This is a genomic window from Nocardia grenadensis NBRC 108939 (assembly GCF_001613445.1).
Classification (GTDB): Bacteria; Actinomycetota; Actinomycetes; order Mycobacteriales; family Mycobacteriaceae; genus Nocardia; species Nocardia grenadensis.
Genome location: NZ_BDCJ01000009.1, coordinates 55380 through 111218 on the forward strand (window position 1 = coordinate 55380; position 55839 = coordinate 111218).

Below are 55839 nucleotides of genomic sequence, written 5' to 3' on the forward strand. Positions count from 1 at the left end.
AGGCCGTGTCGCCGACCAGTGTCACGCGCCCACGTGACCAGTTGGACATCCGCAGTTGAGTGCTGCGATCGAAGTAGAACGCCGGTGCCTCACCGAGTCACGCTTCGATCTAGGAGCCCAGACCGGTGAAGACTCACCGGAGGAGTTGTCGCTGACCCGCGGTATCGCTGTGATGCACGGCCGGTGGGTTTACGGCGCGGAAGAACAGCAACAAGTTCGTCGGACAGGACCGCAGCGGTGTAGATCCCGGCTACCCATCCCGGCGCGAGGTATATGCGGCGGTTACTGCCGGGACCCTTAGGATTCGAGGTCAAGGCTCGGTGCCGCTCCGGCCTCGACATGGCCTTTGATGCCCGCGAGCCATGAGGCGATGCCCGCGCGGAGGACGGCGTCGTCGATGTGTGGGGCCGCCACCGACGCATCCATCGACTCCTCGCACCGGATGCGGGTCCCGCCGGCGGGCGTAGCGCTGAATTGGTAGACGCAGGAGGCAACCATCCCGGGCGCGCCGTTGGACCAACTGAGGCGGGTGGGCCGTTCGACCAGTGCGAAACGGGAGTTGACGGGCGTCCCGTCGGCGCGCCAGGTGAAGGCTTGCCCGGGCGCGGCCGGCCCCTCTGACGCGGCGTCGGTGACGTCGCCGCGGAAGCTCGGCCAGTTCGTGACGTCGGCCAGCGCGTCGAATACGCGCTCCGGCGATGCGTCGATATCAATGGTGCCCTGGGCACGCGCGGGCGCGGACTCATCGGTGAGCCCGCGCATGGCCAACTGGTGCGAGTCATGGGCAGATGCGGTCACTGGACTACTCCTCATTTGTCGATACAACGTATCGATACAGCATATCGGTACGGCACAGAGTATGTGAGAGCATTGGACCGGTCAAGATTCGGAGCAGATCGGCGGTGGAGATGCGGTTCGGACACACTGTGGCGCTGCTGTGGGAGGACGACTCGCGCGCGGTAGGCCGGTCGGGCCTGACTGTTGCGGACTACCTGACTGCCGCGGTCGAGGTCCTCGACGCCGGCGGAGCTACCGGGTTCTCGATGCGGGGCGTGGCAGAGCGCCTCGGCGTCCGGACGATGGCGGCCTACAGCTTCGGCAAGAAGGAAGATCTGTTGGCCCTGGCGGTCGACCGGACATACCGCGAGACCTACTCCGCACGGCCGGAACCTGCCACCATGCATTGGCGCACCGGCCTGACCGAGATCGCGCACGCTAATCGTGAGCTCCAGCTCACCCATCCCTGGTTGCCCGAGCTCGCGTCTCCGCGGTCACTGATGGGGCCCTGCGAGATGCTCAAGCGGGACCTCGAGCTGCGACCGCTGGAAGCCACCACCCTGAGCGATATCGACAAGGATCGCATCCTGACGCAGCTGTTGATGCACGTGTCGGAGACGACTCGGATCGACAATGCGCTACGGCAGGAGCGGAGGACGAGCGGGCTGAGCGATGAGCAGTGGATGCGGGTCGTGATGTCGATCGCCGAGAGCGTCGCCGACCCGGCGAGGTTCCCGGTCGCCGCTCGCGTCGGCGTCGCCGCACAGGCCGCTCGCGGGGGCGTGCAGTGCGGGCGCGAAGCGTTCGAGTTCGGCCTGGAACGTCTCCTCGACGGATTCGCCGTACTCGTAGACGACACGTGAGCACGGGCGGCGGAATACCGCGTGAGCTGCGCACTATCTCTGGAAGACGGTCTTGCTGTTCATCGCTCCAGTAGACCCGCGGGCTACAGCGATAGCGGAGGTTGATTGCTTCGCGTGCTGCTGGACCTTCTCGATCGACCCGCAACCGGCGCATCCTGATCGATGTGCCGATGGCCGGCAACGCATCCAGATGGAGAGTCGATGGATATCGCGCCTCGGATAAGCCGTGATTCTGCGAAGCCTATTCGCCGGATCGCCGTAGTTGGCTGCGGCGGTAGCGGGAAGTCGATTGTGGCACGAGGGTTGGGGCAAGCGCTGGGGTTGCCCGTTACCCATCTGGATACCGTCTTCTATGACGATGGGTGGAACCCGCTGCCCCAGAATCAGTTCGAGGAGGAACAGCGACGTCTGTTTGCCGGGCAGAGGTGGGGATCGACGGCAACTATGTCTCGACGACGCCAATCCGCTTGGCTGCGGCCGACACGGTGGTCGCCATAGACGTGTCCACGGCTACTGCGTTGTGGGGCAACCATACCGAGCCGAGGAGATCCTGGATAGCGCGAAGGTCGAGGAGATCGCTGATTACTTCGTGCTGCCCCCCGAAAAACACTCGCACCGACTGGTCGTGCTCGGTGAGCCGGGGAGCGGCAAAACGGTGGCAGCCACCTATTTGGTGACTCAGCTGCTGGACAAAACGTGGGATATCGCCACCGAAGCACGCCGCGCCGAGGAACCGGTGCCTGTGCGGGTCAACGCCGCCGGTTGGGACGGCACAGCAGAACTGGACCGTTGGCTGACGACCCGACTCGGCATCGACTATCGCCTGCCGGCCAATGCCGCCCAGGAAATGGTCGAGCGGGGCCTGATCCCGCCCGTGATCGACGGCCTCGACGAAATGGACGCCGACGACGAAGACAAACCCCGCGCTCGCGCGTTGCTGTATCGGCTCAACTATGCCCCGTGGAGGAACCGGCCTGTCGTGGTTCTGTGCCGATCCACCGAGTTCGATCGCCTGACCGGTGTCAGCCGGGACAACGGTCTGCACGGTGCCACCACGATCACCCTGCAGGTCCTGCCCACCGAACTGGCGATCGACCACCTTCCCAGTTACCAGCACGACATCGGCACCCACAACACGGCCTGGACCGACCTCACGAGCCATCTCCGTGACCACTCCGACGGGCCCTTGGCCACCGCCCAGTAGAACCCTTGGTTGCTCGACCTCACCATTACCACGCTCCACGACAGCCCGGACACCGCCGCGCGGCTCACCACCTGCACCGATACCGATACCGTCCGTGAACTTCTCTTCGCGGCGCAGATTCCCGCCGCCGTCGCAACAACCGGCGGTAGCGCGAAGTACCGTGACTACACCAGCGGCAACGTCGAGAAGTGGCTGCGGTCCCTGGCCCTATGCCTCCGGCGGCGCCGCGACTCCGGCAGAGACAGCACCGCCATCAGACTCGACGAAAACTGGGAAATCGCCGAATCCACCCGCGTCCTGCACGCAATAGCGGTCGGGCTCACGGTCAGGCCGGTTCTACGTGGCCGCAGTCGTTTGCCGATTCACGAAGGAGTTTCCGAAGAAGCCCGGCTTGTTCCTCGACTGGGCCCGCCGCAATGGCCTGCTCCGGGTCAATGGCATTGCCTATCAGTTCCGGCACGAGACCTATCAGCAATGGATCCACGCCGGCGCCCGGCCCGGCGGAGCCTGAGAGCTCGGCGGTGGCGGCGACGCCATGGCTGTGCAGCCGGAATCACGCTGTGACGAGCAGGGTTTCCGAGCCTTGGACGGTAGCCGTGATACCGATACAGTACTGCGCCGCGAGTAGTGCCGCGGCCCGACCATCGTTTCCGGCGGTTCCACCATATCGGCCGGGACCTCGCCACCACCGGCGACCTGGCAGCCCTCGGTGAGTACTATCCGGGAGGGCTCAGACAGTTCACCGCGATATCGTCCGGCCGCAGGTCGGCGGCCAGGCCCAGGTAGAGGCGTTCGACCGCGGCCTTGGGTACCCAGTAGACATTGGACCCGCGGTCTGTCATCTCCACACCGGTGGTGGCGACCGCGATCAGTGACCCCCGCCGCGGGCCCGGATATACGGGATCGCCTCGCGGGTCACCAGAAAGACGCCGGTGAGGTCCACATCCAGAGACAGCTGCCAGCATTTCAACGGCGTGTGGCGCCCGACCTCGTGAACCGGCCGGCGCAACCCCTTCTCCCCGGCCCTGGGCTGCCACGTCAGCAGTGGAACGGCTCGAACCATGGGTGTGCGGGCCGGGCGGCCATCTCGATTACCTCGGGTCCGTCTGGAAGAACTCGAGCAACCTCTGGCAGGCGTCCGGTGACATCAGCAATTCCTGCATGTCCGCGGACATCCGGGCGGCAGCGCTGGTGCGTTCGAACATCTCGCGTTCGTATTCCGCGACGGCGGTGGGAAAGTCGTCCGGGTGCGCGGCCAGCGCGAGACCGAGCAGGGCGCCGTCGAGCAGCGCCATATTGGCGCCCTCGCCGACCGGCGGCATCAGGTGCGCGGCATCGCCGAGTAGTGTGACGTCCGGGGTCGACGGCCAGGTCAGGCCGACCGGGAGGGTCGTGATCGACCGCGGCACGATGGTGTCATCGCAGGCCGCGATCAGCGCGGTGAACCGGGGGTGCCAGCCGGGGAGGAGATCGATCAGCCGCGTCCGGGCGGCGTCCGGGTCGTCGAACGGGATGCCGCTGATGGCGAACCAGTCCGCGGCGGTGTTGTAGAAGCTGAGGCCGAGGCGCACGCGGCCGTCGCCGTTGCGCTGCGCCGCCAGGGACAGGCTGTCGCCGAGCACCCAGTAGTTGCCGCGTCCGACCATTGCCGCGAGGTCGGGGTGGGTGCGATCGATATCGGGAATGCCGAGCTCGACGACGTTCTGGCCGATATGCGCCGGACGGGCGTCGGTGAGCAGCGCGCGGACCCGGGACTGCGCGCCGTCCGCGCCGACCAGCAGGTCGTAGGTCGCACTGCTGCCGTCGGCGAAGTGCACCAGACCTTCGTCGGCGGCGGTGAACGCGTGCCCCCAGCGGACCGTGTCTTCGGGGAGGGAATCCAGCAATAGGTTACGCAGGTCGGCGCGGTCGACCTCCGGGCGGTCGGGCGGGGCGTCGTCGGGAGTGTCTTCTTGCAGCAGCAAGGTGCCGTCCGGCTGTAGGAGGCGCATATCCTGCCCTTCGATACGGGCGATCGCGTGAAACCGGTCGAGCAGACCGGCCTCGCGCAGCGCCCGCTGTCCGGAATGTATGTCCAGCATGCCGCCCTGACCACGTGCATCGCGTGCGAGCTCGCGTTCGTAGACGACGGCGTCGATGCCGTGCACATACAGCACTCTGGCGAGGGCCAAGCCGCCCAGTCCGGCTCCGACGATAGTGATGGTCATGGTCGCCTCCGATACATCCGAATTGATCAATACACTGTATCGGAGTATGCGATGTATTGTCGGCGGCATGTTGGTGTGGGAGCGGCCGGAACCGCCGGAGCGACCGGTGCCGGCTCCGTTGAGCCGGGAGCGGATCGTAGAAGCGGCGATCCGGCTGGCCGACGCGGACGGCCTGGCAGCGGTGTCGCTGCGTAAGGTCGCCGCCGCGCTGGAGGTCGGGCCGATGCGGCTGTACGGCTACATCGCCACCAAGGAGGAATTGCTCGACCTGATGGTCGACACGGTCTACGCCGAGATCCGACCGACCGGGGCGGGTTGGCGAGAGGTGTTACGGTCTCTCGCCGAAACCACGAGGCAGGCCGTGCACCGACACGAATGGTTTGCCGACCTGGTCGGTGGGCGGCCTCAGCTCGGGCCGCACGCACTGGCCGGAGGTGAGGCTGTGGTGGCCGGGATGGGCGGCGTCGAAGTGGACGTCGTCATGCCGGTGGTAGATGCGGTCAATGCGTATGTGATCGGCGCGGTACGCCGGGAGGTCGCCGAGCGGCGTGCCGAGCGGGTCACCGGGATGGATGAGCGGCAGTGGCAGGCCGCCTTCGGGCCCTATCTGCAGCGGACCTTCGCGACAGGCCGATTTCCGGCGCTGGCCACAGTTATCCGCGATGCCGCCCACCTGGATGCCGATGAAATCTTCTACACCGGTCTCGATTTCCTGCTCGACGGCATCGGTGCTCGTCTCTCGGGATGACGCGCGGCCGGAGGGCGGGCCGGTTCCGCGGGCAGCGTCCGGTAGAGGCTGTCCGATCGAGAGGCAGAGCCTGCCGCCGCTGATCGCGGGTGAACCGATCACCCCGTTCCAGCGCGCCGCGGTCATGGGCGACGCCACCAACCATCTGTGCCACTGGGGATCCGAGGGCGCGGGCTATATCAACGCCGATGTGACGGTGAATCTCCCCCGCCTCCCGATCGGCTACGAACTCGGTCTGCGGGCCGACAATGTCATCGCCTCGGCCGGGATCTCCATCGGCGCCGCCACCCTGTACGACCGCACCGGCCCCGTCGGCACCTGCGCGGTGACCGCCATGTCCAACGCCCGGCGTCAGGTCGACTTCTCGACCAACCCTCTCGCCTGAAACTCCGGGCCGGAGGATATCCGAAAGGTAATCTCCGTCCGCCGGAAATCTCCCGCCGCCCCCCGAACTCGACGAGCGACACATACCGTTCGCTACCGTTCGCAGCGAATTACCGGCAGTACATGATGTTCTGGCCGGTGACGATGGTTTTCGGTCGGAGGTGTGTGGTGAGTTTCCGGTTGGCGGCGTATGCCGTGTGCGTCGAGGGCGGGCGGGTGCTGCTCGTCCGTCACGTATCGCCCGAAGGCGACACGAATTGGTCCCTGCCGGGTGGCAGGGTCGAGCACGCAGAAGACCCGTTCGACACGGTGGCCCGGGAGTTCGGTGAGGAAACCGGATGCGCAGCCACGGTCGAGCGGCTGCTGGGCGTGGATTCCAGGGTGATACCCGCAGCCGAACGGACGGTCCCCGGAGGATCCGATCATCAGAACGTCGGCATCTTCTACCAGGTCCGTGTCGCCGGCGGGCGGTTCCGGCCCGAGCCGGACGGTCGAACCGTCGATCCGACATGGACCCCGCTGCACGACACCGCCTCTCTGCCGCGGTCGTCGCTGGTGGATATCGGCCTCGCGCTGTTCCGGACCCGTCCGGCGACCGGCCATGTGGCTCCCGTGCCGGTGACCGGATCGGTGCGGCACTGACGCGCAATGCCCGGATCGGGCTGCCGCCACGCGGAGGAGGACGGCGACCGCCTGCGGGTTCGTGTGTCATCAGGTCGTGTCCGGTGTCGATATCCCAGAGCCGGCCCGCAATGTCGTGCGCGGCGGCCAGTTCGGGATGACGCGTGGCCGGCATCGACGTGCACACGATGTGGTATCGCGGTAGTGCGGTCACCGCGGCCTCGTCGCGCAGGTCGAGCTTCTCCTCGGAACAGCGCCACGGAAGCCACCGGTGAATCGCATTTCTGTGAGATTTCCTGGACGAGGCGCGGGTACCGAGGTGGGCCGGGCGGTCGCGCGCACCGCGTATCCGAGTGTGGCCGCGGTGGGCATCGGTGCCCTGGCCCTGCTCGAGCCGAACGACCACCGGGACGCGGTGCTGCGCGAAACCGTCACCGGTACCGCGAAACCCATCGCGGTGCTGGGCGGAAATATGGTGCCGGCGGCCGGCGGCGAAACGGCTTGTGCCGGCACCGGAGGTATAGTACCCACCTTCCGGCTCACCCAAACCATCGCGGGATCGGAAATCTCCGGAAACGTGGATTTCGTACCCGATGCCGCGGCGGCGACCACCCTTCCCCGGGGGCTGTCCGTCCCGGCGGGGGAGTGACCGGGCCCGAGTAGACCATCGACCACCCGGTGCACCTTCTCGACGCTGTTCGGCTCATCCAGGCGCAGGGCGATAGTGGCCGCGTTGAGTACGGCGTCGATCTGGAAGACCGCCAGATCCGTGTCACCGCTGCCGCGTCTCCGCGTGGCAGCGACGATCTCGAACTCCCGCGCGAGCGTGTGCAGCCAACCGCGGCGCTGTTGCCGCAGCGCGTCGCGGACCGGCCCGGGACGGCCGTCGAATATCGGGAGATTCGCGCCCCAGAAACATCCGCCGGGGAACAGCGGTTGTGCGGCATCGTCGATCCACCGATCGATGAGCGCGCGCAATCGGGGGACCCGCCGATGCGGCACGGCCGGGGCCACGACCGCTTCGGCGAACACCTCGCCCGCAGTCGCCACGGTGGCCAGTTGCTGGGCCTCTTTGGTGCGGAACAGGGGTTTGGATACCCGCTTTGCTGAGCTCGAGGTCGTCGGCGAGTCGACCGAAGCTGAGCCCGTCCAGGCTGAGCCGGCGCGTTCGGCCGGACCGTAGCCGGGTATCGCGTGACCGGGTACCGCGGTCGTGGTAGCTCGTCGTACCGCGGGCCGGCGGCCGCGTCGATAGGGGAACCCGGGCCATGCCCGGGCGTCGGCCGGGTACTGCCTCGGGACGGTGCGAAGGGCTCTCGCCGCCGGCGTCGCCGCGTGCGGCGAAGTTCTCGCGCTGTTGCCCGTCCCCGCGAAGCCGCCTTATAGTGGATGCGAATTCGGGTTCCGTGAAATCGACTTCACCACTCACAGCTGTACAACCGATCGGGAGTAAGCTGTTATGGCCGATATTCTTTTCGTGGTGACCGGGGCGAGTTATTGGACACTCAGCGACGGCACCCGGCACCCCACCGGGTATTGGGCCGAAGAGTTCGCCGCCCCCTATCGCGTATTGACCGGTGCCGGTCATCGAATCGTGGTGGCTACTCCCTGCGGGGTGGTGCCTCATGTCGATGTGATGAGTCTGCGGCCATCGATGGCCGGTGGCGACAAGGTCGCCCAAGAACTGGAAGAGACCCTGCGCTCGGCCGAAGAGTTACGCCGGCCGATCCAGTTGGCGCACGCCCGCCTCGCCGACTACGACGCCGTCTACTATCCCGGCGGCCACGGCCCGATGGAGGACCTGTGGCGGGACGCGGACTCCGGCAGGTTGCTGACCGCGGCCCTCGCCTCGGACAAGCCGCTGGCCATCGTCTGCCACGCCCCGGTGGCGATTCTGGCGACCAGGCGCCACGGTGTATCGCCCTTCGCCGGGTACCGCCTGACCGCGTACACCAATGACGAAGAAGATGCCGTCGGATTGCGTGCGAAAGCGTTCTGGACGGCCGAGGACGAACTGGTGAAACTCGGCGTCGATTTCACCCGCGGTGAGATCTGGAAACCGTACACCGTCGTCGACCGGAATCTGTTCACCGGCCAGAACCCGGCTTCCTCCGGGCCGCTCGCCGAAAAAGTTCTCGAAGTACTCGGCTGACGCGAATTCCGCGCTCGGTCGCGTCGCCCCACCACGTACAGGAATTGCGCGACGTGCTCCGGAAAAGTCGATCCTCGGTCGGAAGAATTACAGGAGACGGTGAACATGCGTGGAGTCATCATGTACGCCCCCGGCGACATCCGGGTCGAGGATCGGCCGGACCCGAGATCGTCGAGCCCACCGACGCGATCATCCGCATCGCCGCCACCTGTATCTGTGGGTCGGACCTGTGGCCCTATCGCGGCGTCGAACCGGTCGAGGGCCCCACCCCGATGGGGCACGAGTACATCGGCGTCGTTGAAGAGGTCGGTCCGGAGGTCGCCGATATCGCGGTCGGCGATTTCGTGGTCGGATCGTTCTTCGCCTCCGACAACACCTGCGAGATCTGCCGGGCCGGATACCAGAGCCGTTGCGTCCACAATGTCCCGATGGGCTCGATCGGCACCCAGGCCGAGCGGGCCCGCATCCCGCTCGCCGACGGAACGCTGGTCGCCGTCCCGGGGACTCCGGATCCGGCCCTGTATCCGAGTCTGCTCGCGGCCTCCGATGTGCTGGGAACCGGCTGGTTCGCCGCCGTCGCCGCGGAGGCGGGTCCCGGGAAGACGGTCGTGGTCGTCGGCGACGGCGCGGTGGGCCTGCACGCCGTCCTGGCCGCGAAACAACTAGGCGCCGACCGGGTGATCGCCATGAGCCGCCACGCCGACCGGCAGGCGCTGGCCCTCGAGTTCGGCGCCGACGAACTCGTCGAGGAACGCGGTAAGGCCGGGGTGGCCCGGATCAAGGAACTCACCGGCGGGCTCGGCGCGCATTCGGTGGTCGAGGCGGTCGGCACCCAGGAATCGATGACGCAGGCCATTCGCGCCACGCGCCCCGGCGGTCATGTCGGCTACGTCGGGGTGGCCCACGATGTCGAACTCGACGGTATGCGGCTGTTCTTCTCCACCGTCCATCTGCACGGGGGCCCGGCCCCGGTACGCCGTTTCCTGCCCGAGCTGATCGATCTCATCGTCCGCGGCGATATCGACCCGGGTGGGGTCTTCGATCTCACCCTGCCGCTGGAGCAAGCCGCGGAGGGCTACCGTGCGATGGACGAGCGTCGCGCCACGAAGGTCCTGCTCACGGTCTGATCGCGCCCGGTGGCCGGCCTTCCGTCTCGTCGACAATGACCTTCATCGGGCCTACCTTTCCGTCCGGTCGAATTCGGCGCGCCTGCCCGGCGGGCCGTAGTCGCGCCTGTCGAGGATCGCTGTCAGTCGCTGCTCTCGGGGTTCGGATGCCCGGAGGGCTCGGTCAGGATGCGCAGGGCATTGAGGAAACCGCGGCGGTCGGCGGCGGGCAGCTGTTCCAGTACCTGTTCGTTCTCGCGCGCCTGGATCTCGACCTGTACCGCGGCCGCGATCCGATGGCCTTCCGACGTCAGCTCCAGCAGCCGGGCCCGGCGGTCGGTGGGATCGGGGGTGCGTTCGATCAAGCCGCGGTCCTGGAGGTCGTCGAGGACCGCGATGATCCGGGTCTTGTCCGCGCCGATCTCCTGGGCGAGTACACCCTGACCGCGAGCGGTGCCGCGGCTCAGTGCGATCAGGACCGTGTAGGCCCACATGGTCAGCCCGTGGGCTTCGAGAATCGGGCGTTCCAGGGCGATGAGGGTGCGGGTCAGCGGCGCGAGCATCGCGGCCAGATCCGGACGGTCCGTGGTTCCCATGAGTAGAACCTACCCAGCGAAAAATGATAAGCGTTGACTTATTATAAGCGACTACATATTGTAGGCTCATGCTTACAGATCTTGTCGAACTCGACCGTCGGGCGGTGCTCACCACGGTGGCCGCCGCCGAACTCGTGACCCCTGACCGACTCGGCCTGCCGACCCCGTGCGCGGGCTGGACAGTGGGCGACCTACTGGCACATATGGCCGCACAGCATCGCGGCTTCGCCGCCGGTGCGCGTGGTGACGGCGCCGACCTCGCGCACTGGCAGGTGCGGCCGCCGGGACCGCACACCCCGGCCGAGTACACCGAATCCGCGGCCGAGGTCCTCCGGGCCTTCGCCGAGCCGGGTACGGCGGAACGCCCCTTCGCGATGCCGGAATTCGGGCCGGATGTGACGGTCCCGGGCGAGCAGGCCCTCGGGTTCCATCTGGTCGACTATGTCGTCCACGGCTGGGATCTCGCGCGAGCCCTCGGTGTGGGCTATGAACTGGACGCCGCCACGGCCGAGCCGGTGCTGCGTATCGCCGAATCCGTCCCCGACGGCCCGGAACGCGAGCAGCCCGGATCCCCCTTCGCCCATGCGCTACCGGGAGGCGACCCGGGCGCACCGCTGGACCGGATCCTCCGGCTGCTCGGTCGATCTCCCGCGTGGCCGAAAAGCGAGGAATAGTACTCCGAACCGGCCCTTCGGCGTCAAGTGCTCTGTGCCTACAGGGGAAACGGGGGAGCGGCGGCGGACCGAAACGAGCGGGGGATGCCGCGCTCAGCCCGAGCCGACCGCCGCGCGGATAGCGGGTCGAGCAGGCCGAGATCGCTGCCCAGCCGGCCGGTGAGTTCGCAAGCCACGGCGACATCCTTACACAGGAAATCGCCCACCGAGTCCGCGAACGCCGCCACCGAACCCTTGGCCGCCACACTCAGCACCGCACGTCCCGCACTACCGCCATGCGGCAGTGCGGAAAGCACCTCGGCTTCGGTGAGGCCCAGCTCCCCGGCCAGTCGCACGGCCTCGGTGACCAGGCCGATCTCGGGGGGGGGCGAAAAGCGAATCGTCGACGAGTTTCACGCGCTGCCCCGTTACCGAGTTCCCCGACCTTCAGGACCGGATCGGCGTAAGCGGCCGGCACGGGGCGCGCCCGCGCGGTCGCGTCGGCCGAACCGCCCGGGAAGACGGTGGGCGAACCGTCGGCAATACTGTGCGGACCCCACTCACCAGGGCGTCGGCCACGTGGCATCCGGCAGCGGCCCGGGCGGCGGCGATCGTCGTCGCGGTGTCGGGGCTGCCGGTTCGGCAGGAGTGTGGTGCCGAGGGGCCAGCGGGGGGCGGCCCATCAGAGGGAGTGTGGCGTCGGCGGTATCGAGTACCACTCCGGGGGCGATCTGTGCGGCGTCGGCCGGTTCGCTGATCAATCGGACGTCCTTGCGCCAAGGGCCCGCCCTGACTGCCCGGTCCGATGAATCCGACGCGCCGACGTTCCGCTCTCGCGCAGCTCAGGAATCGGCGTCCGCCGAATCCGGTTTCGGGGTGGCCGGTCGCCAGAACACCGCCAGCAGAACGGCGGTGGCGACGACACCGACGCCCAGCGCGACGGCGCCGCCACTCCAGCCGGTGAGCTCGATCCCGGCGGCGTGGTCCACCGACAGCCGTCCGGGGCCGAGGATCCCGAGCGCCAGCGAGACGACCGCGAGAACCAGGACGTATTCGTAGCCGTCCTTGAACACGAAGAAGCCGTTCTTCCGGTGCGCCAGCAGCGCGGCGACCAGCATCACCGAGATCACCGCCGCGGCGGCCAGCGGGGTGAGCAGCCCGGCGACCAGCAGTGCCCCGGCGCCGATCTCGGTGATCACACTGAACCAGGCCTGCAATACGCCGTGGCGTAACCCGAGGCCGCTGAACCAGCCGGCGGTGCCGGCGATCTTGCCACCGCCGATCCAGTGGTTTACCCCGTGGGCGATCATGGTGCCGCCCACGACCAGACGGAGCAGCAGCAGTGCGATATCGGTGACGTCCATTCGGCTACCTTTCCGGCCGCGCGGCCGCGCCGCCGTCGAATTGCAGGGCGGGGACGGAGAACTCTCCGGTCCCGCGGGCGATGATGCACTCCTCGGCGAAGGCCAGCACCGTGAGGTGGTGGGCAAGCGCGGTCCGGCCGAGGCCGACGTTGTGGCCGGTGTCGGGCATCCGGCTCAGCACGACCCGCGGCGAACGGATGAACAGATTACCCACCGCGACCATCTCCGCGGGATCGTTGCGCCACACCCGCTCGTATTCGCCCAGGCTGTACCGCACCGGAACCCTGATATCGGGGGCCAGGCCGAGGAATTCCCGCGCGGCTCGGTCGTGCAGCCGGCAACTCCAGGTGTGAGCCCTGCGCGGACACTGCACTGCCGCCCAGTACATCCTCGGGATACAGCCGGGACGGCTCCCGGGCCAGCCGCACCACCCCGCGCGGCCGCCGGTGCGCGATCCGGTCGGTGCCCCAGAGTAGGTCCTGGTGGTGCCGGTGCCCGGTGCCCGCGAGGTCCAGTCCGAGCAGGTCGGTGCCGCGGTCGGCGGCCGCCATCCGAACCGCGAGTTCGCAGCCCGCCGAATGCACGAGCAGGAAGACGCCCGCGCCGCGCGGCAGGCCGTCCGGAGGTGCGTCGACGGCGCCTCGAGCGCCCGTATCGTCGCAGGTATTCCTGTGTGAGTGTGGTGTAGTCGGCCACGGCGGTGATCGGCAGGATGAACTGCACGTCCGTTGAGAGGCGACGCTTCATCGTTTCTCGTACGTCGTCCCGCTGCTGATCCCGGCGGGGTTGACCGCCACCGGCCGGCCGGCGTTCTCAGGGCCGATCGCCGGCCCTCGGGTCGAAATACAGTCGGGGAACCGACAGTCCGGATGGCTCCGGCCGCGGCGGTCGGGAGATCCGAGGACGAAAAGGCGGTGTCGCCGCATGGGATCACTCGGCGGTGCAGGAGCTCTTCGGAGTTTGTCGCACGCCTCGCCAAATCGGTCACAGTACCGTAGGCTCATCCCAGCAACCCGCTGGCGCAGGGCCATACGAATTGATTCTACGATCGTTACTCCCGGTCGCTTGTGGCGCGCGGATACAGACGATCTTCGATCCATCCGGGACAGCCATTGAGAGTTCCTATCAATCACCGAAATTCTGTGCAGGACCTCGCCACTATCCGGCATTCCTCTAGAGGTGCCCGCGATACTCGCGCGCTCCGAGGAAAATTCTGCAGCGTCGCGCATTCCCTCCCCATGTCGAGCTCATACAGTCCCGGTCCGTGATCGGCTCGTCGGAACTTTGTGCGTCACCGGCGATCTGAAATAGTCGGCGGTTCCGACTCGCTTCGATTTCGATCCCGACCCGATCAGTAGGTGGGCAGGGAGAAGGGGACCAGTTGTCGCTCGAACACCGGGCAATCTGGCGACTTCGACCGGTGCCGTCTCTCGATCGGGGGTCAGAGCATCCGTGGGACCGCGCCGCCGGTGGCGCGGAGACAATACAAGAGCCGAGTTCATAGTGAAAATCCTGAATCCGTCGGAGCCGAATACGAAGCTCCACTATGTATATGATCGCGGAACCGGATACGAGGCCGAGTTGAGGCTTTCGGACGCGTTGTCGGCACTGGTTCCGGCCGACGATCTGGTTCATTCCGATCATCGGTTATTTCAGATCGCCCATCTGGTAACCGAATATGCTTGGGTGGCAATACACCACACAATGTGTAGTATCGTGGCGGCACTCGATCGAGATGAACCGATAGCGGCGCTACGTTTGATCCAGCGTGCGAAGCGGCTGGCAGCATGGCCGACCAGCAGTATCCGGCTCTTGGTCGACACCCTGCCGCAAACCAGCTTCCTGGAGATGCGTGCCGGCTTTCCAGAGGGCTCATCGGGTCTGGACTCTCCCGGCGCCCGGGCGGTGCGCAAAGCCGCACAGGTGATCTGGGATACGTTCGAGAAAACTCTGGCCGACCATGGTCTCACAGTCGCCGAACTGATGCCGGCGACCGGATCCGGCTATTCCGGAGCACTCGACACATCGTTGTTCTCCGAGATAGCGATGGAGATTCATCGGTTCGACTCGGCGATGGTCGAGTGGAAGCAGCTTCACCTAAACCTGGTCTGGCAGTTGCTCGGCGGTCACCCGGGAGCCTCCGGCTGTCCTGCGGCCGGTACCGACGACCGACCGAAGAGCATGCGGGGCAGGCCCCTGGATGACCTCGAACGCCTCGCGGTGCGTCCGTTGTTCCCCGGGCTGTGGCGGGAGAGCACCGCGATGTACCGGTCCTTCGGTGGCGAGGCCAGACTCGCGTATCGATCCCGGCCCGATGTGGAGTGACGGAAGACGATTGCTGTGACAGATAATTCGACCTCCGCTGCGGTAGATGCTGCCGCCCGGACGAACTCGGTGCCGCCCCGGACGCCGTTCCATTGGCTCACCTTCGATATGAGTTCGGTGCTGCCCCGGAACTGGGACAACGAGCTGCTGAGCTTGGCCGCGCAGCGAGCCACGCAGCACAGTTTCCGGCCGACGATGAGTTCGGCCAGAGAACCGGCCGAAATCGAGATCGCGCTCGAGTCGGTCAACGGCGAAATGCTGTACGAGCGAGTGCCGTGGCTCTACGATCTGTATCTCGGCTGGTTCCGGACGTTGGCCGAACGCTATGCCGGCGAACCGTTGTACCCCACCAGCACTCACAATCGTGCTCTCAGCCTCAATATCCTGCGGGGCGGAGGTATTCGCTACCCATGTCATGTCGACAGCAACCCTGCTCAGGGCTTGCTGTATCTGACCGACTGCAATGAACGGACCGGCGGTGAACTGGTGGTCGCTCGGCGCAGGACCGCCCGAGACATCGCCGAAGTGGATGCGGACTGCACGGTGCTGTACCCCCGCCACGGTCAGCTGCTCGTCTTCGACGCTCGCGAACACGCACATTATGTGCGGCCGATGCATCATCCCGATGGGTTCCGTGCCGTTGTGACGATGAACTACTACTCCGAGTCCTGTCCGGAGGCGGCGCGTCCGCTGGGTCTCGACGAACAACTGTTCGGCTCGGTGTCGCGATGACCGATGCGGCGCGCAGGCATGACACGGGGATGCGCGGCTTTGCCAGCGACAACAATGCCGGGGTACATCCGGAGGTGCTCGCGGCTATCGCGCTGGTCAACGGGGGGCATCAACCCGCCTATGGTTCCGACGATTACACCGCGCACCTGCAGCAGATTTTCCGGCACCACTTCGGCGAGCAGGCCGTCGCCTATCCCGTCTTCAGCGGCACCGGCGCAAATGTCATCGCGCTGCAAGCGTTGCTGCCACGCTGGGGCGCGGTAATCGTTGCCGAGTCCGCGCACATCAACACCGACGAGTGTGGTGCACCCGAGAAGATGGCCGGAATCAAGTCTTATCCGGTGGCCACACCGGATGGCAAACTGACTCCGGAGCTGATCGACCGACAGGCGTGGGGATGGGGCAACGAACACCGAGCCCAGCCGATGGCCGTGTCTCTCAGCCAGTGCACCGAATTGGGCACCTGCTACTCCCCGGCAGAGATTCGTGCGATCTGCGATCACGCTCATGAACTCGGAATGCTGGTCCACGTGGATGGGGCGCGACTGGCCAATGCGGCCGCGTTCCTCGACGAACCGATGCGTCGGTTCACCACTGATGCCGGTGTGGATATTGTGTCCTTCGGAGGAACCAAGAACGGCTTACTGTTCGGTGAAGCTGTTGTCGTGCTCGACTCCGGAAAATTTCGCGACGTCGCTTATCTCCGCATGATGTCGATGCAGTTGGCATCGAAGATGCGGTTCATATCTGTCCAGTTCGAAGCGTTGCTCGGCGGTGACCTGTGGCTGCGCAATGCCAAACATGCGAACGCGATGGCCGTGCGGCTGGAGTCTGCCGTACAGGGCATCGATGGTGTCCGCCTCATGCGTCCGGTACAGGCCAATTCGGTTTTCGCTGTCCTGCCACGTGAGGCCACCGAACGGCTGCAGAAGCGCTTCCCCTTCTACTTGTGGAACGAGCGCACCGGGGAGGTCAGATGGATGTGTGCCTTCGATACCACCATCGAAGATATCGATAGCTTCGTCGATGCTCTCGGCGAAGAAATGCGGACTACTTGATCTTGTGATGCTCGGTTGCTACAGGCACCGGGCCATCCTCGGTGATCCGACTGCACTCGGTTGCGGGTGCATCTATCGTCGAACGGCATATCCACCGGCGCTGGTGTTTCACGGCGAGACTCGATCACGATTTCGCGCGGCGACAGCTATCGCTCGGGGAAGATCCTGGACGCGCGGCGAGTTGTACGCCGGCCGAGCTCGCCCACTGGGTCCGGCGGAGCGAACCCGGATCCGATCAACGGCGAGTGGGCGATGAGCGAGGCGGCCGACGTCGTCGAAACCGCCCGTAGCATCTCATCATCGGTGCCGCCGGACACCACGAAAACATCGCCACTCACCACTGCGAGTCATACTGCTGCCGGAATCCGCTATGTGGTCCGCCTGTCATCGGTTTCCCGGTCTCCGAAGTTCAGCTGCTCTCGCAGCCGATTCCGTTGCCGTCGCGGTCCAGGTCGTACTCGTCGGGTCCGATCACCCGCACTCGCCCGGTGTACACGGGCCCGTTACCACTGCCACCCTCGCAGTCGACATCACTGGTGATGGGCACGCAGGGGTCGTAGGAGGCGTGGCATCCGGCCGGCACTGCGTCGGCCGGAGCGGCTGCCATCAGGCCGAACGAGCCGGCAGCAAGGGCGGCAGTGCCCAGGATGGACAGGGTTTTCATCGAGGCTTCTTTCGGTGGGAAGGACGAGTTGCTGAAGTTTTGCACGAGCCAAGCCGGACGAGTCCAGTTTTAATGGAAAAGTGACCTATAAAAATAGTTACCGGATACTTACCGGAACGCAGGGCAACCGCGTTCTCGGGCGGGAATCCTCGCGTGGGCCCGGATGTTGTTCCGGGCGCATCCCGCCCGCCCAGCCTCCGGAGGCCGCTCATGACGACACCGCGCGCGCACGCATTGATCGATCCTGCAACGGATTTCGGTGCCCGTGTGGCCGAGCGGCTGGACCGTGAGCAGATTGTCTGGCTCACCACCGTGGGACCGACCGGCACCCCGCAGCCCAGCCCGGTGTGGTTCCGCTGGGACGGGCGCAGCTTCCTCATCTTCAGCCAGCCCAGCCGTCCCAAGCTTCGCAATATTGCCCGTAACCCGCGGGTGGCGCTGCACTTCAACAGCACCGAGAGCGGAGGAGAAGTGGTGGTCTTCGGCGGCGCGGCCCAGATCGAGCCCCCCGTCGCTGCGCATGAGATCGCGGCCTATCTCGGTAAGTACGAGTCGGGGCTGGCCGGTCTGTCCATGACCGGTGATCAGTTCCGCGCCGACTACTCGGTGCCCCTTCGCGTGGTGCCCGACCGCGTACGCGGCTTCTGACCCCGCCGCCGCGGCGTCGGCTTCCGATTGCGCCGAGTGTCGAGGGTGCGCCGGGCGCAGGCGAGCCAGGTGTGGACCCTGCGCGCACACCACAGGCTTCACCGGAACGCGCGGGGGTCACTCCGGCCGCTCCCGCTCTGCACGCGCGAGGTGGTGCAAATAGTCTCCGAGCCGACCCGCTGCCCGCAGCATGGCCAGCCCCTGGTCGGTGAGCCGGCGCTGCCAGGCGGCGAGCGCGGTCGTCAAGGCGTCGGTGCCGCCGGCCGTCCGGATCTGTTCGACCACGATGGCGATTTGGTCCAGCCCGTAGCCTCCGCGCCGGAGCAGGTGGGTCAGTTCCGCGTCGCGGATGTCGGGCGCGCGGTAGATCCGGTAGCCGGTGCCCGGGTCGCGCCCGGGGGTGAGGATGCCCACGGCTTCCCATGCGCGCAGTGTGGCCGGGGTGATACGGAGGTGGTGGGCCAGTTCACCCACGGTTCGGTCGGTGGGCTCGCGGGAACGTCCGGGGGCGGGGTCGTGGCCTGTCGTCAGGTGCGCGATGGCCCGCCGGACCGTGTCCAGGGTTTCGCGGTCCCGGAGCAACCGATGGTGGCCGCGGTCGATGAGTTTCAGGGCGTTGTCCAGGTTGCCGGTGTGGAGTTCGGTCATGATCCGGCCGGCGAGCGCATGCCCGTATGCCGTGACCAGGGCGAGGAAGGTGCGCAGGGCGGCCGCGTGGACCTCGGTGTAGATCCGGTAGCCGCTCGCCGTGCGTTCGGCGGCCGGGAGGTAACCGTCGCGTTCGTAATTGCGGACCGCCTGGGTCGAGAGTCCGTGCTCGCGCGCGAGGTCGGCCGGTCGTAGGGTGATCATTGGTTTGAAACTTTATCGCCGGATCGAGCGGTAGATCCGGAGTAAGTATCAACCGAGCCTTCAAAGATACGATCGAAGAAATGAACTTCGATCTCGACATCTTGCTTCCCACCTCCCCTGAGCTGCTGGCATTCGGTGAACCGACCCATCTCGAACCCGCCTTCGCCTGGACCCGCAACGAGCTGTTCGCCGAACTGGCCGGCCGCGGCTACCGCTCGATCGCCCTGGAAACCGACCGGGTGGCCGCCCTCGCGGTGAACGACTATGTCCAGCAGGGCGTGGGCTCCCTCGATATGGTGATGCAGGAGGGTTTCTCGCACGGGTTCGGCGGTCTCGCCGCCAACCGGCAGCTGGTCATCTGGATGCGGGAATACAACGAGGGGCGATCCGCCGCCGAACAACTGTCGTTCCACGGCTTCGATATCTCCGCGGAGACGATGAGCGCGTTCAGCCCGCGCCGCTACCTCGAATACGCCCGCGACTACCTGGACCTCGACCTCGATCTGGCCGGCCTGCTCGGCCCGGACCAACGATGGCACCGTACGGAGGCGGTCATGGACCCGGCGGAGTCGATCGGCGCGACCGCGGCGGCCGATGCCCTCCGTGTGCACGCCGACGATATGCTCACCGAACTCTATCTGCGGGCGCCGGAGCTGATGGAGAAGAGCTCACGTGCCGAATGGTTCCGGGCCGAAACGCATCTCACCGCCGGACTCGGCCTGCTGCGGTACCACAGGCTGGCGGCCCGGCGCGTCGAACAGACTGCCCGCTGGACCCGTATGTGTGCCGCCCGCGACGCGCTGATGGCGCAGAACCTCCTCGCTATCCGCCGCTTCGAGACCGGCCGGGGCCCGACGCTGGTATTCGCCCAGAACGCGCATCTGCAACGGAATCCGAGCCATATGACCATGGGACCCATGGAACTCGACTGGCACAGCGCCGGTGCCGTCGTGCACTCCCTGGTGGGCTCGGATTATGCCCTGATCCTCGGCAGCCTGGGCCGCGACGACACCTTCGGCCTGCTCGAACCCGCACCCGATACCTACGAAGGTTTCCTGCAGACCCGTATCCCGGACCGGGGCCTGATCGCCCCCACCGAGATACCCACCGCCCGCACCCGCGACGATCACGCTCCGGAGCACGGCTACTTCCCGCTCGACCGCGCCTCGATCGACGGCGCCGATATGATCCTGCACATCCACAACGGCGCCGGCTACCGCGGGGCCGGGGAGGACGATCCACGACCGTGGGTGCCCGCGAATCCGGCGTGATCGCCGTGGGAGCGCTTCGACCGGACCGGGCCGTCGCTACGGCGCAGCGTCCCGGCGGCCGGAAAGGTGCGCGGTGAACGTCGACCGCCTCCCGCTGAACGGTCATACGCTGGGCGGCGGTCTGTACCTGTCCCCCGACGAAGCCCGCAATCGCACGGGCGTGACACTGCCCGTGGACTGCGGGTCGATGCTCGAGAGCAGGTTCGCGCGGTTGCGGCCCGGACGCGCCACCGTCCGGGCCGCGCCACCGCGGCGATATGCGATAATCGTCTGCCATGCGCGCCGGACGAATCGGTCGATGGGCGGTCGTGGTCGCAGTGCTGGCGGCCGCGGCGGGATGCGATGCGGCGGCCGAGCCGCCTCCGGTTTCCCCGCAACTCGGTACCGAGTTCACGCTGGCGCCGGGCGAAACGACCCGGCTGGACGACGACCGGATGACGGTGTCGTTCGACGAGGTGTCCGCCGACGGCCGGTGCCCGGCCGGGACCGCGTGTGTATGGGAAGGCGACGCGACGGTGGTCACCGAAGTGACTGTCGGCGCACAGCGATCCCGTCACGAACTCCATACGAATCAGCGATTCGCGACCGGGGCGACCGTGGGCCGATACCGGATCGCACTGGTCGCGCTCCGGCCGTCGCCGTCGGCGAGCGGGCCGGTCCCCGGTGGGGACTATCGGGCGGACCTACTGATCACCAGGGAATGACACGCGGGTTATCCGCCGCGCGTTTCACTCGGTGGGTAGTGCCCGGCGCAATTCGGTTACCGCGATCCGCGCGGCCTCGGCGATCGCCGCATCCACGGCCGGGAGCGCGGGGTCGGCGCGGGCGGCCCGGGTGAAAACGGCCACCGCGACCGGATGTTCGCCCGGGAATTCCACCACGGCCACTTCGTTGCGGATGATGCCGATCGTGCCCGTCTTCCCGGCCACCGATACTCCGCGATGCGGGAATCCGGCCGCGATCCGGTGCGGCCAGACCTGGCGACGCATGACCGCGCGGGCGAAATCCGTTTGCTCTCCGGACAGCACCTCCCCGCGCCAGAGCGCGGCGAGCAGCCGGGTCATCTCCTCCGGGGTTGTCGCGCTCGTGTACGCGGGATCGTAGGCGGAGACCGTCCATGCCTCGTCGTTGTCGGCCAGGGCGGCGAACGCCTCGGCCGTACCGTGGGTGTCGGTATCGCGTACCAGGCTGCGCTGGATATCGGCGGTACCACCGACCAGCCGGGTCAGGTCCAGTCCCAGCGACTCCACCAACTCGTGTACTGCGGCCAGCCCGATCTCGCCGAGCAGCAGATCCGCGGCCGCATTGTCGGAGACGGTCATCATGGAGGTCGCCAGATCGCGCCGGCTCATGGTGACCGGATCGTGCAGGGCGGAGATCCCGGTGGGGCCGGGGGTGCATTCCCCCGGAACGAGTGTGAGCCGCGCCAGCGGGTCCAGGCGACCGGCGTCCACGGCGCGGCAATACGCGAGCAGCAGCGGGAGCTTGTACACGGAGGCGGTGACCACCCGTTCGGTCCCGCCGATGGAGACCTCCGCGTCGCTGCCGTCGCAGCGGCGGGCGTGCAGCCGTCCGGTGCAGCCGGCGTCGGCGAACACCGCCCGGATCCGCTCGGCCGTGGTCATCGCAGGCGCTCCCGGTAGAGCACCCGGTCGACCGCGTTCGCCTGGTCCTCGGCGCCGGCCCGGTGGATCACCCGGCAGCGCAACGCCACCGCCTGCGGGGCCATCCGCAGCCAGCAGACTCCTGGGATATCGGAGGGCGGTGTGGTGGTCAGCCCGAAACTCGCCCCCGCGGCGACCGCGGCGAGCACCGCACGGTCGTCGTGGACGGTGACCGTCTGGGCGTCCAGCCCGCGTTCGCGTAAGAGGTCGCGGACGGTATCGGAGGCCGGGGGATTCGCGGCCCGCGGATACGCGGCGTGGGTCAGATCGGCCAGCATGGGGAAGGTGGGACGCTCGGTGGCCGCGCTGCGATGGTCGGCCGGTACGACGATCCAGCGCGGAAGTTTCACCACGGACCGGGCCTCCACGCCGTCCACCAGCGCCGGGTGTTCGATCACCGCCAGATCGCACAGCCCGGACCGGACGGCAGCCACCAGATCCACCGTCGTACCCGTATCGGTGGAAACCGCTTCGCCGGAGGTGTTCCCGGTCCGCAGCGCGGTGACGCAGGCGGTGACGATCCGGTCGGGCAGCGCGGAGGCGGCGCCCCAGTGCACCGTGCCGCGGGTGCGGGCTATCCGCTGTGCTTCGGCGAGCAGCCTTTCCGCGTCGTCGACCAGCAGCCGGGCCCGGGGCAGCAGCTGCCGGCCGGCCGCCGTGAGTACCGCCCCCTGCCGGGTACGGTGCACCAGCTCGACGCCCAGCCGGTTCTCCAGCCGCCGCAAGCCTTGGGAGAGCGGCGGCTGCGTCATATCGAGTACGGTGGCGGCCCGCCCGAAATGGCCTTCGTCGGCGATCGCGACGAAGTAGCCGAGGTGTCGGATCAGGTCCATAGCGATATTGAACCAGCGCTCCGGAGAACCGCTTCCGAACTGCGTATTCCCGGGCCGTTTCGAGCCTTGAAACCCGATCCTACCTGCGTCTATATCAAATGCGACTGGTATGCGGGAGTGTCGGATATTGGCGGCCGTCGGTCGGCCGGTGTCTGCTGCGGGGGTGAAACCGAACCGATCCGCACACCGCATCCTGTCGAGTCGGCGATCACTGGCCCTCGCCCTGACCGCGGTCGCGCTGTCCGCCGTCGCCTGCGGGGGCGCCGATACCGGCACACCGGCCGCGCCCACCACGGTCGAGCAGAAGACCGTGGACCTGAGCAATACGTTGATGGCGCTGCAGGCGAAATACAATGTCCTCTTCGGGATCGCGGCGGTCGATACCCGGGGCGGGCGGACCTTCGAGTGGAACGCCGACGATCGGTTCGCGCTGTGCTCCACCTTCAAGGTGTACGCGGTGGCCGCGATTCTGCGGCTCGCCGAGCGCAAGGAACTGGATCTCAACGACAAGGTGGCGATAACCCGGCAGGACATCGTCATGAGCTCGCCGGTCGTCAGTGATCACGTCGGCGAGCTCATGAGCTATTACGAGCTGAGCCGGGCCGCGCTGGTGCGCAGCGACAACACGGCGGCGAATCTGCTGCTGCGCCGGCTCGGTGGCCCGCGCGCCGTCACCGAATTCGCGCGTACGGTCAACGACTCGCAGACCCGGCTGGATCGGTGGGAGCCGGAACTCAACGAGGCGCGCGCCGGCGATCCCCGCGACACCGGTACCGCGTCCGCACTCGCCGCCGGCTACCGCAAGCTGGTCCTCGGCGACGGCCTGAGCACCGAATATCGGCGCATGCTCACCAGCTGGATGCGGTCGAGTGTCACCTCACGCCAGCGCTTGCGCGCGGGCCTTCCGGTCGGCTGGGTAGCGGCGGACAGAACCGGTAGCGGCGCCTACGGCACGGCCAATGACGCCGGTGTGGTGTGGAGCCCCGCCGGCACCTCGCTGGTGCTGGTCGTCTTCAGCCGTTCCACCACCGGTTACCCGATGGCGGCGGGCGCCGATGCCGCGGTCGCCGACGCCACGGCCGCGGTGCTGGGCACCATGACGCAGTGAGTTCGGCACCCGGTATCCGAGTGCCCGGCCGGTACACCTCGGCGAGAACGACGGTTGTCTCGGTGCTGAGACCGGTGATCGGCGGATCGTAGGTCTCGCCGTCACGCTCGGTGATCGCCACATGAAGTGCGATACCGCCGAACGACCCGGAGTCCACCGAGGCGGCGACCACGAGCCGACCGGTGCTCGCGGCGACCCGCGGCAGGGGAGGCCCGCCCGGCCCCTCACGCCGTGCCGGGCGGACCTCCGTGCCCCGATCAGGAGGCGACGACGCCGCTGATCTCGTTGGGGATCTCCGCCAGGGTCACCGAGGCGGTCACCGTGCCGGAGGCCAGATCGATCCGGTGGATCTGCCTGGTCGCCGTATCGCTCACATAGGCGATACCGTCGCGGACGAACACCGCCGGGCGCGGCTGCTGCCAGTCGATGGGTTCCTGCCACGGGTCGACGACATCGATCGTCCGTACGGTCTTGGCCGTCACCGGGTCGATCACCCGCAGCCCGCCGTCGGTGCCGAGGACGAGCGCCTCGCCCTGGGGCCCGCGGGCCAGCGACCGGAAGGTGTAGCTGGTGCCGATATCGACCAGGCGGATGGTGCCGGACTCGGTATCGATCAGCGAGATCTGTTCGGGACGTTCCAGTTCCGCGTGCTCGTCCTTCTTGTAGTCACCGAGCACGATCGGCGACTTGTCGCTACCGGCCTGGTTGCCGATCCGCCCGTAGGAATCCGGGCTGGTGACCTTGGTGAGTTTGCCGTTGCGGTAGACCAGGGCCCCGTTCTGGCAGCCGACGACCAGCGTATCGCCGGCCGCGGTGGCCTCGCCGTGCACTCCCGGGCACTGCTCGCTACGGGTGATCTCCTTACGATCGGCGTCCAGGATCGCCAGGCCGACCCGCTCCTCCTCGGTCCCGAGCGTGACGGCCAGTTCGCCGCTCTCCAGTTCCACCGCCACCCCGTGATGCGCCTCCGCGGCTCGGTATTCGGTGGTCTGCGGTGCGCCCGCGGCCAGTTCGGCCGGGTCGAACGAGGTCACGGTGCCGGTCCCGTCGGAGAACAGGACCGTGCGACCGGCGTGCCGTACGACGTGTCCCGGTTTCGGCCCCGGGAACTCGATATCGGTGAACTGTCCGCCCACGGCGTCGAGTACGCGGAAGCCCGCGGAGGTCGACACGATGATGTGCCGGTCGTCGCCCGCCGGATTGACCCGGTTGAAGCCCGCGAGTTCGACTTCGCCGCCGCGCACCAGGGTGTTGCCGTCCAGGAGATGGATACCACCGTCGTAGGTGACGGCCAGCGGAGCGGCGATCGCCGTCTCCTCCTCGGTGGTGCCGATACCACAGCCGCTCGCAGCGACGACCGCGGTGAGCAGGCCGGTCAGGGCCGCGGCCCGAATCGGGCCGGTCCGAATGTGCATAACGCTCCCTCATTCTTTTCTGCTGGCTGCGGGATATCGCAGCGTTCCCGGTTACGCGGAACCCAGACCCTCGACCATCGCGGTCGTGTTGGCGCGCATCATTTCCAGGTAGGTGGACGCGCCGGCACCGGGCGCGGTCAGTGATTCCGAGTGCAGACCGACAATGCGTACCTGCACACCCGCCTGTTCGGCGAGGGCGCGGGCCAGTCGGTCCGGCCGGGTGGAATCGACGAAGATCGCCGGTACGCCGGTGGTGCGCACGGCTGCGGCCAGGTCCGCGAGATCGGAGGCGCTCGGTGAGGCGAGGGTGGTCCCGCCGGGGATGACGGCGCCCACCACCTCGAAGTCGAATCGGGCGGCGAGATAACCGAATACGTGGTGATTGGTGACCAGTTTGCGGCGCTCGGGCGGGATTCCGGCGAATCGATCCGCCATCCACTGCTGCAACCGGTCGAGTTCGGCGAGGTAGCGGTCGGCGTTGGCGCGCACGGTCTCGGTGTCGATCCCGGGAACGGTGTCGATCACCCGGTCGCGGATCACCTCGACCGCGCGACGCACCCGCTGCGGGTCGGTCCAGAAGTGCGGATCTGCTTGTCCCGCGGCGGCCCCGCCGCGATAGGGGAGCGGGTCGATCTCGCCGCCCACCGGCAGGGTCGCGACCCCCGCGTCCGCGGCCGCCGTCACATGACGAGCCAACCCCTCTTCCAGGCCCAGGCCGTTCTCGACGATGAGGTCCGCCTCGTCGAGGACGGCGGCCTCCTGTGCCGAGAGGGCGAAGGAGTGCGGGTCGGAATTCGGCGGCATCAGTACCGTGACCGCCGCCGCGTTCCCGACCACCGTCCGGGTGATATCGCCGAGAATATCGGTGGTGACGACGATTCCGCCGCCACCGGAGTTGGCGACGCCGCATCCGGCGACGGGCAGTAGCGCGACGAGCAGCGCGACACAGAGTCGGAGTGCGGTGTTCATCGTCCGGTCTCCACCATCAGGTCGGGGGTGATGTCGAGATCGAAGGTGCGGGCGATCCGCAGTCCGTCGGCGTAGTCGATCTCGTGGATCCGGCGGCCGGCCGGATCGTTGACGTAGGCGCGGTCCGCGTCGACCAGCAGCACCGGTGGTGTCGCGGGGTCCACGGCCCCCGACGGGAGCGCCCGGTGTCCGGTCTCGGCCCCGGTCTCCGGGTCGTAGGAGCGCAGGACCCCACCGGCGTCCAGGGTCAGGACAGCGGTGCCCGCGCCCGCCGTGGTCGCCGCGACGACAGGTCCGGGGCCGATCGGCCGCCAGGTGCGATGGGCGATATCGAGTACCAGCACCCGCGAATCCCGCACAGCCACCAGAACATCGCTGCCGCGCCGGTGGAAGAACCGCTCGGCACTGCCGGTGGTCCCGGCCGGGTACGGCATCTTCTCCGCGGTGAACCGGTCGTCGCGCTCGGTGACCACCAGTGCACCGTCGGCGCAGGAGAACACGGCACCGCGGCGGGTCACCGTCTGGCCGCCCGGCCGATCGCACCGCGACTCCAGCGTCTGCACCGGCGCGTTCTCCCGGTCGCGCACCTGGATTCGGCCGGCGTCCGCCATGAGGAGATGACCACCGTAGGGGAGGGCGGGCCCGTCGAGCACCGGGCCGGGGGTGAGCGTGCCCTCGTCGAGTGCCGATCGGTCCGCGAGTGCGGTCGTCCGGTTGTCCAGCACCGCCGCGGCGACGGCGGTATCGCTGTGCGCGGACCGGGCGGATCCCGGCCGCGTGCCGACCCGGCGCGGTTCGGCACGGTAGTAGTGCACATGGTCGCCGTGATCGACGACCCAGCTGCCGCTGTCGAGGACCGTGGTCTCCTCGTCTGTCGCCAGGTAAACGTAGCGGCCGTCATCGGCGATATGCGCCAGACCCGGCACCGCTTCCTGGGTGAGGACCTCCTCGGTGACGAGGTCGAGGATGCGCACCGCGCCCGCGGACCGGTCGGCGAGGACCAGTCGCGGTTGCGCGCTCGCGCTCTCCTCCGCGCCCGCGACATAGCCGTGGGGTACCGGTTCGGCCGGCGGCTCGCCGGTTTCACCACCGCAGGCCGCGACGGGAACGAGCAGCAGCGCGGCGGAGGTCACCCCGACCGCCCGGCCGGCCCGCTTCCGCGCGCCCCGGAACAGGCCGGCGGCGCGGCCGGTACCCGGCCCACCGCGTGACCTACTGCGCAGCGCGGCCCGCAAGCGGGCCCCGGCCGCGGCGGCGAAGAAGATCGCCACGGCCGTCGCGGCGATGGTCGCCCCCGCCGCGGTACCCGCGTGCCAGGAGATGACCAGGCCCCCGACAGTCGCGAAGGCACCGAAAACAGCGGCCAGCAGCATGATCCGCGGAATCCGGTGGGTGCAGTAGGTGGCGGCCGCGGGCGGCGCGACCAGTAGTCCGAAGACCAGCAGGGTTCCCACGACATGGAACGACGCGGCGATCGCCAGGGTCAGCAGGGCGAGCAGAGCGATCTGCGCCCGGCGCGGGTGCAATCCGAGGGTGTGCGCGGTGCGCGGATCGAACGCGAGTGCGAGGAAGGCCCGGTGCCCGAGCGCCGTGAGCACCAGGGCCACACCCAGGGCGATCAGTAGGAGCAGCAGATCGCGGGGACGGGTCGCGAGCACATCGCCGAAGAGGAATCCGGTCAGGTCCACCGCGAAGGATCGGGAACGCGATATCAGGATCACCCCGATCGCGAGCATCCCCACGAACAGCAGCCCGATGCCGGTATCGGTGGACAACCGCCGGTTGCGGCTCAGTACCGAGACCCCGGCCGCCATCGCGGAGGCGCTCACTACCGCACCCAGCAGCAGGTTGCCGCCGAGCAGGGCGGCGACGGCGACCCCGGGCAGCATGCCGTGCGCCATGGCCTCACCGAGAAATGCCATGCCGCGCACCACGACCCAGGTGCCGGCGAGCGCGCACAGGCCGGAGACCAGCAGTCCGCCCCACAGAGCTCGCTGTACGAAGGTGACTTCGAACGGGGCGATCAGCCAATCCATGAGAAAAGAGATTAAACTGATAACGATTGTCATTACAAGTTATTGGCGGGAGTCAGAGAATGCGCACTGCGGGTATCGAGATCACCGGGTTGTCCGCGGGTTACCAGGGAAACCCGGTATTGCGCGAGGTCACCGCGGCAGTGCCGGGCGGCCGGGTCACCGCGCTCATGGGTCCCAACGGCTCCGGAAAATCCACCCTGCTCGGGGTGCTCGGCGGGATCGTCACGCCGACCTCCGGTACGGTGGCCGGTCTCGGCGGGTGCCGCCCGGCGCTGGTCGTCCAGCAGCAGGCGGTCCCCGCGACACTGCCCATCACGGTCGGTGAAACGGTCGCGATGGGTCGCTGGGCGCATCGGGGTCTGTGGCGTCGGATCACCCGGGCGGACCGGGCGATCGTGGCGGAATGCCTGGCCCGGATGGATATCACCGACCTCGTCGGGCGGCCTCTCGACACACTGTCCGGCGGGCAGCGCCAGCGCGTACTGCTCGCCCGCGCACTGGCTCAGCAATCCGATCTCCTGCTGCTGGACGAACCCGGTACCGGACTGGACGCCGCCGCGCGCACGGCGATCGGCACGGCGATCCGCGCGGTCGCCGACACCGGGGTCACGGTGGTGCACGCCACGCACGATCCGGCCGCGGCACGCGAGGCCGATCATTGCGTACTGCTGCGGGACGGCCGTGTCGTGGAAGAGGGGGAGCCCGTGGCGGTCCTGGCCGCGGCCGCCTGAGTTCCGGACCCGCCGTGGAGGCCCGGAGGTCCTTGCCTCGGCGCCGGTGTTCGGTGCCGCTGCCCCCGTATGCGGCGGCTCGTCGGCCGCGCGCCGACCGGCGGACAATGCAGTGGACAGGTCGCGCGCGAACGCACCTCGGTCCCGGCGCCGTACGCGCCGGGGCCGGATTCCTGGTGCGACGATGAGAACACCCTCTACTGTTTGTCTCACCGCTCGCCCGTAGCGACGACAAGGAGGTCGGATCGTGGTCGCTCGTCGGCCGTCCGCGCCGCCGGCCCTGTCCCGCCGAGCCGCAACCGACCGAGGGGAGCTGTAGTGCAGAACCACCCGACGGCAGCCGAGCTGCTGGAATCACTCGCCGAACTGCTGGAGGACACGCTGCTGCCGGCGCTCCCGCCCGACCTGCAGCATCGCGCACGCGTCGGGGCGAACCTGGCCCGCATCCTCGGCCGCGAGGCCGAACTCGGGCCCGCGGCGGCGGCCCGGGAACGGGAACTGCTCGCGGCGGTCCCGGTCGGCGACGACGACGCGCTGTGGCAGGCACTCACAGAGGTGGTCCGCGCCGACCTCGCGATCGCCAAACCCGGCTATGACAGCTGGGAGGGTGAATGAGCGCCGATCCGGTCGGTGGACTGACCGACTATCTGACCGGCGCGCTCGGCGGTCCGGTCCGGATCACCGATTTCCAGTTCCTCTCCGCCGGCGCGCGCCGCCGCAATATCGCCTTCACCGCCACCGTCGGGCAGACGCCGCGGCGGCTGGTGGCGACCATCGTGCCGCCCACCGTCGAACTCATGCCGGTCGACAGCGAGGCCGGAGTCCGCGAACTGGCCCGCGTGCACGGCGTACCGGTACCCCCGGTGGTTGCCGTCTGCACCGATACGGCCTATGTCGGCGAACCGTTCGTCGTCTCTGAACATATCGACGGCGAAACCGTGCCGCGCAAGGTGTTACGAACACTCGCCGCCTCCGGAAACGCCGAGCGGACCGCTCGCCAGTGGGGCGCGGCCATGGCCCGGTTACATGGGATCGACCCCGCCGCCGCGCCGGATTCGGTACCGGCCGCCGGCGCCGACCCGGCCGCCGAACATCTGGCCGAGGTCGAGGCCGCCGCCCATGCGCTACTGGCCGACCGTCCCGTCTTCTCGCTGGCCCTGCGCTGGCTGGAGAAGCGACTGCCCGAACCGCCGCCGGCGCCCGCGCTCGTCCACACCGATATGCGCAACGGCAATCTGATCATCGATGCCGACGGACTGCGCGCGGTCCTGGACTGGGAGGGCACCCAACGGTTCGGCGACCCCATGCGGGACGTCGCCTGGCCCGCGCTGCGGATGTGGCGCTTCCGGGCGGACGTCCGGGAATTCGGCGGTTTCGCCGACCGCGAGACCTTCGTGGGTGCCTACGAGGAGGCGGGCGGGACCTTCGATCTCGACCGGTACCGCTGGTGGAAGGTCATGGGCACGCTGTACTGGGGGGTGGGGCTGGCCCAGCAGGCGGCCGCCCATCTCGATGGCACCGTCCGCGACATCGTCATGGCCGCCAGCGGGCGCCGCGTATCGGAAATCGAATGGGATCTGCTCATGCAGATCCGCCCCCGCGTGAAAGCATAGGAGAAAGCGTGGATTTCGAGTTGCCCGCCGACCTGTCGGCCTATCTCCCCGAACTCGACGAGTTCATCGAACGCGAGATCCGGCCGCTCGAACAGGCCGACGACAACATCCGGTTCTTCGACCATCGCCGCGAGGACGCCCGCACCGATTGGGAGCGCGGCGGCCTGCCCACCGAGGACTGGGAGGCGCTGCTGGCCGAATCCCGCCGCCGGGCCGACGCCGCCGGCCATTACCGGTACGCCTTCCCGAAGGAGTTCGGCGGCCGGGACGGCACCAATCTCGGCATGGCGGTCATCCGGGAGCATCTGGCCCGCCGCGGCCTCGGCCTGCACTGCGATCTACAGAACGAGCACGCGATCGTCGCGAACAATGTCGGCCTGCTGCTGATGCTCGAATACGGCACGACGGAGCAGCAGGAGCAGTGGGTGGACGGCCTGGCCGCCGGCACCCGGTTCTTCGCCTTCGGTATCACCGAACCCGAACACGGCTCCGACGCCACCCATATGGAGACGACTGCCGTCCGCGACGGCGACGACTGGGTCATCAACGGCACCAAGACCTGGAACACCGGTGTGCACCTCGCCGACGCCGACCTCATCTTCGCCCGCACCTCCGGCGCCGCGGGCGACGGCCGGGGGATCACGGCATTCCTGGTGCCCACCGATACCGCGGGGTTCCGGGTCGAAGAGTACCTGTGGACCTTCAATATGCCCACCGACCACGCCCGTGTCTCGCTCACCGATGTGCGCGTCCCGGATTCGGCGATCTTCGGGCCGGAGGGCCGCGGGCTGGCCGTGGTTCAGCATTTCTTCAACGAGAACCGTATCCGGCAGGCCGCCTCCAGCCTCGGTGCCGCCCAGTACTGCGTGGATCGCGCGGTGGCCTACGCGAACGAACGCAAACCATTCGGCAAACCGCTGTCGTCGAACCAGGCCATCCAGTTCCAGCTGGTCGAATTGCACACCCAATGCGAGATGCTGCGCGCGCTGGTGCACAAGACCGCCTGGTCCATGGACACCTACGGGACGTTCGCGGTGTCGGAGCAGGTGTCGATGTGCAACTACTGGGCGAACCGGCTGTGCTGTGAGGCCGCCGACCGCGCCATGCAGGTGCACGGCGGACTCGGCTATTCGCGCTATACCCCGTTCGAGCACATCTACCGTCATCATCGCCGGTACCGCATCACCGAGGGCGCCGAGGAGATCCAGATGCGGCGGGTGGCGGGCTACCTATTCGGATTCATGGACCGTGCCGTGGTGAAGGGTGTCGGGTCCGGGCAGTCCGAACGGGGATGACGGGGCGGGTACCGCACCGCCGGCGCCGCCGGGCGGCGACGTAGCGTCGTGTCCGGGCCGCGTGTGAGCCGGGCCGGAGTGGAGGCAGGAACACCGATGAGCGCGCAGCCGAAGAAGATCCTGGTCGCCAATCGGGTTGCCGGTGGCATCGAAACACCGGGTTTCAGTGTCGGGCCCGATTCGGAACGGCAGGCCGCCGTACGGCATTGTTCGTACTCGGTGGACATCTGACCGTGCCGCTGGTGACGGTCGTCCTGCTCGAGGGGTACGGTCTCGGCGCCCCGGCCGTGGCCGGCGGCGGCTTTTACAACACCGATATGATCGTCGCCTGGCCCACCGGGAGAACAGCGCGCCCGGCTGCTACCCCGACGCGGCGTCGACGGCTCCGGTGCGTTCCGCGGCGGCGAGGAGCTCCGCGAGGCGCGCGCTCATGGCGCGTCCCGCGGCCAGCAGCGGTTCGGTGGACCGCAGGGTGCGGCTCAGGACGAAAGCCCCTTCGAGGGCGGTGACGATACCCAGGATCAGCTCGCGCGCGGTATCCGTCGGTAGTCCGCGCTCGGCGAAATACGCGGTTCCGCCGGTGATCCAGTCGCCGATGATCTCCGCGAGTACTTCGCGTAGCGCGGGCTCGGCATCGGCGATCTCTCCGGCGACCGTACCCACCGGGCACATATTGATCCACCCGGTCTGCTCGATCTGCTCGGCCGCCGCGGCGAAGGCCGCCGGCAAGGCCTCGCGCAGATCCGGGTAGGGGGTGAGCAGCAGCGGGATCAGTTCGCCGTAGGCGGTGCCGGCCGCCCGTAGCGCGACGGCGGCCAGTTCGGGCTTACCGCCGGGGAAGTGGTGATAGAGCGATCCCATCGGCACCCCCGCCGATACGGTGATCTGTTTGACGCCGGTTCCGCTGTAGCCGCGGGTGCGCAGCAATTCGACGGTCGCGGTGATCAACCGCTCGCGGGTGCTGGTTGACATCTTCTCGGTCACCGTTCCAGACTAGAGCAATCACTCTAGAGCGATCGCTCGAAAGGGGGCAGCGGATGCCGACAGTGCAGATTCCCGCAGGTCGGATGCATTATGTGGAGCAGGGCGAAGGGCCGCCGGTGGTGCTGCTGCACGGTCTGCTGATGAACCACACGGTGTGGGACCCGGTGGTCCACCTGCTTCCATCCGGTTTCCGGTACATCCGGCCCGATCTACCGCTGGGCGCGCACCCGATCCCGCTCGAACCGGGGACCGACCTGAGCCTGCGCGGGCTGAACCGGCTCGTCGCCGATTTCCTGGCGGCACTGGACCTCGACGATGCGGTCCTGGTACACAGCGACTGGGGCGGTGCCCTGTTCCTCACCGCCTACCACCTGGACGACCGGGTCGGCCGGCTGATCGTGCTGCCCTGCGAAGCGTTCGACAATTTCCCGCCCGGCCTACCGGGCAAGACGGCGACGGTCGCGACCCGTCTGCCCGGTGGCGTCGTCCTCGCGCTGCGGCAGCTGCGGATCCGCCGGCTGCGCGGCCTGCCACCCCTCTTCGGCTGGATGGCTCGGAAACCACTGCCGGACGAACTCGTCCGCGGCTGGACCGAGCCGGGCCTGCGGAACCGTCGCATCCGCCGGGACCTGCTCGCCTATACGCGGTCCGGTTTCCACGCCCGCGAACTGATCGCGAACACCGAGGCGCTGCGCGGGTTCACCGGCGACGCCCTGATCCTCTGGTCATCGGCCGGCAAGGTCATGCCCCGCGAGCACGGCCGCCGCCTCGCCGAACTGATCCCCCGGGCCCGGCTGGTCGAGATATCCGACGCGTATGTGCTGTCCATGCTGGACCGGCCCGAGGCCGTCGCGGCGGCAATGGCGGATTTCCTCACCGCCGACCGGGCGGGTAGCGAGCGGTGACCGGTGCCGGGCGGCCACCATCGCCGGGGTGCCGACATAACCCTCGCACGGCTGTCGTATCGGCCGGATCGGCTCCCGGACCGGCGCCGCCGCGCCGGTCCGGGCGGGATCGGTTCAGGCGCGTTCGGGCCGCCAGGTGGCGATGGCCCAGATGATCACGATATCGATGGCGATGATCAGGATCGACCACAGCGGATACCAGGGGATCCACAGGAAGTTCACGATGATCGACAGAGCGGCCAGGCCGATCGCCACGATCCGCGCCCACAGCGCCCCGGTCAGCAGCGCCAGGCCGGCCAGGATCAGCAGAATGCCGAAGACGATGTGGATCCAGCCCCAGCTGGTCAGGTCCAGTTCGTAGACATAGTTGGGCCCGGCGACGAACACATCGTCGTTGGCGGCCGCCGAGATGCCCTGGAACAGGGTGATGAATCCGGCGACGAGCAGCAGCGCCGCCGCCGCGATGGAGGTGCCGGTCGCGATGGCCTGTTTGGCGGAATTATCCTCGGTCGAGGCCGCATGCGCCCCGGTGGTCCCCGGTCTTCCGGGCGTCGGTGCTGCGGGGTCGGTGGTCATAACAACTCCCTTCGGATGGGAGGGGCCACACCGGACCTCGAGAACTGATCGCCGGTGACGCCCTCATACGCCACACTTCGATTCCTTTGTCCTGATCGAAAAGTATGCCACCGGCCACCGCGGCCGAGCCCGTTCGACGACGAAACGGATCCGGTTCGACGACGAAACGGAACCGAGTCGCGACTTTCGGCGAAAAAATATCCGGCGAGTTGTCGATTCGCCGGCCACCCGTTCGACCTATGGGTGAAAGGGTCCATGGGGGACCCCGAGAACAAGGAGAACCGGACCGTGAAATACATGCTGATCATGCGCGCCACCGACGAAGCACTCGCCGCGATGGGCGAGGTCGACTTCACCGAGATGCTGGATACGGTCGGCAAGTTCAACGACGAACTGATTCGGGCCGGGGTGCTGCTCGCCGCGGAGGGGCTCGAAGATGCCGCCGAGGGGGTCGTCGTCGACTACTCGTCGGTAGATCCGGTGGTGACCGACGGGCCATATGGGGAGACCAAGGAGCTGTTCAACGGCTACTACATCCTGAACGTCGCATCCAAGGAAGAGGCCGTGGAATGGGCCAAACGGATGCCCATGTCGGGTGCGGGTTTCAAGACCGAGATCCGCCGGGTCCCGACCATCGACGAGTTTCCCCAGGACAATATCTGGATCCAGAAGGAGCGGGCGTGGCGTGAAGCCACCGGTCAGCTCTGACCTGCGGCCGTGACAGTGCACGAGGGCCGGGCCGCGGTGGCCGCGGTGTGGCGGATCGAATCGGCGCGGATCGTCGGTGCGCTCGCCCGCTACACCGGCGATTTCGGCCTCGCCGAGGATCTCGCCCAGGAAGCCCTGGCCGAGGCCCTGGTGACCTGGCCGCAGGACGGGGTGCCCCGAAATCCCGCGGGCTGGCTCCTCACCGTCGGCCGCCGCCGCGCTGTCGACGGCTTCCGGCGGCGCGCCGCCCTCGACGATCGGTACGCCGCTCTCGCCCGGGACCTGGGTGAGGGCGGCGTCGCCGCGGGCAGCGATCCGGCCGACCCGGCGCGGACCGCCGAGCATATGCTGTGGGATCCGGACCGCATCGACGACGATGTGCTCGCCCTGATGTTCGTCGCCTGCCACCCGCTGCTCTCCCCGGAAGCGCGGGTGGCGCTCACCCTCCGGGTGATCGGTGGTCTGACCAGCGACGAGATAGCCCGCGCCTTCCTGGTGCCGACGGCCACGGTCCAGGCGCGGATCACCCGGGCCAAGAAAACCCTGGCCGCGGCGCGGGTGCCGTTCGAGATCCCGCCGGCCGCGGACCGCTCGGCCCGCCTGGTCTCGGTGCTGCGGGTGATCTACGTGATCTTCACCGAAGGGTCGTCGGCGAGTTCCGGCACCGACCTCATCCGGTTCGACCTGGCCGCCGAGGCCCAGCGGCTGGCGCGGGTGCTGAGCCGGCTGGTCCCGGACGAGCCCGAGACGCACAGCCTGCTGGCACTCCTGGAGCTGACCGCCGCGCGGTTCCCGGCGCGCACCGGCCCCGGCGGCGAGCCGGTCCTGCTGGAGGATCAGGATCGCCGGCGCTGGGACCGGTCGGCGATCCGCCGCGGGCGAGCCGCCCTGGCCCGCGCCGAACGGGCCCGGCGGGGGCTGGGTTTCTATGGGTTGCAGGCCGCGATCGCCGAGTGCCACGCGGTCGCGCCCTCGGTCGGGGACACCGATTGGGATCGGATCGTCCTGCTCTACGAAGCGCTGGTCCGCCTGGCGCCCTCGCCTGTCGTCGAGGTGAACCGCGCGGTGGCGGTCGCCATGGCGCTAGGACCGGCGGCCGCCCTCCCGATCGTCGACGAGCTGGAAGCGGCGGGCGAACTCGCGAACACCCATCTGCTGCCGAGCGTGCGCGGCGAACTGCTCATCCGGCTCGGCCGCACCACCGAGGCACGTGCCGAACTCGAGCGAGCGCTCGCACGGTGCGCCAATGCGGGCGAACGCACCGTGCTCGAACGCAAGATCGAGTTGCTCGATACCGGCATGCCGGGGTAGCCGTCCTCTCGGGAGTCGGGAGTCGGGAGTCGGGAGTCGGGAGTCGGGAGTCGGGAGTCGGGAGTCGACGGTGAGTAGTTTCCCGGTTCCGCTGTCCCGCACCGCGCGGCCATGATGGACCGTACCGGCGCGCGGGACGCGGCGGAAGCGAGTGGCGGGGCGGATTATCGAGGACCGAGGGCCGGCTGGTCGCGCCGTACGAGGTGGAACCGTACCGGCCCGGAGTGGCCAAACCGGCTCTCGCGAACGGGGTTCCGGTCGTGCCGGTGGGTACCGTCGGCGCCGACGAGGTCATGCCCATGCGACGGCTGCGCGGCGACCGTCCGGCCTTCGATCGGCGTCGCCGGGTGACCGTCCGCTTCGGAGCGTCGCTCGATCCCGCGGGGTTCACCGATCCGGAACAGTTCCTCGAACAACCGCGGCAGCGGATCGAGGAGTTGCGGACCGTACGGCAGTCGCCTCGTTGTGGCGGGACGGGACAGTTGAGGGCACGGCAGCGGCCCGTTCGAGCGGCCGGGCCCGCGACAAGGCCCGGCGGATACCGGACCGGTTCAAGCGCGGGCCGCGGGCGATCGGTCGCGGACCTTCTCCGCCAGCTGGGCGGGCATCGGATCGTGCCGCAGATATTCGCGGGTGAACTGGGCGACACCGTGGGTGAGCGAGCGCAGTTCGGTGGCGTAGCGGACGAGTTCGGATTCCGGCACCTGCGCGCGGATCAGGGTGCGTCCCGGATCGGCCGGTTCGGTGCCCAGTATCCGGGCGCGCCGTACCGACAGATCGGTCAGGGCCGCGCCCAGGTGGTCTTCGGGAACCCGGACCTCCACCAGCGCGATGGGTTCGAGCAGGGCCATCCGGGCGCCGGCCGCCGCGTCGCGCAGGGCCAGGGCGCCGGCGGTCTGGAAGGCGGCGTCGGAGGAGTCGACCGAATGCGCTTTACCGTCCAGCAGGGTGACCCGCACGTCGACCAGCGGATTATCGGTGCTCACCCCGCGTTCGGCCTGGGCGCGCACGCCCTTCTCCACCGAGGTGATGAACTGCCGCGGCACCGCGCCGCCGATGACCTTGTCCACGAACTCGATTCCCGACCCCTCGGTGAGCGGCTCCACCTGGATCTCGCAGACCGCGTATTGGCCGTGCCCGCCGGACTGTTTCACATGCCGTCCCCGCCCACCGGCTCTCTCCGCGAATGTTTCCCGCAGCGGGACACGGGTCTCCTCCACATCGACCTCGACGCCGAATCGGCTGCGCAGCCGTTCCAGTGCGACATCGCGTTGTGCTTCCCCCAGCGACCACAGCACCAGCTGATGGGTTCGTTCGTTGTTCTCCACGCGCAGGGCGGGATCTTCGGCGACCAGCCGGGCCAGGCCCTGCGGGAGCTTGTCCTCGTCGGTCTTGCCGTGGGCGCGGATGGCCGTGGGCAGCAGGGGTTCCGGCATCGGCCAGGGATCGATGTGCAGCGGGTCGCCGGTTGTGGAGAGGGTGTCGCCGGTCCGGGCGTGGCCGAGTTTGGTCACATAGGCGATATCGCCGGCCACGGCCTCGTTCATCGGCCGCTGTTCCCGGCCGAACGGGGCGGTGATCCCGCCGATCCGTTCGTCGTCGTCGTGCTCGGCGCCCGAGCCCTGCCCGCAGACGTGGACGGTGTCGTCGGCGTGCAGTGTGCCGGAGAAGACGCGGACCAGCGAGACCCGGCCGACATACGGGTCCGACGATGTCCGGACCACCTCGGCGGCCAGATCGGCCGCCGGATCACAGCGCAGGGTGATCGATGCGCCCCCGCCGGCGCGCCGCCGGGCCGGCACCGAGTGCTCGGCCGGGCTGGGGAATCCCGCGGTGATCAGGTCGAGCAGTTCGACGGTGCCCAGACCGTACCGCCCGTCGGCGGCGGCCGGCGCCGCGAACAGAACCGGATGGAAGCTACCCCGCGCCACCGCGCGCTCCAGGTCGGTGACCAGGGTGGCGAGCTCGATCGGCTCGCCGCCCAGGTAGCGGTCCATGAGGGTCTCGTCCTCGCTTTCGGCGATTATGCCCTCGATGAGCCGCTCCCGGGCCTGTTCGGCGAGGGCCCGATCGGCGGGCGTGGGATCGACCCACGCGCGCTCACCACCCGAGTAGTCGGCCACCCGCTGTTCGAGAAGTTCCATCAGGCCGGTGGCCGGGCGGTGCCCGTCCGCGCCGGCCGGCCCGTATACGGGCAGGTGGAGTGCGAGCACGTTCTCCGCCGCCCCGCCGCCGAGTAGCGCCTGGCAGGTGCGTCGCAGCTCCTCGAAATCCGCGCGTGCGGTGTCCAGATGGGTCAGTACGATCGCCCGCGGCATGCCGACGCTCGCGCATTCCTCCCACAGTGCCCGGGTGGCCCCGGCTACGCCTTCCACGCCGTCGGCCGCCGACACCACGAACAGTGCGGCGTCGGTGGCCCGCAATCCGGCGCGCAGTTCGCCGACGAAGTCCGCGTACCCTGGCGTGTCCACCAGATTGATCTTGATCCCGTTCCGCCGGACCGGCACCACCGACAATTGCACGGACCGGTGTTTTCGCTGCTCGATCTCGTCGTAGTCCGATAGGGAGGTTCCGTCCTCGACCCGGCCCGCCCGGTTCACCGCGCCGGTGGCCAGCGCCAACGCCTCCACCAGTGTGGTCTTACCCGCTCCGCTACTTCCGACGAGCACCACGTTCCGGATGTGTTCCGGGCTCGTCGCCCCGTTCGCTCTGACACCCATGACTCACCGTCCTCGGCAATCGGCATGCGGTCATCTATGAGCTTCCCACCGGTGCTGCCCGTGGTCCACGGTCTTCTTCCGCCCGGATCTTCTCGCATTGCCCGCGCGGGTGCCCGGACGGTCGGCGTGCGGTGGCGGAGAGTGCCCTCCGCGGGCACGGAAAGCAATTTTGAGCAGCGAAAATAGCTATGTAACATCAATCTGTTCGAATGTGATCCACCTCTAGGTGGTGCGCCGACCGTGCCCCCCCGGACCCGAGGAGTTCACATTGATCGACCCGCCCGGCGAGCACCCGCGCCGCTCCGGGAACTCCCCGGCGCCCGGATACGGGCAGGACTCGTACACCGAACCCGCGCCCGCCGGCCGCCGGTCCCTACGCGGGCGGGCCCGCCGGCCGTGGGTCGCCGCCGGGACGGTCTCGGTGATCCTCTGCCTGGTCGGCGGGTGCGTCGCGGCGGTGGCGGGGATCGGGACCGGCGAGGAAACCGTCTCCGAGATCGCGGTGAGTTACGAGGTCGAGGGCACCACCGCCGATGTCTCGGTCACTTATCTCGACCACGACCTCGGCATGGCCCGGGAACCGGCGGCCGGATTGCCGTGGCGGCGGGATGTGCTGATCGAGAGTTTCGGCACGATGGTTTCGCTGATCGCGGTCAATGATGCCGACGGCGGGGAAGTGACCTGCCGGATCCGGATCGGCGGCCGGCTCGCCTCCGAACAGACCTCCACCGGCCCGTACGCGTCGGCCGCGTGTTCGGGGTTCGCCGGAGGAGAGTAAGGCAGGGGGTTCCGGTGCCGCGCCGACGCGGTTCGGATCACAGTGACACGAGAAGAATCGCACGACAGTGGATTCCGATGCCGGCAGGTGATCGGGCAAGAACCGACCGGGTGTCCGGCGCGGTTCGGCGGGTCAGCAGCGCGGCTGGAACGGGTAGCAGATCGGTGGCGGTGCGGGGCGCGGTGGCGGCGCCGGTGTCACTGCCACCGGCTGCGGCGGAGCGGCGGGTACCTCCGCGACCGAGCTGATCTGTTGCTGATTTTCGGGTTCCCGGGGTGCGGGAGCGTCGCCACCGCCGCGGGCCATCAGCCACAACCCGCCGCCCAGCACAGCGATCACCGCGAATGCCGCCGCGGTCTGCCAGCGGGCCCGGCGTCGATCGGCGGAGTCCGGGTCCGGGACCGGTGGTGATTCGATCACCGGGCTCGGTTCCGGGCGCGGTTCGGGTGGCGGTGGTGGCGGGGCCGCGGACGGATCCGGCGGCCGGACGGGGTGGTCCGGTGCGTCGTCGGCCGAGCCGCCTTCCGCGCCCGCGGAGGGCCGCGGCGGAACCGATGCGCGGGCCGGCGCGGACGGCGGCGGCGCGATGGCGCGGGGAGAGGCCGGTACCGGGTCGGGTGCGGACGGCGGCAGCGGAATCGGTTCCACCGCGGGAAGCGCCGAATCCAGCGGGAAACCCGCGTCGGCCAGTTCGGCGATCGTGGTCCGGTCACCGTATTCGAGCGCTTCGATCACGGCATAGGCCTGCTCCGCGGTCCAGACCACGGCGCTGCGGTGATGGGCGCGATGGAACCAGGCGCGCAGCGGATTCTGGGTGTTGCACAGCAGCACATCACAACCCGGTGGCGGTGCCGACTTCTTCTCGAGCCGCATGGTCGATCCGCGCGGCGGGAGCACGACCACGAGACCGGTGACGAACGCGCTGCCGCCCACCTGCCCGGCGGCGGCCTTCAGTTTGAACACTCCGTCGCGCACCTGGTCGTAGGGGGTGGTGTCGTTGTCCCGCACACTGACCGGGTCGCCCGTGGAGCCCGGAACCCGCCAGCGGCTGTTGGTGGTGCACTGCAGGACGCTGCCGGTGACCTCGGGGTCGATACCTTTGATCTCCCCGACCACGGTCGTGTACGGGGTGATGATGACCAGATCCACCTCCTGTCCGGAGATGAAGCAGTTCGTGATCGCGACTCCGGGAACCCGGTAGTCCCCTTCCCATTTCCGGAGCCAGCCGACAACCCGTTTCTCCGCGCCCGATCTGAGCTTGTCGGCGATGACGAGCATCCCGATACCCCTCCCTGTCGCCGGTGATGTGGACACGATATCGGTAGTCGCGCAGCCGGACACGAAACCCTTTGCCCCAGAGGGTCTTCATCTTCGGCGCACCCGCCCGGCCGGGCCCCCTACCTGCCACATCCGCGCCGGCTATTGCGGGAGCGGCCTCCCGTACGGTAGCCGAATTCAGGGAGCGCCGATGGTGGCGGCACCGATTCATCGGCATTGACCCGGGTGCGGTCGCCGGTCGCGATCCTGCGGGCGGCCGCGGCCCAGGATCTCCGGCTCTTCCCGGACTAGTGATCGGTCACGGCGGCCGGTGCGCCGCCGATCTCCGGTAGTAGTGCCAGGCGGCTGGCGGTGCGGTGGATATCGGGCGGCAGGTGATCACCGGTCAGGCATTCGGCGAGCGGTGCGGCGGCGACCAGATGCAGGCGGCGGTCCCGGTCGCACAGCACATCCACCAGGTTGGCGAAACGTTGTGCGGCGTCGCGGCCGGTGGTGGCCAGCGCGGGCAGGCCCGACAGCGTCCAGTCCCGGAACCGGTCGGCCAGACCGAGGTAGTCGATGGTCGAGTAGGGGCCCTCGCAGAGATCGGCGAAATCGAACCAGACCGCGTCGCCGCGTACCGCCCGGGCGGTTACCGCGCGCGCCCCGATCCGGACGCGCTGCCGTTCGGCCGGGACCGGCGGCACCAGACCGGCCCGCGCCAGCCGGGCGGCGGTCCCCGGCCAGAGATAGCCGCCGCGTTCGAACTCCGCGACGGGTGTTCCGGGCCGGCGGCTCCGCCGGTAGTCGCGGGGCCCCGCGACCTCGACGATATCCAGCGCCGTGTGCAGAGTCGCGGCCAGCGGTTCGATCAGATGATGGAACAGCGGGTTCGGCAGCAGTCCCGCGGGCGGATAGTTCGAGGTGGCGACCAGGGTGATCCGCTGGGCGAGCAACGATTGCACGACTCTGGCCATGATCGTGGCGTCGCCGGGATCATGGACGTGGAACTCGTCGAAACACACCAGCCGGGTGTCACCGAGTAGTTCACGCACCGCGCGGTCACCGGCGTGTTTCTCGTGGCGGTGGGCGGCGTAGCGGGTGTGGAACTCGCGGAAGAACTCGTGAAAGTGCATGCGCTGTTTGCCGGGGACGGGCACCGCCGAGTAGAAAGTATCGGTCAGCCAGCTCTTGCCGCGCCCGACCGGCCCCCAGACGTACACTCCGCGTGGCGTCGCACCGCCGAAGAGCCTACGGCGGCGCGACAACTCGTCGCCGAGTCGTACCAGCCGGTCGGCGGCCGCGTACTGGGACGCGTCCAGTTCGAAACCCGCCATCCGGGCGGCCGTCTCGAAAACGTGCGGCGGTAAACCATGTTGTGCTCCGGGCACCTTCGCCACCTCCTCGATCCCGGAGGTCAGCCTGGCAGGAGTGTGCCGCCGAGCCCAGAGATCAGGAGCACATGTGAGGATGATCCCGCGGGGGTGTCATGCGGCGGGTGTCAGTGTGTAGTCCCGTGGGTCGAGTCTGCGGACGCGGCGGCGGTACCGGGTGACCGTACCCGGCCAGTTGTTGGTGATCTTGCCGGCCGAGTTGCGGTACCAGCTCGAGCAGAAGTTCCACGGCGTACGTTCGAGGCGTTTCTGCAGGGCGTCGTTGAAAGCGCGTTCGGTGTCGGCGCGTACCTCGAGGACATGGCCGGGTGTGCCGGCCAGCAGCTCGACCGCCTGCCGGATGTAGCGGGACTGCGATTCGATCATGTAGATGATCGATCCCACGCCCAGATTCGTATTGGGTCCGTAGACCATGAACAGATTCGGGAATTCGGGCACCGTGATCCCGTAGTAGGCGTGCGCGCCCGCGGACCACACTTCGGCCAGCTCGCGCCCATCGCGGCCGGTGATACGCATGGGCCACAGGAACTCGGTGCCCTTGAACCCGGTGCCGTAGATGATCACATCGGCTTCGTGCAGAGTGCCGTCGGCGGTCCGTACTCCCCGCGGGGTGATCTCGGTGATATCCGAGGTGGTCACTTCCACATTGCGCCGGGTGAGCGCCGGATAGTAGTCGCTGGAGAACAGGACGCGTTTACAGGCGATCGGATAGTCGGGGGTGAGGGCGGCGCGCAGGCCGGGATCGTCGACGTTCTCCGTCAGGTTCCGGGCGGCGATCCGCGCGACGAGACGGCTGATGATCGGCAGTTCCACCAGACCCAGCGAGGAGATCTCGGCGGTGAGCCACCAGCCGAGCCGCTCCACCAGCAGCATGCCGGGGATCTTGGCGAAGAGCTTGTGCTGGATCGGGGAGTAGTCGGTATCGAACTTGGGCAGCACCCAGGCCGCGGTGCGCTGGAACAGGGTCAGCTGCTCGACCACCGGCTGGATCTGCGGAACGTACTGGATGGCACTCGCGCCGGTGCCGATACAGGCCACCCGTTTCCCGGTGAGGTCGACCTCGTGATCCCAGAGGGCCGAATGGAAGGCGGGGCCGGCGAAACTGTCGACGCCCGGGATGGCGGGCAGTCGCGGCCGCGACAGCTGGCCTACGGCGGAGATCAGCACCTGCGCGGTCCGCCGGCCGCCGTCGGCGGTGTGTACCGTCCAGGTGCCGGTCTGCTCGTCGAATGCCGCGTCGGTGACCTCGACGCCGAACTCGATCCGCTCCAGCAGCCCGTATCGGCGGGTCACGGCGCGCAGATAGTCGTGGATGGCGGCCTGGCCGGAGTACCGCTGTGGCCAGTCGGGCTTCTGCTCGAACGAGTAGGAGTACAGCGGGGACGGCACATCGCAGGCCGCGCCGGGATAGGTGTTCTCCCGCCACACACCACCGAGGTCCGCGGCTTTTTCGAGGATGGTGATGTCGTCGAATCCGTGCCGGTGCAGCTCGATCGCCACGCCGATACCACCGAATCCCGCACCGATGATCAGGATCGACACCGGGTGTCGCGCACTCATATCAACTCCTGTTCGCCGCTGTGTTCTTCCTCACTCTAGGACGGTGCCCGTGGTCGGGATCGGCACTTTCGGTCAAACGTTTCCCGGCCGGCGCCGGGGTCGCTCGCGGCCGCGAGGAGTCGCAGGGCGCGGCGCCGGACTCCGGACAGTGCGCATCGGTCACTGCCGGAAAAAAACGATTGCCCGCCGGACACGCGGCCGATAGATTGTCGCGGTTTGTCCACCCCGACTGCCGAAGGAGATGCAGTGCCATGGAACCCCTGACCGAACGCGATATCCGAGCGTCGTTCGTCAATTGCTCGAAAGGTGACGCCAAACGGCTGTCCGTACCTGCCGACCTGGCCAACCGGCCCTGGGACGACCTGGACTTCCTGGGCTGGTCCGAGCCCGGCTCCGCCGGGCGTGCCTACCTCGTGATACCCGGCGAGCACGGCCCGGCCGGTATCGCACTGCGGTACGAAACCGGCGGACCACGGCGTTCGCAGATGTGCACGATCTGCTCCACCACGCACACCAACGGCGGCGTGGCGCTGATGACGGCCCGGAAGGCGGGCGAGGCCGGTCGCCGCGGCAACTCGACCGGGACGTATATGTGTGAGGACCTGGCGTGCTCGCTGTATGCCCGCCGGAAGAAAACGCCCGCGATGGGCCGTGCCTATCGCGATGATTTCGATATCGAATACCGGATCGAACAGATCCGGGAGAACATCACCGCGTTCCTGACCCGCGTCCGCGGCTGATCATTGCGGTGGATACCGCTCGACGAGAAAGAGGTTGTGGCTGTGCGCCGATACTCGAGACCCCGCCCGGGAAGCGTTCCGGATCCCGCACCACAGCGGAATCCGGAGCCTTCCGCATCCTCCCCGGCCGCGGCGGCCCGGCCGTGCCGGACCGCGCCGGTCGGGGAGGACGCACCCGGGGACATCACTCAGGACCGATGGTTTCCTGCCGGTCGCCGCGGCCACCGAGCAGTTCGGCGATCAAAGCGTGCCCGTCCTGCATCGACGTTTCCCCGCCCCGCTCGCCGTCCCCGTACCGCAGGGTGATCACGTCGGTGCCGTCCCCGGCGGGGCGGCGATGCACGCTGTACTCGCGATCGGGCCCTGCCCACTGCTCCGCGAGCAGTGTGACCGGGTCGGCCGCCGCGAGCCCGGTCGCGATGGCCAGGGGTGTGCGCCCCCGCTCGTCCGCGCGGGCCGGATCCGCGCCGTGGGCCAGCAGCGATTGCACGATCCCGTAGCGTCCACCCTGGGCGGCGATCGTCAGCGGAGTGCCCGGAATCTCGGGATCGGCTCCCGCTGCCAGCAAGAGCTCCACCGTGTCGCGGTGTCCGTTGCGGACCGCCCACAGCAGCGGTGGCGTCCCCGGACCGGTCTGTTCCGGATGTGGCGGCTCGGGTGTATCCGGGTCGGCTCCGGCGGCCAGGAGCGCCGTGACGACACCGGTGTGATTCCAGCACGCGGCGGCGCACAACGGTAGTCCCTCGTCGTCGCCCCCGCCGCGCAGTTGCGGGTCGGCGCCGTATGCCAGCAGCAGGTATACCGCTTCGGTGGCACCCTGTACCGACGCCCGGTACAGGGGAGTGGTTCCGTACTCGTCCGGCTCGTCGGGGTCCGCCCCGGCTTCCAGTAACTCACGAACCCGCTTCGGCCCCACCCACGAGACCGCTGCCACCAGATCTGTCACGAATCCATTAGAGCCGGTGGGTCAACCGGATATCGTGGCTCGGGCCGGCTCGTGGATCGCGCCCGGCCGCGGGCGGTGACGGTTTAGCCTGGGCGATATGACCGATCGACGCCGAGAAGTGTTCCGCGCCGGCGGACGCTACCCCCGCGACCTGTGACCGGCCCCGGCGCGGCGGAGTCTGCCCGGTCGATTCCGGACGAGGTCGGGCCATATCTGACCGAATTGATCCGGCGGGCGCACGCCGTCTACGGCGATCGGCTCCGCAGTGTGTTCCCGATGGGATCTCTGGCCCTCGGGGACTATCGCCACGGTCGCAGCGATATCGATATCACGGTGGTCGTGGACCCCGGCGGACCCGAGCGGCTGCCGCACGAGCTCGCCGAAGTACTGGCCCATCCCGGTTTCGATTGCCCCGCCGCGGGCCTCGAGCTGGTGGTCTACGACGCGGAGTTCGCCGCGTCGGGCGCGCCGGAACCCGGATATCTGCTGAATCTGAACACCGGTCCGCTGCTGCCCGCGGTCGCGGATTTCGATTCCGTGGGGGCACCGGCGTTCTGGTATGTGATCGATCGCGCGGTCGCCCACCAGAGTGGGCTGCCGCTGTTCGGGCGGCCGGTGCGCGAGGTGCTCGCCGCTCCACGCCGGCTCGATGTGCTCGTCGCGGTGGCGGCGTCCGTGGACGAGCACGCGTCCGGTGCCGGGCATCTCGCGGACAATCGGGTGCTCAACGGTTGCCGGGCCGTGTACTTCTGCCGCACCGGCCGCTGGGTGGCCAAGCGGGAAGCCGGCCGGGCGATCGTGGCGGCCGGGGACGCGTTCGATGGGCTCGTGGGCGAGGCGCTGCGCAGTTTCGAGCGGCCACGGACGCGGGCGACGGAGCTGTCCGCGGCGCAGGTCGGCGAATTCTCGGCCTGGGTGGGCCGGACGGTGGCCGCGGCTGTAGGACGGGAAGCCGCCGGAGGGCCGGCGTTCGATATGCCTTGACAGGAATATTCCTCTAGGGAAATATAGCTCGCGTGGCACGTGATGTCTTCGAGGTACTGGCCGACCCCACCCGGCGGCGGATACTCGATCTGCTGCGCGACGGGGAGCGCACGGTCGGTGAACTGGTGGATGCGCTCGGCGCGGCCCAGCCCAATGTGTCGAAACATCTGCGCATGCTCGACGCGGCCGCGCTGGTGCGCGTCCGGGTGGACGGCCCGCGCCGGCACTACGGCCTCGCACCCGCCCGGCTGCGGGAAATCGATGCGTGGCTGGCGCCGTTCCGGCAGATCTGGGCCGACCGCCTCGACGAATTCGAGCGGTATCTGGACACGATGCCCGACGACGAAGGACCCGACGAACCCAGAGGAGTGAAATGACCGGCGCAACCGAGCGTCTCGGTGAAGTCCTGCGCGACGGTGATCGCGTGGGTACCCGCTACGAACGCACCCTGGCGCATCCACCGGAGAAGGTCTGGCGGGCGCTCACCGAATCCGAGCATCTGCGGCACTGGTTCCCCGCGGACATCATCGGCGAGCGCCGCCCGGGCGCCGAGGTGCGGTTCCGCTTCTGGCCGGAGGCGGTCGACCGGGCGAGCGAAGAGCTGACCGCAGCGGGAGTCGCGCCGGAGGACCCGGTGCTACCGGGCCGTATCCTGACCTGGGAACCGCCGCGTCTCTTCGAGTTCCTCTGGGACGACGAGCATCTGCTGTTCGAGGTCGTGCCCGACGGTGCCGGGTCCCGGCTGCTGTGCACGGTCTGGTTCGGTACCCCGGGGCCGCACGGAATATCGGGGACCGCCGCCGGATACCACATCTGCCTGGACGCGCTGGTGCATGCGCTCGATACCGGCTCGGCCGGCGAGCCGAACCGGGCGCTGATCCTCGCGCTAGAGCGCCGATACGCCGAGGTTATCGGCTGAATCGGTAGTGGCCGCGCGGTATTCGGCGGGAGGTCGGACCCGCAGCATGGTGCGGCCGAGCGCGGAGCGGTTCTCGATGGCGGCGTGGGCCGCGGCGGCGTCGGCCAGTGGGAAGGTCTGTCCGATGACGACCTCGAGTTGCTCGGTGGCGAGCAGTTCGAGTATGCGGCCGGCGTGACGGGCCCGGCTGTCGTTGCCGACGTTCAGGTCGTACAGGCTGAGGACCTCCACTCCGCGCTCGCGGGCGTTGTCGGCTCCCGCGGCGGCGAATTCACCGGCCGCGGCTCCGTACCCGATGAAGAGACCGTCGCCGGGCACGATCCGCAGCGCGGCATCGCCCGGGTCGCCGCCCGCGCCGTCGAACACCACATCGGGTCCCCGGCCGCCGGTCGCGGCCAGTGCTCGGTCCGTCCAGCCGGTCTCGGAGTAGTCGATCGCGGTCGCGGCCCCCAGCCGCCGGGTGAGCGCGAGTTTCGCCTCCCCGCGGGCCGCGGCGATCACCTGCGCTCCGGCCCGGTGGACGAGCTGGGTGAGCAGAGTGCCGAGACCACCGGCCGCGGCGGTGATCAGCACTCGTTGATTGGGCCGGATACCGGCGCGTTCGAAGGCCGCGAGCGCGGTATGGCCGTCGTGGACCACCGCCGTCGCCCGGTCGATATCCACGCTGCCCGGTATCCGGTTCAGTTGCTCGGCACCGGCGAGCGCGTATTCGGCGTAGCCGCCGATGGGCAGACCGCCGCCGACGCCGCCGGCCACGGTCCGTGCGGTCACCCGGGCGCCCGGCAGCGTGGGGTCGACACCCGGGCCCACGGCCGTGACCACCCCGCCGACAGCGCCGCCGGGTACATAGGGCGGCTGCACGGCGAAGTAGTCGGTGCCCCATCCCGACCGCAGCCGCGTATCGAGGAACATCACATCCGCCGCGGCGACGCGTATCAGGACCTGGCCGGGGGCCGGTTCCGGGACCGGCAGCTCCCGCATCTCCAAGACGCCGGGTCCGCCGAATTCCTTTACCTGTATTGCCTGCACGATGTCACTCCTCGGGTTCGACAACCGGTGAACTCGACCAGTCTGAAACCTTCACATAGCTTCAGGTCAAGGCGGCATGGCGCGGCCGGGTGCGCGGACGGGTACGACGAAACCGTGACATCCGCGTCCGGCTGCCCGATCCGGGGCCCTCGGACGGGCAGGATCGGGGTATGCGAGTACTGCTGACCGGCGCGGCCGGATTCATCGGTTCCCATATCCACGCTGCCCTGCGGGCCCGCGGCCACGAAGTGGTGGCGGTCGACCTGATGCTGCCCGCGGCGCACGGACCCGGGGCGCAGCCGCCGGCAGGTGTGCGGCGCGTGGATGTCCGCGATGCCGCCGGGCTCGATGTACTGCTACCCGGTATCGACGTGGTGTGCCATCAGGCCGCCGTGGTGGGCGCCGGGGTCGATGTCCAGGACGCGCCCACCTACGCCGGGCACAACGACTACGGCACCGCGGTACTGCTGGCCGCGATGGACCGCGCCGGGTGCGGCCGGCTCGTCCTGGCATCCTCGATGGTGGTCTACGGCGAGGGGCTCTACCGAGGACCGGACGGAATCGTGGACGTGGCGGGGCGTCGGCCCGAAGACCTCGCGGCCGGCCGATTCGAACACCGGCGGCACGGCGAAGCGCTCACCTGGGCACCGGTTCCCGAGGACACACCGGCACGGCCCCGGAGTCTGTACGCGGCGAGCAAAGTGGCGCAGGAACACTACGCGATCGCCTGGGCCGCGGCCACCGGCGGTACGGTCACCGCATTGCGCTACCACAACGCGTACGGACCCGGAATGCCCAGGGATACCCCGTATTCCGGGGTCGCGGCGATCTTCCGGTCCGCCCTGGCGGCGGGCCGGGCGCCGCAGGTGTTCGAGGACGGCGGGCAGATGCGGGATTTCGTGCACGTCACCGATATCGCCGCGGCGAACGTGGCCGCCGTCGAGGCCGCGCTGCCCGGGGTCGAGTCGTTGAACATCTGTTCTGGACATCCCATCTCCATCGGTCATGTCGCGCGGACCCTGGCCGCCGCCCACGGCGGGCCGGAACCCGTGGTCACCGGTGCGGTGCGATCGGGAGATGTGCGCCATATAGTCGCCGATCCGGCGCGCGCCCGGCAGCTGCTCGGGTTCACCGCGCGTATCGACCCGGCCGTCGGCCTGACGGAATTCGCCTCCGCGCCATTGCGTCCGGCCGCGGCGGGCGCCACGATCGGCTGACGACCGCCGAAGACCGCCTCGGACTTCTCACCGGCCGGGCAGCTACTCGGTCTCGGGCGGCAGAGCCCACCGGCCACTCTGCTCGGCCCGGGTCGCGCTGACCTGTCGCGGTTCGCCCGGCCGGGAATCCCGGGGCCGAACTCGATCGAGCGATGAGGAGGTCTGGTCGGCTTTGTGGTGGAGGTAGCGCTGTTCGACGTGGTTGTCGGTGAGGTCGGCGGCTCGGCGGAAGAGTTCGGCCGCGGTGGTGTGGTCGCCGGTTTGTTGTAAAAGGTGGGCGCGGACGGCGTGTTCGCGTTGCTGGGTGAGGGGGTTGCGGTCGAGGTGGTGACGCCGGTTCAGGTCGTCGAGCAGGGCCAGGCCGCGGGCGGGGCCGTAGGCGTGGGCGACGGCGACTACGCGGGCGAGTTGGACCGGTGGTGTGGGGGTGAGGCGTTCGAGCCACAGGTAGAGCATGGCAATCTGGGGCCAATCGGTGTGGCCCGGTTCGGCCGCGGCGTGGACGGCGGCGATCGCGGCCTGGAGCCGGTAGGGGCCGGCCGGGTCGCGATTCCAGACGCTGTCGATGAGTGCGGTTCCCTCGTCGATCATTTCGCGATTCCACTGGGATCTGTCCTGCTGGACCAGGGGTATCAGTTCGCCGGCGTCGGTGCGTGCCGCGCACCGGGATTCGGTGAGCAGCATGAGTGCGAGCAGGCCTGTTGCCTCCACGTCGTCGGGTGCGGTGGCGTGCAGCATCCTGGCCAGCCGGATGGCCTCACCGGTGAGGTCGACGCGGGTGAGGTCGGCTCCGGCGGTCGCGGTGTAGCCCTCGTTGAAGATGAGATACAGCACCTGGCGGACCGCGGTCATCCGGCTGTCGCGGTCGGTACCGGTGGGGAGTGTGAAGCGGGCGCCGGCCTTGGCGAGTTGTTGTTTGGCGCGGCTGATCCTGGTGCCCATGGTGGCTTCGGTGGCGCCGTAGGCATGGGCGATCTCGGCGGTGGTGAGACCACCGACCGCGCGCAGGGTGAGCGCCACCCGGGAGGTGTGGCCGAGCGCGGGGTGGCAGCACAGCAGGAGCAGGGTGAGACTGTCGTCGGTTCCGCCGGCCAGCGTCGCCCGTCCGGGTTCGGCCATGGCCAGTTCGGCGGCACCGGTTTCCAGCTCACGGCGGCGGCGGGCCTGGTCGGAGCGCAGCAGGTCGACCATTCGCCGGTAGGCGATGCGGATGAGCCGGCTGCGCGGATCGTCCGGGACGCCTTCGACCGGCCACGTGCGTGCGGCGGCCAGCAGCGCTTCCTGCACCGCGTCCTCGGCGGTGTCGAAGCGGCCGAAGCGGCGGACCAGCGCACCGAGGACCTGCGGCGCTTCGGCGCGCAGCAGGTCCTCGATTTCGCGGGTCACGCGGTGAAGTCCTCGCCCATGATCGGGCGGATCTCGATCGGTTCGCCGAGCGCTTCGACAATGCGGGCGGTGATCTGCACGGCTCGTTCGTGTCCGGCGACATCGATCACCGCGAAGCTGGCCAGCACCTCCTTCAGCTCCGCGAACGGTCCGTCGGTGGCGACCACGCCGTCGGCGGTTCTGCGCACGGTGGTGCTGACGGCCGGGTGACCCAGCCCCTCGGTGCCGACCAACTCACCGGAGGCGAACAGTTCCCTCTCCAACTGCTGATAGGTGGCGAACGCGGCCAATGCCTCCGGCGAGGGAGTGTCGGCGGAGGCGGCGTCCCACGCGGCGGCCGGGGTGTAGCCGAGAAGCAGGTATTTCACTGAGATCCTCCGATGTGGTGGGTTCTCGTCACGGTAACCGGTGTGCGAGCGTGCCCGGCTCAGGCGACGTGGCGCCGCCGGGACAGCGCCATCACGGTAGTCCAGGTGAAGGCGACCGCGCCGTTGATCGCGATCTGGACGCTCATGTACTCCGGTGACATCGGTACCAGCAGGATAAGTCCGGCCACGGCGCTGGCCACGGCGGGCAGGACCCGCCGCCGGCGAGCGCACCGCACGCTCAGGACCAGAGCCGCGATCGCGAGCGCGGTGAAGGCCACCGCGGCCGCGGCCGAGTGCGCGATGCTGTGCCAGGACATCTGCGCGACCGGCTCGTCGGGAGTGCCGGCCGGGAAACCGTTCTCCGGGTCCATGGTGAACACACCCGCCGCGACCAGCCCGACTCCGAAAACGCCCACCAGGATCGGTAATGCCCGCCGCCCGGTTCCTTCGGTGAGCGTGCGGCCGATACCGGCGGCCAGGGCCAACGCACCCACCCCCGCGGTGATGAAGGTGAGGATCTGGATCCAACCGAGATCGCCGGTCGCGAGCTGACTGATCGGATGCCGGGTGATATCGAAACCCTCGCGGGTGAGCATCTGGGTGATCGCCGAGACGAAGAACAGGGGGCCGGCGGCAGCACCCGCGAGCAACAGGCCCTCGGACGCCCGGCCGCGAGCGCAGACGGTGACGGTTGGGGTGGTGGTTGGGCTGGTCATCGGGTTTTCCTTCCTCGGTAACGGGTTGTTGCTGCTACCTCGGAACCGCCGGACAGATCTCGACACCACAGGCGAGTGATTCAGGTCACGGTCGATAGATGTCGAAGACCACGTGCCGGCACCGAGGTGGCAGCGAACAACCCACCCACAGGAGGACGAAATGAACGACATTCAGCAGCAGCCCACCCCCGAACTGCGGGCACTGGACCGCCTCGTCGGCACCTGGACGGTCCGCGGAGGAGCGGAAGGAACCGTGCGCTACGAATGGATGCCGGGCCGGTTCTTCCTGCTCCAGCACGTCGAGCTCACTCAGTACGGCGAACCCGTCACCGGCATGGAAGTGATCGGCAACCTCCGCCCATTCGGTGAACCGACCGGGCCCGATGTGGCCTCGCGGTACTACGACTCGGCCGGCAACACCTTCGACTACATCTACGAACTGATCGGTGACACGCTCACCATCTGGGCCGGCGCCAAAGGCAGCCCCGCGTACTACCGCGGTGCCTTCGACGCCGAGGGGACCACGGTCACCGGCGAATGGGTGTACCCCGGCGGGGGCGGATACAGCTCGACCATGACCCGGATCTGAACCGGCGGCCCGGGTCGATCGGCGCCCCGTCACGGCCGTGACGGGGCGCCGATAACCATGAGATTCAGCAGTTGGGCTCGCGGCCGGTGTGCACGGAAGCGAGTGGGCCACGGAGGCGCTACTATGTAATGAACATTTGTTCATTACATAGATGGGGGAAGCGTGGCACGCACCGCTGAGCAGAGCGCGGCCATGACCGCGGCGACACGGAGCGCGGTGCAGACCGCGGCGGTGCGCGTTTTCGCCCGGCACGGCTACGCCGCATCGACCATCCGCGATATCGCGGTCGAAGCCGGTGTCGGCATCGGCACGATCTACCGGCACTACCCGACCAAGGATGCGCTGTATGCCGACCTGCTCGACCAGGCGCTGACCGGCCTCGTCGCCCTGACCGAGGAGCTGTCCGGCCCAGGAGGTCCGGTCGAGACGGTCCGGGAATTCACCGGCCGATACCTGGCCGGGCTCACCGCCGACGACGGTGCCGCGGAGTTCATGATCGCCATCAACCAGGGCGTCACCGCCGGCACCCCGGGCGCATCGATCGCTCGACTCCACGCCGCCCACCGCTCGATGCAGCACGCTTTCGAAGACCTGGTCCGTCGCGGCCAGGCGGCCGGCGAGTTCGGTCACGGTGATCCGGCACAACTCACGACCTGCTACTTCGCGATGCTCGGCGGTCTCACCTCGATCCGGGTAGGCCTGGGCGCCGAGTTCACCGCCCCGGACATCGATGTCGTACTCAAACTGCTGACAGAAGGACGAACTGGATGATCGAGATCGAGCACGGTGACAAGCTGGGCGAAAGTTTCCGGCGGCGGATCACCGAGGTGCTGGTGCGGGGCTTCGCCGAGGACTTCGCCTTCTTCTCGTCAGACCCGGAGAAATTGACCGCGGCGTTCGAGCACATGCTCCTGCTGGAGCGTTTCGTCGTGGCCCTGGCCGATGGCGAACCTGCGGCCATCGCATCGGTCACCACCGGCGATCAGGAGTGCTTCGCGCCCCGACTGCCGGAGTTCCGCCGCCACCTCGGGCTCCTGCACGGCACCATCAGCTACCCGATCGTGCGCTCGCAGTTCCTGGGCGCTCCCGACGAGGCGCGAGACGGGCTGGCCGAGATCGCCTTCGTCGCCACCGTACCCGCCTTCCAAGGGCGTGGAGTGGGTACCGCACTGATGCAACACATCATCGCTCTTCCCGGCTACGACGAGTTCGTCCTGCGCGAGATCAAGGATACGAACGCGCCCGCACTCGGTCTCTACCGCAAGTTCGGCTTCACCGAATACCACCGACGACCCGTCCGCTTCGCGCGCCGTGCCGGCTTCGGCCACTACCTCTCACTCCACCTGAAGAAGGCCTGAGCCGGCGAGATCGCCGGCAACGCCGGCCGGCGGACGCGTTCACCGGCCGACGCATTCGGGCCGGTCCGGGCGCTCGAACGGATAGCGCGCGCGGAATTCCGCCGCCGCCTCGGCCATCGTCACGAATTCGACCCCGGCGAAGCCCGCCCAGCGGTCCAGCAGGCGTTCGAGCATCAGCAGTACCTGTGGCCGTCCGGAGACGTCGGGATGCAGGGTGACCGGGATGACGGCGTAGTCCAGTTCCCGGTACACCCAGTCGAATTGGTCGTTCCACATCTGCTCGATCGCGCGCGGCGCGACGAAGCCGTGCGAGTTGGGGTGGGCCTTGATGAACATCATCGGCGGCAGGTCGTCGACGTACCAGTTGCCACAGAACTCGACCAGGTCGATCTCGTGTCCGTGCACGAGCGGTTTCATCCAGTGCGCGGCGGGTCCGGAGGTGTCGACAGGCGTCCAGGTGTCGCCGACGCGGGCGTAGAAGGGAACGAAATCGTTGTAGTTCTGCGAATGGTCGTAGGAGAAGCCGTAGTCGGCGAGGATGGACGCGGTGTGCTCGCTCATCTCCCACCACGGTGCGACATAACCCAGCGGCCGGCGGCCACCGAGTTGTTCGATGAGTTCCACGCATTTGGACATGACATCGCGTTCCTGCCGCGGGGTGAGCGCCCGCGGATTCTCGTGGCTGTATCCGTGGGCGCCGATCTCGTGTCCCGCCTCGACGCACCGGCGCGCTTGTGCGGGGAAGGTTTCGATGGAGTGCCCGGGCCAGAACCAGGTGGTCCGGATATCGCGGCGCGCGAACAGCCGCAGCAGGCGCGGCACCCCGACTTCGCCGGCGAATACGCCCCGTTGCATATCGTTGGGCGAATCCTGGCCGCCGTAGGAACCGAGCCAGCCGGCGCAGGAATCGACATCGATGCCGAGGGCCACCTGAATCTTCTTGTCCATCCGATCAACTCCTTCCGGTGGTCGGTGCCACGTCGTCGTACGGTTCCGGTCGGACGCCTCCCGGAGCGGTGTCGTCGACGGCGGCGGGTAGTGGTGCGGCGGGTTTGTCCGTGCGGGAACCGGTTCCGGCGCGCTCGGCGGCAATGCCAGGGGCGGCGTAGATCTCGTCGACGAGTTCGCGCAGGACCGGCGGGTCGAGGTCGAGCCGCGGGGTATCCGTCGCGCTCTTCGTCATCTCGAAGAGATCGTCGACCATTTGGGACAACCGCCGGGTCTCCCGGCCGATCAGCTCGGCGTATCGGGCGATATCGGCCGGGTCGGTCGCCGCGCTGTTGTCGAGCGCCTCGGTCACGGCCCGGATTTCCGCGAGCGGTGTTCGCAGATCGTGGCTCACCCAGGCCATCAGTGCGCGCCGCGACTGTTCGGCGGCGTGTTCCTGGTCGCGAATCCGTCGCTCCCGTGACCTTTGGCGGGACTGCTCTCGGCCCAGCAGTACGGCGGCCGGTCCGGTGACCGCGGCGACCAGCAGCAGGACGAGGAAGGTGCGCCGGAACTCG

General features: G+C 68.5%; 59 protein-coding genes and 3 pseudogenes (1 of these 62 cut by a window edge). 34 read left to right on the forward strand and 28 right to left on the reverse strand.

Annotation, left to right across the window (positions count from 1 at the left end):
• Positions 1–297: 297 nt before the first annotated feature.
• Entirely contained in the window at positions 298–798 is a 501-nt protein-coding gene (locus tag NGR01S_RS10160; protein ID WP_063035938.1) for an SRPBCC family protein, read from the reverse strand.
• Between the two features lie 110 nt (positions 799–908).
• Here NGR01S_RS10160 and NGR01S_RS10165 point away from each other — a divergent pair, with 110 nt between their 5' ends.
• From NGR01S_RS10165 to NGR01S_RS30880, 3 genes are all read left to right on the forward strand, one after another.
• Positions 909–1640 carry a TetR/AcrR family transcriptional regulator gene (locus NGR01S_RS10165; protein WP_218020754.1) on the forward strand — a complete coding sequence of 244 codons (732 nt, stop codon included), beginning with the start codon at positions 909–911 and terminating at the stop codon, positions 1638–1640.
• A gap of 520 nt (positions 1641–2160) precedes the next feature.
• Complete coding sequence (locus NGR01S_RS10170; RefSeq protein WP_063035940.1) at positions 2161–2844, forward strand: hypothetical protein; 684 nt, start codon at positions 2161–2163, stop codon at positions 2842–2844.
• Between the two features lie 340 nt (positions 2845–3184).
• Complete coding sequence (locus NGR01S_RS30880; RefSeq protein ID WP_157107191.1) at positions 3185–3355, forward strand: hypothetical protein; 171 nt, start codon at positions 3185–3187, stop codon at positions 3353–3355.
• Between the two features lie 42 nt (positions 3356–3397).
• Here the strand turns inward: NGR01S_RS30880 and NGR01S_RS10175 are convergent.
• Both NGR01S_RS10175 and NGR01S_RS10180 read right to left on the reverse strand, forming a co-directional pair.
• A pseudogene (locus NGR01S_RS10175) lies at positions 3398–3820 on the reverse strand (SDR family oxidoreductase); the annotation flags it as partial.
• 115 nt (positions 3821–3935) lie between these two features.
• Entirely contained in the window at positions 3936–5051 is a 1116-nt protein-coding gene (locus NGR01S_RS10180; RefSeq protein ID WP_063035941.1) for an FAD-dependent oxidoreductase, read from the reverse strand.
• 67 nt (positions 5052–5118) lie between these two features.
• Between NGR01S_RS10180 and NGR01S_RS10185 the strand changes: the two genes are divergently transcribed.
• From NGR01S_RS10185 to NGR01S_RS30885, 4 genes are all read left to right on the forward strand, one after another.
• On the forward strand, positions 5119–5799 hold the full coding sequence (locus tag NGR01S_RS10185) for a TetR/AcrR family transcriptional regulator (RefSeq protein WP_063036306.1): 681 nt from the start codon (positions 5119–5121) through the stop codon (positions 5797–5799).
• Positions 5780–6184: a hypothetical protein gene (locus NGR01S_RS10190; RefSeq protein WP_174551690.1), complete on the forward strand. Its 405-nt coding sequence runs from the start codon at positions 5780–5782 to the stop codon at positions 6182–6184. The genes NGR01S_RS10185 and NGR01S_RS10190 overlap by 20 nt, the downstream gene beginning before the upstream one ends.
• A 167-nt stretch (positions 6185–6351) precedes the next feature.
• On the forward strand, positions 6352–6825 hold the full coding sequence (locus NGR01S_RS10195) for an NUDIX hydrolase (protein ID WP_063036307.1): 474 nt from the start codon (positions 6352–6354) through the stop codon (positions 6823–6825).
• A 265-nt stretch (positions 6826–7090) separates the two neighbouring features.
• Positions 7091–7453 carry a hypothetical protein gene (locus NGR01S_RS30885; RefSeq protein ID WP_157107192.1) on the forward strand — a complete coding sequence of 121 codons (363 nt, stop codon included), beginning with the start codon at positions 7091–7093 and terminating at the stop codon, positions 7451–7453.
• 89 nt (positions 7454–7542) lie between these two features.
• On the opposite strand, the pseudogene NGR01S_RS33155 reads toward NGR01S_RS30885, so the two are convergent.
• A pseudogene (locus NGR01S_RS33155) lies at positions 7543–7854 on the reverse strand (TetR family transcriptional regulator C-terminal domain-containing protein); the annotation flags it as partial.
• A 409-nt stretch (positions 7855–8263) separates the two neighbouring features.
• Between NGR01S_RS33155 and NGR01S_RS10210 the strand changes: the two are divergent.
• Positions 8264–8956: a type 1 glutamine amidotransferase domain-containing protein gene (locus tag NGR01S_RS10210; RefSeq protein WP_063035944.1), complete on the forward strand. Its 693-nt coding sequence runs from the start codon at positions 8264–8266 to the stop codon at positions 8954–8956.
• Between the two features lie 105 nt (positions 8957–9061).
• Positions 9062–10083, forward strand: a pseudogene (locus NGR01S_RS10215) (zinc-dependent alcohol dehydrogenase family protein).
• Positions 10084–10205: 122 nt separating this feature from the next.
• On the opposite strand, the gene NGR01S_RS10220 reads toward NGR01S_RS10215, so the two are convergent.
• A complete protein-coding gene (locus tag NGR01S_RS10220; RefSeq protein WP_063035945.1) occupies positions 10206–10658 on the reverse strand; it encodes a MarR family winged helix-turn-helix transcriptional regulator in 453 nt (150 codons plus the stop codon).
• A 68-nt stretch (positions 10659–10726) separates the two neighbouring features.
• Between NGR01S_RS10220 and NGR01S_RS10225 the strand changes: the two genes are divergently transcribed.
• Positions 10727–11332: a TIGR03086 family metal-binding protein gene (locus tag NGR01S_RS10225; protein WP_063035946.1), complete on the forward strand. Its 606-nt coding sequence runs from the start codon at positions 10727–10729 to the stop codon at positions 11330–11332.
• Positions 11333–11370: 38 nt separating this feature from the next.
• Here the strand turns inward: NGR01S_RS10225 and NGR01S_RS10230 are convergent, their stop codons facing one another.
• From NGR01S_RS10230 to NGR01S_RS10240, 3 genes are all read right to left on the reverse strand, one after another.
• The gene (locus NGR01S_RS10230) at positions 11371–11667 is read right to left on the reverse strand and encodes a hypothetical protein (protein WP_063035947.1); all 297 of its coding nucleotides are present in this window, start codon (positions 11665–11667) and stop codon (positions 11371–11373) included.
• A 486-nt stretch (positions 11668–12153) separates the two neighbouring features.
• On the reverse strand, positions 12154–12675 hold the full coding sequence (locus NGR01S_RS10235) for a DoxX family protein (RefSeq protein WP_063035948.1): 522 nt from the start codon (positions 12673–12675) through the stop codon (positions 12154–12156).
• A 4-nt stretch (positions 12676–12679) separates the two neighbouring features.
• Positions 12680–12952 (reverse strand): hypothetical protein, encoded by a 273-nt coding sequence (locus tag NGR01S_RS10240; RefSeq protein WP_157107193.1) that lies wholly within the window; start codon positions 12950–12952, stop codon positions 12680–12682.
• 1226 nt (positions 12953–14178) lie between these two features.
• On the opposite strand from NGR01S_RS10240, the gene NGR01S_RS10250 reads away from it, so the two are divergent.
• Genes NGR01S_RS10250 through NGR01S_RS10260 form a run of 3 tightly spaced genes read left to right on the forward strand, consistent with a single transcriptional unit; the run spans position 14179 to position 16790 of the window.
• Entirely contained in the window at positions 14179–15000 is an 822-nt protein-coding gene (locus NGR01S_RS10250; RefSeq protein WP_063035951.1) for a hypothetical protein, read from the forward strand.
• Positions 15001–15015: 15 nt separating this feature from the next.
• Complete coding sequence (locus tag NGR01S_RS10255; protein WP_157107194.1) at positions 15016–15732, forward strand: 2OG-Fe(II) oxygenase; 717 nt, start codon at positions 15016–15018, stop codon at positions 15730–15732.
• Positions 15729–16790, forward strand: a complete 1062-nt coding sequence (locus tag NGR01S_RS10260) for a threonine aldolase family protein (protein WP_063035953.1) — start codon at positions 15729–15731, stop codon at positions 16788–16790. The genes NGR01S_RS10255 and NGR01S_RS10260 overlap by 4 nt, the downstream gene beginning before the upstream one ends.
• Before the next feature lie 409 nt (positions 16791–17199).
• Here NGR01S_RS10260 and NGR01S_RS10265 read toward each other — a convergent pair whose 3' ends face one another.
• On the reverse strand, positions 17200–17454 hold the full coding sequence (locus NGR01S_RS10265) for a hypothetical protein (RefSeq protein ID WP_063035954.1): 255 nt from the start codon (positions 17452–17454) through the stop codon (positions 17200–17202).
• 210 nt (positions 17455–17664) lie between these two features.
• Here NGR01S_RS10265 and NGR01S_RS10270 point away from each other — a divergent pair, with 210 nt between their 5' ends.
• Positions 17665–18102: a TIGR03667 family PPOX class F420-dependent oxidoreductase gene (locus NGR01S_RS10270; protein ID WP_063035955.1), complete on the forward strand. Its 438-nt coding sequence runs from the start codon at positions 17665–17667 to the stop codon at positions 18100–18102.
• A gap of 117 nt (positions 18103–18219) precedes the next feature.
• On the opposite strand, the gene NGR01S_RS10275 is transcribed toward NGR01S_RS10270, so the two are convergent.
• Positions 18220–18954 (reverse strand): TioE family transcriptional regulator, encoded by a 735-nt coding sequence (locus tag NGR01S_RS10275; RefSeq protein WP_063035956.1) that lies wholly within the window; start codon positions 18952–18954, stop codon positions 18220–18222.
• Positions 18955–19034: 80 nt separating this feature from the next.
• Here NGR01S_RS10275 and NGR01S_RS10280 point away from each other — a divergent pair, with 80 nt between their 5' ends.
• Together NGR01S_RS10280 and NGR01S_RS10285 are read left to right on the forward strand one after the other, a co-directional pair.
• Complete coding sequence (locus NGR01S_RS10280) at positions 19035–20225, forward strand: erythromycin esterase family protein (RefSeq protein WP_063035957.1); 1191 nt, start codon at positions 19035–19037, stop codon at positions 20223–20225.
• Positions 20226–20500: 275 nt separating this feature from the next.
• Complete coding sequence (locus tag NGR01S_RS10285; RefSeq protein ID WP_157107195.1) at positions 20501–20929, forward strand: hypothetical protein; 429 nt, start codon at positions 20501–20503, stop codon at positions 20927–20929.
• Between the two features lie 24 nt (positions 20930–20953).
• Here NGR01S_RS10285 and NGR01S_RS10290 read toward each other — a convergent pair whose 3' ends face one another.
• On the reverse strand, positions 20954–21850 hold the full coding sequence (locus NGR01S_RS10290; protein ID WP_063035959.1) for a serine hydrolase: 897 nt from the start codon (positions 21848–21850) through the stop codon (positions 20954–20956).
• Entirely contained in the window at positions 21847–22722 is an 876-nt protein-coding gene (locus NGR01S_RS10295; RefSeq protein WP_063035960.1) for a LysR family transcriptional regulator, read from the reverse strand. The genes NGR01S_RS10290 and NGR01S_RS10295 overlap by 4 nt, the downstream gene beginning before the upstream one ends.
• 163 nt (positions 22723–22885) lie before the next feature.
• Here NGR01S_RS10295 and bla point away from each other — a divergent pair, with 163 nt between their 5' ends.
• Positions 22886–23830, forward strand: a complete 945-nt coding sequence (gene bla, locus NGR01S_RS10300; RefSeq protein ID WP_063035961.1) for a class A beta-lactamase — start codon at positions 22886–22888, stop codon at positions 23828–23830.
• 257 nt (positions 23831–24087) lie between these two features.
• On the opposite strand, the gene aztD is transcribed toward bla, so the two are convergent.
• Genes aztD through aztB form a run of 3 tightly spaced genes read right to left on the reverse strand, consistent with a single transcriptional unit; the run spans position 24088 to position 28250 of the window.
• Entirely contained in the window at positions 24088–25245 is a 1158-nt protein-coding gene (gene aztD / locus NGR01S_RS10305; protein WP_063035962.1) for a zinc metallochaperone AztD, read from the reverse strand.
• A gap of 51 nt (positions 25246–25296) precedes the next feature.
• On the reverse strand, positions 25297–26214 hold the full coding sequence (aztC, locus tag NGR01S_RS10310) for a zinc ABC transporter substrate-binding protein AztC (RefSeq protein WP_063035963.1): 918 nt from the start codon (positions 26212–26214) through the stop codon (positions 25297–25299).
• Entirely contained in the window at positions 26211–28250 is a 2040-nt protein-coding gene (gene aztB, locus NGR01S_RS10315; RefSeq protein ID WP_063035964.1) for a zinc ABC transporter permease AztB, read from the reverse strand. The genes aztC and aztB overlap by 4 nt, the downstream gene beginning before the upstream one ends.
• Positions 28251–28309: 59 nt before the next feature.
• Here aztB and aztA point away from each other — a divergent pair, with 59 nt between their 5' ends.
• From aztA to NGR01S_RS33160, 5 genes are all read left to right on the forward strand, one after another.
• A complete protein-coding gene (gene aztA / locus NGR01S_RS10320; RefSeq protein WP_063035965.1) occupies positions 28310–28981 on the forward strand; it encodes a zinc ABC transporter ATP-binding protein AztA in 672 nt (223 codons plus the stop codon).
• A 318-nt stretch (positions 28982–29299) separates the two neighbouring features.
• Positions 29300–29596 (forward strand): DUF6285 domain-containing protein, encoded by a 297-nt coding sequence (locus NGR01S_RS10325; RefSeq protein ID WP_063035966.1) that lies wholly within the window; start codon positions 29300–29302, stop codon positions 29594–29596.
• Entirely contained in the window at positions 29593–30594 is a 1002-nt protein-coding gene (locus NGR01S_RS10330) for a phosphotransferase family protein (protein ID WP_063035967.1), read from the forward strand. The genes NGR01S_RS10325 and NGR01S_RS10330 overlap by 4 nt, the downstream gene beginning before the upstream one ends.
• Before the next feature lie 8 nt (positions 30595–30602).
• Complete coding sequence (locus NGR01S_RS10335) at positions 30603–31889, forward strand: acyl-CoA dehydrogenase family protein (RefSeq protein ID WP_063035968.1); 1287 nt, start codon at positions 30603–30605, stop codon at positions 31887–31889.
• A 96-nt stretch (positions 31890–31985) separates the two neighbouring features.
• Positions 31986–32120, forward strand: coding sequence for a hypothetical protein (locus NGR01S_RS33160; RefSeq protein ID WP_373861406.1), 135 nt, complete (start codon positions 31986–31988; stop codon positions 32118–32120).
• A 129-nt stretch (positions 32121–32249) separates the two neighbouring features.
• On the opposite strand, the gene NGR01S_RS10340 is transcribed toward NGR01S_RS33160, so the two are convergent.
• Positions 32250–32873, reverse strand: a complete 624-nt coding sequence (locus tag NGR01S_RS10340; RefSeq protein ID WP_245664513.1) for a TetR/AcrR family transcriptional regulator — start codon at positions 32871–32873, stop codon at positions 32250–32252.
• A 53-nt stretch (positions 32874–32926) separates the two neighbouring features.
• Between NGR01S_RS10340 and NGR01S_RS10345 the strand changes: the two genes are divergently transcribed.
• Positions 32927–33778 (forward strand): alpha/beta fold hydrolase, encoded by an 852-nt coding sequence (locus NGR01S_RS10345; RefSeq protein ID WP_063035969.1) that lies wholly within the window; start codon positions 32927–32929, stop codon positions 33776–33778.
• 114 nt (positions 33779–33892) lie between these two features.
• Here the strand turns inward: NGR01S_RS10345 and NGR01S_RS10350 are convergent, their stop codons facing one another.
• Positions 33893–34354 carry a DUF7144 family membrane protein gene (locus tag NGR01S_RS10350; protein WP_063035970.1) on the reverse strand — a complete coding sequence of 154 codons (462 nt, stop codon included), beginning with the start codon at positions 34352–34354 and terminating at the stop codon, positions 33893–33895.
• 288 nt (positions 34355–34642) lie between these two features.
• Here NGR01S_RS10350 and NGR01S_RS10355 point away from each other — a divergent pair, with 288 nt between their 5' ends.
• Both NGR01S_RS10355 and NGR01S_RS10360 read left to right on the forward strand, forming a co-directional pair.
• Entirely contained in the window at positions 34643–35062 is a 420-nt protein-coding gene (locus tag NGR01S_RS10355) for a YciI family protein (protein WP_063036309.1), read from the forward strand.
• Positions 35063–35071: 9 nt separating this feature from the next.
• The gene (locus NGR01S_RS10360) at positions 35072–36373 is read left to right on the forward strand and encodes an RNA polymerase sigma factor (RefSeq protein ID WP_063035971.1); all 1302 of its coding nucleotides are present in this window, start codon (positions 35072–35074) and stop codon (positions 36371–36373) included.
• A gap of 551 nt (positions 36374–36924) precedes the next feature.
• Here the strand turns inward: NGR01S_RS10360 and NGR01S_RS10370 are convergent.
• Positions 36925–39093, reverse strand: a complete 2169-nt coding sequence (locus NGR01S_RS10370; RefSeq protein ID WP_063035973.1) for an elongation factor G-like protein EF-G2 — start codon at positions 39091–39093, stop codon at positions 36925–36927.
• A 268-nt stretch (positions 39094–39361) separates the two neighbouring features.
• Between NGR01S_RS10370 and NGR01S_RS10375 the strand changes: the two genes are divergently transcribed.
• Positions 39362–39871: an MmpS family transport accessory protein gene (locus NGR01S_RS10375; protein ID WP_157107196.1), complete on the forward strand. Its 510-nt coding sequence runs from the start codon at positions 39362–39364 to the stop codon at positions 39869–39871.
• A gap of 132 nt (positions 39872–40003) precedes the next feature.
• On the opposite strand, the gene NGR01S_RS10380 is transcribed toward NGR01S_RS10375, so the two are convergent.
• The 3 genes from NGR01S_RS10380 to NGR01S_RS10390 all read right to left on the reverse strand — a co-directional run bounded on the left by NGR01S_RS10380 (position 40004) and on the right by NGR01S_RS10390 (position 44082).
• Positions 40004–41149, reverse strand: a complete 1146-nt coding sequence (locus tag NGR01S_RS10380; protein ID WP_063035975.1) for a nuclease-related domain-containing protein — start codon at positions 41147–41149, stop codon at positions 40004–40006.
• Between the two features lie 287 nt (positions 41150–41436).
• Entirely contained in the window at positions 41437–42519 is a 1083-nt protein-coding gene (gene zapE / locus NGR01S_RS10385; RefSeq protein ID WP_245664514.1) for a cell division protein ZapE, read from the reverse strand.
• Positions 42520–42615: 96 nt separating this feature from the next.
• Positions 42616–44082, reverse strand: a complete 1467-nt coding sequence (locus NGR01S_RS10390; protein WP_063035977.1) for a flavin-containing monooxygenase — start codon at positions 44080–44082, stop codon at positions 42616–42618.
• Positions 44083–44333: 251 nt separating this feature from the next.
• Here NGR01S_RS10390 and NGR01S_RS10395 point away from each other — a divergent pair, with 251 nt between their 5' ends.
• Positions 44334–44822, forward strand: a complete 489-nt coding sequence (locus NGR01S_RS10395; RefSeq protein ID WP_063035978.1) for an FBP domain-containing protein — start codon at positions 44334–44336, stop codon at positions 44820–44822.
• Between the two features lie 184 nt (positions 44823–45006).
• Here the strand turns inward: NGR01S_RS10395 and NGR01S_RS10400 are convergent, their stop codons facing one another.
• Positions 45007–45768 (reverse strand): ankyrin repeat domain-containing protein, encoded by a 762-nt coding sequence (locus tag NGR01S_RS10400; RefSeq protein WP_063035979.1) that lies wholly within the window; start codon positions 45766–45768, stop codon positions 45007–45009.
• 153 nt (positions 45769–45921) lie between these two features.
• Here NGR01S_RS10400 and NGR01S_RS10405 point away from each other — a divergent pair, with 153 nt between their 5' ends.
• Genes NGR01S_RS10405 through NGR01S_RS10415 form a run of 3 tightly spaced genes read left to right on the forward strand, consistent with a single transcriptional unit; the run spans position 45922 to position 47671 of the window.
• Positions 45922–46752 (forward strand): nucleotidyltransferase domain-containing protein, encoded by an 831-nt coding sequence (locus NGR01S_RS10405; protein ID WP_063035980.1) that lies wholly within the window; start codon positions 45922–45924, stop codon positions 46750–46752.
• Between the two features lie 32 nt (positions 46753–46784).
• A complete protein-coding gene (locus NGR01S_RS10410) occupies positions 46785–47129 on the forward strand; it encodes an ArsR/SmtB family transcription factor (RefSeq protein ID WP_063035981.1) in 345 nt (114 codons plus the stop codon).
• Positions 47126–47671: an SRPBCC domain-containing protein gene (locus NGR01S_RS10415; protein ID WP_063035982.1), complete on the forward strand. Its 546-nt coding sequence runs from the start codon at positions 47126–47128 to the stop codon at positions 47669–47671. The genes NGR01S_RS10410 and NGR01S_RS10415 overlap by 4 nt, the downstream gene beginning before the upstream one ends.
• Here NGR01S_RS10415 and NGR01S_RS10420 read toward each other — a convergent pair.
• Positions 47639–48700 carry a zinc-binding dehydrogenase gene (locus NGR01S_RS10420; RefSeq protein ID WP_084480624.1) on the reverse strand — a complete coding sequence of 354 codons (1062 nt, stop codon included), beginning with the start codon at positions 48698–48700 and terminating at the stop codon, positions 47639–47641. The two genes, NGR01S_RS10415 and NGR01S_RS10420, sit on opposite strands and share 33 nt — an antisense overlap.
• A gap of 170 nt (positions 48701–48870) precedes the next feature.
• On the opposite strand from NGR01S_RS10420, the gene NGR01S_RS10425 reads away from it, so the two are divergent.
• Positions 48871–49917, forward strand: a complete 1047-nt coding sequence (locus NGR01S_RS10425; RefSeq protein ID WP_063035983.1) for an NAD-dependent epimerase/dehydratase family protein — start codon at positions 48871–48873, stop codon at positions 49915–49917.
• 42 nt (positions 49918–49959) lie between these two features.
• On the opposite strand, the gene NGR01S_RS10430 is transcribed toward NGR01S_RS10425, so the two are convergent.
• Genes NGR01S_RS10430 through NGR01S_RS10440 form a run of 3 tightly spaced genes read right to left on the reverse strand, consistent with a single transcriptional unit; the run spans position 49960 to position 52387 of the window.
• Positions 49960–51303 carry an RNA polymerase sigma factor gene (locus NGR01S_RS10430; RefSeq protein WP_084480626.1) on the reverse strand — a complete coding sequence of 448 codons (1344 nt, stop codon included), beginning with the start codon at positions 51301–51303 and terminating at the stop codon, positions 49960–49962.
• The gene (locus NGR01S_RS10435) at positions 51300–51671 is read right to left on the reverse strand and encodes a YciI family protein (RefSeq protein ID WP_063035984.1); all 372 of its coding nucleotides are present in this window, start codon (positions 51669–51671) and stop codon (positions 51300–51302) included. The genes NGR01S_RS10430 and NGR01S_RS10435 overlap by 4 nt, the downstream gene beginning before the upstream one ends.
• Positions 51672–51730: 59 nt before the next feature.
• Positions 51731–52387, reverse strand: coding sequence for a DUF998 domain-containing protein (locus tag NGR01S_RS10440; protein WP_063035985.1), 657 nt, complete (start codon positions 52385–52387; stop codon positions 51731–51733).
• 160 nt (positions 52388–52547) lie between these two features.
• On the opposite strand from NGR01S_RS10440, the gene NGR01S_RS10445 reads away from it, so the two are divergent.
• The 3 genes from NGR01S_RS10445 (at position 52548) to NGR01S_RS10455 (ending at position 54334) form a co-directional block, all read left to right on the forward strand.
• Entirely contained in the window at positions 52548–52976 is a 429-nt protein-coding gene (locus NGR01S_RS10445; protein WP_063035986.1) for a hypothetical protein, read from the forward strand.
• 162 nt (positions 52977–53138) lie between these two features.
• Complete coding sequence (locus tag NGR01S_RS10450) at positions 53139–53747, forward strand: TetR/AcrR family transcriptional regulator (RefSeq protein WP_063035987.1); 609 nt, start codon at positions 53139–53141, stop codon at positions 53745–53747.
• Entirely contained in the window at positions 53744–54334 is a 591-nt protein-coding gene (locus NGR01S_RS10455; protein ID WP_063035988.1) for a GNAT family N-acetyltransferase, read from the forward strand. Before NGR01S_RS10450 ends, NGR01S_RS10455 begins: the two co-directional genes overlap by 4 nt.
• 39 nt (positions 54335–54373) lie before the next feature.
• Here NGR01S_RS10455 and NGR01S_RS10460 read toward each other — a convergent pair whose 3' ends face one another.
• On the reverse strand, positions 54374–55282 hold the full coding sequence (locus NGR01S_RS10460; protein WP_063035989.1) for a polysaccharide deacetylase family protein: 909 nt from the start codon (positions 55280–55282) through the stop codon (positions 54374–54376).
• 4 nt (positions 55283–55286) lie between these two features.
• Positions 55287–55839: the 3' portion of a sensor histidine kinase gene (locus tag NGR01S_RS10465; protein ID WP_063035990.1), read on the reverse strand. 191 nt of this gene lie beyond the right edge of the window; only the last 553 of its 744 coding nucleotides appear in the window; the start codon falls outside the window, past its right edge — the gene reads right to left on this strand; it ends in the stop codon at positions 55287–55289.

Coding starts and splice junctions, on each gene's coding strand:
- NGR01S_RS10165 (WP_218020754.1), top strand. CDS start 909: ATGCGGTTCGGACACACTGTGGCGCTGCTGTGGGAGGACGACTCGCGC.
- NGR01S_RS10180 (WP_063035941.1), bottom strand. CDS start 5,051: ATGACCATCACTATCGTCGGAGCCGGACTGGGCGGCTTGGCCCTCGCC.
- NGR01S_RS10185 (WP_063036306.1), top strand. CDS start 5,119: ATGTTGGTGTGGGAGCGGCCGGAACCGCCGGAGCGACCGGTGCCGGCT.
- NGR01S_RS10210 (WP_063035944.1), top strand. CDS start 8,264: ATGGCCGATATTCTTTTCGTGGTGACCGGGGCGAGTTATTGGACACTC.
- NGR01S_RS10220 (WP_063035945.1), bottom strand. CDS start 10,658: ATGGGAACCACGGACCGTCCGGATCTGGCCGCGATGCTCGCGCCGCTG.
- NGR01S_RS10225 (WP_063035946.1), top strand. CDS start 10,727: ATGCTTACAGATCTTGTCGAACTCGACCGTCGGGCGGTGCTCACCACG.
- NGR01S_RS10235 (WP_063035948.1), bottom strand. CDS start 12,675: ATGGACGTCACCGATATCGCACTGCTGCTGCTCCGTCTGGTCGTGGGC.
- NGR01S_RS10260 (WP_063035953.1), top strand. CDS start 15,729: ATGACCGATGCGGCGCGCAGGCATGACACGGGGATGCGCGGCTTTGCC.
- NGR01S_RS10265 (WP_063035954.1), bottom strand. CDS start 17,454: ATGAAAACCCTGTCCATCCTGGGCACTGCCGCCCTTGCTGCCGGCTCG.
- NGR01S_RS10270 (WP_063035955.1), top strand. CDS start 17,665: ATGACGACACCGCGCGCGCACGCATTGATCGATCCTGCAACGGATTTC.
- NGR01S_RS10275 (WP_063035956.1), bottom strand. CDS start 18,954: ATGATCACCCTACGACCGGCCGACCTCGCGCGCGAGCACGGACTCTCG.
- NGR01S_RS10280 (WP_063035957.1), top strand. CDS start 19,035: ATGAACTTCGATCTCGACATCTTGCTTCCCACCTCCCCTGAGCTGCTG.
- NGR01S_RS10285 (WP_157107195.1), top strand. CDS start 20,501: ATGCGCGCCGGACGAATCGGTCGATGGGCGGTCGTGGTCGCAGTGCTG.
- NGR01S_RS10290 (WP_063035959.1), bottom strand. CDS start 21,850: ATGACCACGGCCGAGCGGATCCGGGCGGTGTTCGCCGACGCCGGCTGC.
- NGR01S_RS10295 (WP_063035960.1), bottom strand. CDS start 22,722: ATGGACCTGATCCGACACCTCGGCTACTTCGTCGCGATCGCCGACGAA.
- aztD (WP_063035962.1), bottom strand. CDS start 25,245: ATGCACATTCGGACCGGCCCGATTCGGGCCGCGGCCCTGACCGGCCTG.
- aztC (WP_063035963.1), bottom strand. CDS start 26,214: ATGAACACCGCACTCCGACTCTGTGTCGCGCTGCTCGTCGCGCTACTG.
- aztB (WP_063035964.1), bottom strand. CDS start 28,250: ATGGATTGGCTGATCGCCCCGTTCGAAGTCACCTTCGTACAGCGAGCT.
- aztA (WP_063035965.1), top strand. CDS start 28,310: ATGCGCACTGCGGGTATCGAGATCACCGGGTTGTCCGCGGGTTACCAG.
- NGR01S_RS10330 (WP_063035967.1), top strand. CDS start 29,593: ATGAGCGCCGATCCGGTCGGTGGACTGACCGACTATCTGACCGGCGCG.
- NGR01S_RS33160 (WP_373861406.1), top strand. CDS start 31,986: ATGAGCGCGCAGCCGAAGAAGATCCTGGTCGCCAATCGGGTTGCCGGT.
- NGR01S_RS10345 (WP_063035969.1), top strand. CDS start 32,927: ATGCCGACAGTGCAGATTCCCGCAGGTCGGATGCATTATGTGGAGCAG.
- NGR01S_RS10350 (WP_063035970.1), bottom strand. CDS start 34,354: ATGACCACCGACCCCGCAGCACCGACGCCCGGAAGACCGGGGACCACC.
- NGR01S_RS10370 (WP_063035973.1), bottom strand. CDS start 39,093: ATGGGTGTCAGAGCGAACGGGGCGACGAGCCCGGAACACATCCGGAAC.
- NGR01S_RS10380 (WP_063035975.1), bottom strand. CDS start 41,149: ATGCTCGTCATCGCCGACAAGCTCAGATCGGGCGCGGAGAAACGGGTT.
- NGR01S_RS10390 (WP_063035977.1), bottom strand. CDS start 44,082: ATGAGTGCGCGACACCCGGTGTCGATCCTGATCATCGGTGCGGGATTC.
- NGR01S_RS10395 (WP_063035978.1), top strand. CDS start 44,334: ATGGAACCCCTGACCGAACGCGATATCCGAGCGTCGTTCGTCAATTGC.
- NGR01S_RS10415 (WP_063035982.1), top strand. CDS start 47,126: ATGACCGGCGCAACCGAGCGTCTCGGTGAAGTCCTGCGCGACGGTGAT.
- NGR01S_RS10425 (WP_063035983.1), top strand. CDS start 48,871: ATGCGAGTACTGCTGACCGGCGCGGCCGGATTCATCGGTTCCCATATC.
- NGR01S_RS10440 (WP_063035985.1), bottom strand. CDS start 52,387: ATGACCAGCCCAACCACCACCCCAACCGTCACCGTCTGCGCTCGCGGC.
- NGR01S_RS10445 (WP_063035986.1), top strand. CDS start 52,548: ATGAACGACATTCAGCAGCAGCCCACCCCCGAACTGCGGGCACTGGAC.
- NGR01S_RS10455 (WP_063035988.1), top strand. CDS start 53,744: ATGATCGAGATCGAGCACGGTGACAAGCTGGGCGAAAGTTTCCGGCGG.
- NGR01S_RS10460 (WP_063035989.1), bottom strand. CDS start 55,282: ATGGACAAGAAGATTCAGGTGGCCCTCGGCATCGATGTCGATTCCTGC.